General features: G+C 72.3%; 54 protein-coding genes and 1 pseudogene (2 of these 55 cut by a window edge). 29 read left to right on the top strand and 26 right to left on the bottom strand.

Annotated features, from left to right (window positions below; all coding sequences use genetic code 11):
- Positions 1–998 carry the 3' portion of a glycoside hydrolase 5 family protein gene (locus tag RAN62_RS14725; RefSeq protein WP_305785156.1) on the top strand. 469 nt of this gene lie to the left of the window's left edge, so 998 of the gene's 1,467 nt are visible here — the last part of the coding sequence; its start codon lies off the left edge, out of view; it ends in the stop codon at positions 996–998.
- Here RAN62_RS14725 and RAN62_RS14720 read toward each other — a convergent pair.
- From RAN62_RS14720 to RAN62_RS14680, 9 genes are read right to left on the bottom strand one after another with little or no spacing between them, the layout of a single operon-like run.
- Positions 985–1,608 (bottom strand): CDP-alcohol phosphatidyltransferase family protein, encoded by a 624-nt coding sequence (locus RAN62_RS14720; protein ID WP_305785155.1) that lies wholly within the window; start codon positions 1,606–1,608, stop codon positions 985–987. The genes RAN62_RS14725 and RAN62_RS14720 overlap by 14 nt on opposite strands.
- 44 nt (positions 1,609–1,652) lie before the next feature.
- Positions 1,653–2,813 carry a glycosyltransferase family 4 protein gene (locus tag RAN62_RS14715; RefSeq protein WP_305785154.1) on the bottom strand — a complete coding sequence of 387 codons (1,161 nt, stop codon included), beginning with the start codon at positions 2,811–2,813 and terminating at the stop codon, positions 1,653–1,655.
- On the bottom strand, positions 2,810–4,096 hold the full coding sequence (locus RAN62_RS14710) for a lipopolysaccharide biosynthesis protein (RefSeq protein ID WP_305785153.1): 1,287 nt from the start codon (positions 4,094–4,096) through the stop codon (positions 2,810–2,812). The genes RAN62_RS14715 and RAN62_RS14710 overlap by 4 nt, the downstream gene beginning before the upstream one ends.
- A complete protein-coding gene (locus tag RAN62_RS14705; protein ID WP_305785152.1) occupies positions 4,086–4,727 on the bottom strand; it encodes a hypothetical protein in 642 nt (213 codons plus the stop codon). Before RAN62_RS14705 ends, RAN62_RS14710 begins: the two co-directional genes overlap by 11 nt.
- A complete protein-coding gene (locus RAN62_RS14700) occupies positions 4,724–6,520 on the bottom strand; it encodes a putative glycosyltransferase family protein (RefSeq protein ID WP_305785151.1) in 1,797 nt (598 codons plus the stop codon). Before RAN62_RS14700 ends, RAN62_RS14705 begins: the two co-directional genes overlap by 4 nt.
- Positions 6,517–7,659, bottom strand: coding sequence for a GNAT family N-acetyltransferase (locus RAN62_RS14695; RefSeq protein ID WP_305785150.1), 1,143 nt, complete (start codon positions 7,657–7,659; stop codon positions 6,517–6,519). The genes RAN62_RS14700 and RAN62_RS14695 overlap by 4 nt, the downstream gene beginning before the upstream one ends.
- The gene (locus RAN62_RS14690; protein ID WP_305785149.1) at positions 7,656–8,765 is read right to left on the bottom strand and encodes a glycosyltransferase family 4 protein; all 1,110 of its coding nucleotides are present in this window, start codon (positions 8,763–8,765) and stop codon (positions 7,656–7,658) included. Before RAN62_RS14690 ends, RAN62_RS14695 begins: the two co-directional genes overlap by 4 nt.
- Complete coding sequence (locus RAN62_RS14685) at positions 8,762–9,928, bottom strand: glycosyltransferase (protein WP_305785148.1); 1,167 nt, start codon at positions 9,926–9,928, stop codon at positions 8,762–8,764. Before RAN62_RS14685 ends, RAN62_RS14690 begins: the two co-directional genes overlap by 4 nt.
- Positions 9,929–9,942: 14 nt before the next feature.
- Entirely contained in the window at positions 9,943–10,704 is a 762-nt protein-coding gene (locus tag RAN62_RS14680; protein WP_305785147.1) for a glycosyltransferase family 2 protein, read from the bottom strand.
- Between the two features lie 288 nt (positions 10,705–10,992).
- Between RAN62_RS14680 and RAN62_RS14675 the strand changes: the two genes are divergently transcribed.
- The gene (locus RAN62_RS14675; protein ID WP_305785146.1) at positions 10,993–11,472 is read left to right on the top strand and encodes a 2'-5' RNA ligase family protein; all 480 of its coding nucleotides are present in this window, start codon (positions 10,993–10,995) and stop codon (positions 11,470–11,472) included.
- Here the strand turns inward: RAN62_RS14675 and RAN62_RS14670 are convergent.
- The 6 genes from RAN62_RS14670 to RAN62_RS14645 all read right to left on the bottom strand — a co-directional run bounded on the left by RAN62_RS14670 (position 11,435) and on the right by RAN62_RS14645 (position 16,689).
- On the bottom strand, positions 11,435–11,998 hold the full coding sequence (locus tag RAN62_RS14670) for a hypothetical protein (RefSeq protein ID WP_305785145.1): 564 nt from the start codon (positions 11,996–11,998) through the stop codon (positions 11,435–11,437). The two genes, RAN62_RS14675 and RAN62_RS14670, sit on opposite strands and share 38 nt — an antisense overlap.
- A gap of 479 nt (positions 11,999–12,477) precedes the next feature.
- A complete protein-coding gene (locus RAN62_RS14665; RefSeq protein WP_305785144.1) occupies positions 12,478–13,125 on the bottom strand; it encodes a hypothetical protein in 648 nt (215 codons plus the stop codon).
- Positions 13,122–13,586, bottom strand: coding sequence for a hypothetical protein (locus tag RAN62_RS14660; protein ID WP_305785143.1), 465 nt, complete (start codon positions 13,584–13,586; stop codon positions 13,122–13,124). Before RAN62_RS14660 ends, RAN62_RS14665 begins: the two co-directional genes overlap by 4 nt.
- Positions 13,587–13,650: 64 nt before the next feature.
- Entirely contained in the window at positions 13,651–14,136 is a 486-nt protein-coding gene (locus RAN62_RS14655; protein ID WP_305785142.1) for a hypothetical protein, read from the bottom strand.
- 560 nt (positions 14,137–14,696) lie between these two features.
- A complete protein-coding gene (locus RAN62_RS14650; RefSeq protein WP_305785141.1) occupies positions 14,697–16,001 on the bottom strand; it encodes a DUF4407 domain-containing protein in 1,305 nt (434 codons plus the stop codon).
- 49 nt (positions 16,002–16,050) lie between these two features.
- Complete coding sequence (locus tag RAN62_RS14645) at positions 16,051–16,689, bottom strand: SIMPL domain-containing protein (protein ID WP_305785140.1); 639 nt, start codon at positions 16,687–16,689, stop codon at positions 16,051–16,053.
- Between the two features lie 150 nt (positions 16,690–16,839).
- Between RAN62_RS14645 and RAN62_RS14640 the strand changes: the two genes are divergently transcribed.
- Entirely contained in the window at positions 16,840–17,649 is an 810-nt protein-coding gene (locus RAN62_RS14640) for a hypothetical protein (RefSeq protein ID WP_305785139.1), read from the top strand.
- A gap of 202 nt (positions 17,650–17,851) precedes the next feature.
- Here the strand turns inward: RAN62_RS14640 and dapC are convergent, their stop codons facing one another.
- Both dapC and fdxA read right to left on the bottom strand, forming a co-directional pair.
- Positions 17,852–19,066, bottom strand: a complete 1,215-nt coding sequence (dapC, locus tag RAN62_RS14635) for a succinyldiaminopimelate transaminase (protein ID WP_305785138.1) — start codon at positions 19,064–19,066, stop codon at positions 17,852–17,854.
- A gap of 2 nt (positions 19,067–19,068) precedes the next feature.
- Positions 19,069–19,392 (bottom strand): ferredoxin, encoded by a 324-nt coding sequence (gene fdxA, locus RAN62_RS14630; protein ID WP_305785137.1) that lies wholly within the window; start codon positions 19,390–19,392, stop codon positions 19,069–19,071.
- A gap of 357 nt (positions 19,393–19,749) precedes the next feature.
- Here fdxA and RAN62_RS14625 point away from each other — a divergent pair, with 357 nt between their 5' ends.
- On the top strand, positions 19,750–20,721 hold the full coding sequence (locus tag RAN62_RS14625; RefSeq protein ID WP_305785136.1) for a GNAT family N-acetyltransferase: 972 nt from the start codon (positions 19,750–19,752) through the stop codon (positions 20,719–20,721).
- A 172-nt stretch (positions 20,722–20,893) separates the two neighbouring features.
- Here RAN62_RS14625 and RAN62_RS14620 read toward each other — a convergent pair whose 3' ends face one another.
- The 4 genes from RAN62_RS14620 to mshB form a co-directional block, all read right to left on the bottom strand.
- On the bottom strand, positions 20,894–21,358 hold the full coding sequence (locus tag RAN62_RS14620; protein WP_305785135.1) for a hypothetical protein: 465 nt from the start codon (positions 21,356–21,358) through the stop codon (positions 20,894–20,896).
- A gap of 12 nt (positions 21,359–21,370) precedes the next feature.
- On the bottom strand, positions 21,371–23,209 hold the full coding sequence (locus tag RAN62_RS14615) for a VanW family protein (RefSeq protein ID WP_305785134.1): 1,839 nt from the start codon (positions 23,207–23,209) through the stop codon (positions 21,371–21,373).
- Positions 23,210–23,291: 82 nt separating this feature from the next.
- On the bottom strand, positions 23,292–23,744 hold the full coding sequence (locus RAN62_RS14610; RefSeq protein WP_305785133.1) for a hypothetical protein: 453 nt from the start codon (positions 23,742–23,744) through the stop codon (positions 23,292–23,294).
- Positions 23,737–24,588, bottom strand: coding sequence for an N-acetyl-1-D-myo-inositol-2-amino-2-deoxy-alpha-D-glucopyranoside deacetylase (gene mshB / locus RAN62_RS14605; RefSeq protein ID WP_305785306.1), 852 nt, complete (start codon positions 24,586–24,588; stop codon positions 23,737–23,739). The genes RAN62_RS14610 and mshB overlap by 8 nt, the downstream gene beginning before the upstream one ends.
- Positions 24,589–24,693: 105 nt before the next feature.
- On the opposite strand from mshB, the gene RAN62_RS14600 reads away from it, so the two are divergent.
- The 3 genes from RAN62_RS14600 (at position 24,694) to RAN62_RS14590 (ending at position 27,490) form a co-directional block, all read left to right on the top strand.
- Positions 24,694–26,370 (top strand): alpha/beta hydrolase family protein, encoded by a 1,677-nt coding sequence (locus tag RAN62_RS14600; protein ID WP_438874504.1) that lies wholly within the window; start codon positions 24,694–24,696, stop codon positions 26,368–26,370.
- Positions 26,367–26,885 (top strand): Uma2 family endonuclease, encoded by a 519-nt coding sequence (locus RAN62_RS14595; RefSeq protein ID WP_305785131.1) that lies wholly within the window; start codon positions 26,367–26,369, stop codon positions 26,883–26,885. Before RAN62_RS14600 ends, RAN62_RS14595 begins: the two co-directional genes overlap by 4 nt.
- Positions 26,886–26,971: 86 nt before the next feature.
- Positions 26,972–27,490, top strand: coding sequence for a Uma2 family endonuclease (locus tag RAN62_RS14590; protein ID WP_305785130.1), 519 nt, complete (start codon positions 26,972–26,974; stop codon positions 27,488–27,490).
- Between the two features lie 7 nt (positions 27,491–27,497).
- Here the strand turns inward: RAN62_RS14590 and RAN62_RS14585 are convergent, their stop codons facing one another.
- The gene (locus tag RAN62_RS14585) at positions 27,498–29,045 is read right to left on the bottom strand and encodes a GGDEF domain-containing protein (protein WP_305785129.1); all 1,548 of its coding nucleotides are present in this window, start codon (positions 29,043–29,045) and stop codon (positions 27,498–27,500) included.
- A 111-nt stretch (positions 29,046–29,156) separates the two neighbouring features.
- Here RAN62_RS14585 and RAN62_RS14580 point away from each other — a divergent pair, with 111 nt between their 5' ends.
- From RAN62_RS14580 to RAN62_RS14545, 8 genes are all read left to right on the top strand, one after another.
- Positions 29,157–30,593 (top strand): TldD/PmbA family protein, encoded by a 1,437-nt coding sequence (locus RAN62_RS14580; protein WP_305785305.1) that lies wholly within the window; start codon positions 29,157–29,159, stop codon positions 30,591–30,593.
- On the top strand, positions 30,590–31,966 hold the full coding sequence (locus tag RAN62_RS14575; RefSeq protein WP_305785128.1) for a TldD/PmbA family protein: 1,377 nt from the start codon (positions 30,590–30,592) through the stop codon (positions 31,964–31,966). Before RAN62_RS14580 ends, RAN62_RS14575 begins: the two co-directional genes overlap by 4 nt.
- A 279-nt stretch (positions 31,967–32,245) precedes the next feature.
- Entirely contained in the window at positions 32,246–33,055 is an 810-nt protein-coding gene (locus RAN62_RS14570; RefSeq protein ID WP_305785127.1) for a hypothetical protein, read from the top strand.
- A gap of 193 nt (positions 33,056–33,248) precedes the next feature.
- Entirely contained in the window at positions 33,249–34,043 is a 795-nt protein-coding gene (gene sdhC / locus RAN62_RS14565) for a succinate dehydrogenase subunit SdhC (protein ID WP_305785304.1), read from the top strand.
- 11 nt (positions 34,044–34,054) lie between these two features.
- On the top strand, positions 34,055–35,935 hold the full coding sequence (locus RAN62_RS14560; RefSeq protein ID WP_305785126.1) for a fumarate reductase/succinate dehydrogenase flavoprotein subunit: 1,881 nt from the start codon (positions 34,055–34,057) through the stop codon (positions 35,933–35,935).
- The gene (locus RAN62_RS14555) at positions 35,932–36,996 is read left to right on the top strand and encodes a succinate dehydrogenase/fumarate reductase iron-sulfur subunit (RefSeq protein ID WP_305785125.1); all 1,065 of its coding nucleotides are present in this window, start codon (positions 35,932–35,934) and stop codon (positions 36,994–36,996) included. Before RAN62_RS14560 ends, RAN62_RS14555 begins: the two co-directional genes overlap by 4 nt.
- Before the next feature lie 58 nt (positions 36,997–37,054).
- Positions 37,055–37,765, top strand: a complete 711-nt coding sequence (locus RAN62_RS14550; RefSeq protein ID WP_305785303.1) for an alpha-ketoglutarate-dependent dioxygenase AlkB — start codon at positions 37,055–37,057, stop codon at positions 37,763–37,765.
- A gap of 490 nt (positions 37,766–38,255) precedes the next feature.
- Positions 38,256–38,951 (top strand): SDR family NAD(P)-dependent oxidoreductase, encoded by a 696-nt coding sequence (locus RAN62_RS14545; protein ID WP_305785124.1) that lies wholly within the window; start codon positions 38,256–38,258, stop codon positions 38,949–38,951.
- A gap of 25 nt (positions 38,952–38,976) precedes the next feature.
- Here the strand turns inward: RAN62_RS14545 and RAN62_RS14540 are convergent, their stop codons facing one another.
- Positions 38,977–40,959, bottom strand: coding sequence for a YncE family protein (locus tag RAN62_RS14540; RefSeq protein WP_305785123.1), 1,983 nt, complete (start codon positions 40,957–40,959; stop codon positions 38,977–38,979).
- A 185-nt stretch (positions 40,960–41,144) separates the two neighbouring features.
- On the opposite strand from RAN62_RS14540, the gene RAN62_RS14535 reads away from it, so the two are divergent.
- Genes RAN62_RS14535 through RAN62_RS14490 form a run of 10 tightly spaced genes read left to right on the top strand, consistent with a single transcriptional unit; the run spans position 41,145 to position 49,956 of the window.
- The gene (locus tag RAN62_RS14535; protein ID WP_305785122.1) at positions 41,145–41,816 is read left to right on the top strand and encodes an ABC transporter ATP-binding protein; all 672 of its coding nucleotides are present in this window, start codon (positions 41,145–41,147) and stop codon (positions 41,814–41,816) included.
- Complete coding sequence (locus RAN62_RS14530; RefSeq protein WP_305785121.1) at positions 41,816–42,511, top strand: ABC transporter ATP-binding protein; 696 nt, start codon at positions 41,816–41,818, stop codon at positions 42,509–42,511. The genes RAN62_RS14535 and RAN62_RS14530 overlap by 1 nt, the downstream gene beginning before the upstream one ends.
- A gap of 16 nt (positions 42,512–42,527) precedes the next feature.
- Positions 42,528–43,406, top strand: coding sequence for a branched-chain amino acid ABC transporter permease (locus RAN62_RS14525; protein WP_305785120.1), 879 nt, complete (start codon positions 42,528–42,530; stop codon positions 43,404–43,406).
- 2 nt (positions 43,407–43,408) lie between these two features.
- Positions 43,409–44,380 carry a branched-chain amino acid ABC transporter permease gene (locus RAN62_RS14520; protein WP_438874503.1) on the top strand — a complete coding sequence of 324 codons (972 nt, stop codon included), beginning with the start codon at positions 43,409–43,411 and terminating at the stop codon, positions 44,378–44,380.
- Positions 44,377–45,633, top strand: coding sequence for an ABC transporter substrate-binding protein (locus tag RAN62_RS14515; protein WP_305785118.1), 1,257 nt, complete (start codon positions 44,377–44,379; stop codon positions 45,631–45,633). Before RAN62_RS14520 ends, RAN62_RS14515 begins: the two co-directional genes overlap by 4 nt.
- Before the next feature lie 43 nt (positions 45,634–45,676).
- Positions 45,677–46,435 (top strand): SDR family oxidoreductase, encoded by a 759-nt coding sequence (locus RAN62_RS14510; protein WP_305785117.1) that lies wholly within the window; start codon positions 45,677–45,679, stop codon positions 46,433–46,435.
- A complete protein-coding gene (locus RAN62_RS14505) occupies positions 46,432–47,196 on the top strand; it encodes an SDR family oxidoreductase (RefSeq protein ID WP_305785116.1) in 765 nt (254 codons plus the stop codon). The genes RAN62_RS14510 and RAN62_RS14505 overlap by 4 nt, the downstream gene beginning before the upstream one ends.
- Positions 47,193–48,152: a phosphotransferase family protein gene (locus tag RAN62_RS14500; protein WP_305785115.1), complete on the top strand. Its 960-nt coding sequence runs from the start codon at positions 47,193–47,195 to the stop codon at positions 48,150–48,152. Before RAN62_RS14505 ends, RAN62_RS14500 begins: the two co-directional genes overlap by 4 nt.
- On the top strand, positions 48,152–49,357 hold the full coding sequence (locus RAN62_RS14495) for an acyl-CoA dehydrogenase family protein (protein WP_305785114.1): 1,206 nt from the start codon (positions 48,152–48,154) through the stop codon (positions 49,355–49,357). Before RAN62_RS14500 ends, RAN62_RS14495 begins: the two co-directional genes overlap by 1 nt.
- A complete protein-coding gene (locus tag RAN62_RS14490; RefSeq protein WP_305785113.1) occupies positions 49,357–49,956 on the top strand; it encodes a TetR/AcrR family transcriptional regulator in 600 nt (199 codons plus the stop codon). The genes RAN62_RS14495 and RAN62_RS14490 overlap by 1 nt, the downstream gene beginning before the upstream one ends.
- A 373-nt stretch (positions 49,957–50,329) precedes the next feature.
- On the opposite strand, the gene RAN62_RS14485 is transcribed toward RAN62_RS14490, so the two are convergent.
- Positions 50,330–50,788, bottom strand: a complete 459-nt coding sequence (locus tag RAN62_RS14485; RefSeq protein ID WP_305785112.1) for a lamin tail domain-containing protein — start codon at positions 50,786–50,788, stop codon at positions 50,330–50,332.
- Between the two features lie 399 nt (positions 50,789–51,187).
- Between RAN62_RS14485 and RAN62_RS14480 the strand changes: the two genes are divergently transcribed.
- The 4 genes from RAN62_RS14480 (at position 51,188) to RAN62_RS14465 (ending at position 55,260) form a co-directional block, all read left to right on the top strand.
- Positions 51,188–52,864 (top strand): G5 domain-containing protein, encoded by a 1,677-nt coding sequence (locus tag RAN62_RS14480; RefSeq protein WP_305785111.1) that lies wholly within the window; start codon positions 51,188–51,190, stop codon positions 52,862–52,864.
- A gap of 112 nt (positions 52,865–52,976) precedes the next feature.
- Positions 52,977–53,723 (top strand): class I SAM-dependent methyltransferase, encoded by a 747-nt coding sequence (locus RAN62_RS14475; protein WP_305785110.1) that lies wholly within the window; start codon positions 52,977–52,979, stop codon positions 53,721–53,723.
- Positions 53,717–54,520, top strand: a complete 804-nt coding sequence (locus tag RAN62_RS14470; protein ID WP_305785109.1) for a nucleotidyltransferase domain-containing protein — start codon at positions 53,717–53,719, stop codon at positions 54,518–54,520. The genes RAN62_RS14475 and RAN62_RS14470 overlap by 7 nt, the downstream gene beginning before the upstream one ends.
- A complete protein-coding gene (locus tag RAN62_RS14465; RefSeq protein WP_305785108.1) occupies positions 54,517–55,260 on the top strand; it encodes a Type 1 glutamine amidotransferase-like domain-containing protein in 744 nt (247 codons plus the stop codon). The genes RAN62_RS14470 and RAN62_RS14465 overlap by 4 nt, the downstream gene beginning before the upstream one ends.
- A 37-nt stretch (positions 55,261–55,297) precedes the next feature.
- On the opposite strand, the pseudogene RAN62_RS14460 reads toward RAN62_RS14465, so the two are convergent.
- Positions 55,298–56,584 (bottom strand): annotated as a pseudogene (locus tag RAN62_RS14460) (ThuA domain-containing protein); the annotation flags it as partial.
- A 69-nt stretch (positions 56,585–56,653) separates the two neighbouring features.
- Positions 56,654–56,792 carry the final stretch of a PH domain-containing protein gene (locus RAN62_RS14455; protein WP_305785107.1) on the bottom strand. Its footprint extends 224 nt past the window's final position, so the window shows 139 of its 363 coding nt (coding positions 225–363); the start codon falls outside the window, past its right edge — the gene reads right to left on this strand; it ends in the stop codon at positions 56,654–56,656.

The raw sequence follows: 56,792 nt of genomic DNA, 5'->3' as shown, positions 1-56,792 counted from the left end.
TGATCTCGGTGGAGCTCAAGAACGAGATGAACCCGGACAGCGCCGCCGAGATGAGCTGGGCCCGGCAGATGATCCCGGTGCTGCGCAAGGTGCTGCCCGCCACCCCGGTCACCGTGACCACGCCGGGCTCGAAGGCGATCGACGGCTTCCGCAAGCTGAAGGCCGCCCTGGCCACCACCCCGCCGGACTACTACGACTACCACTACTACGGTGACTCGGCGTCGGCCTACGCGGAGCTGAGCGAGGCCAAGAGCATTGCCGCTCCGGCCACGCTGGTGCTGGGCGAGGCCGGGCGCAGCAGCCTCTTCTTCAACGAGGGCGAGCAGGCGGCGTACCTGGGCCGGGTTTTCGCCGCCGCCCGCCAGGCCGGCATCCCCTCGGTGGCGCCGTGGACCCTCTTCGACTTCACCAGCACGGCCGGGCCGTCGTCGGACACCCCCGCCGCCGAGTACGCCTACGGCCTCTACCGCACCGACGGCACCGCCAAGCCCGCCGCCGCCGTGGTCAAGAACTACTGGGCCGGCAAGCCGCTGGACGACAGCCTGCTCAACCTGGGCTTCGAGAACGGCATCGGCGCCTGGCTGAACTCGTCGCCGGAGTTCGGCACGGCGACGTGGACGGCGACCGGCGCCCGCACCGGCACCGGCGCGATCGCCTTCTCCGGCACGACCCGCTCCGCGAACGCGCTGCCCAGCCTGAAGATCTCCCCGATCACGCCGGTCCGGGGCGGACAGACCTGGAAGGCCCAGGTGTACGCCCGCGGGGCGGCCGCCACCGGCCTGACCCAGCTGTCCCTGGCGTGGTTCGACGCGGCCGGCGCCTACCTCGGCCAGAACTCGTCGGCGGCGCTGCCGGCCGGCGACACCGCGTGGACGCTGCTCCAGACCTCGGGCGTCGCCCCGGCCGGCGCGGCCTCGGTCCAGATGCACCTCAAGTCGGGCGACAACACCGGCACGGTCTGGTTCGACGATGCAGGACTCGCCCTCAGCGCAGGATGACCCCGGCCAGCGTGACATCGTGTGCGGCGGCGATCAGGTAGAACACCGCGGCGCACAGGAGCCCGGCCCACGCGAGGCCGGGCACCAGCAACGGCACGGCGAAGAGCGCGAGCGTCTCGGCCTCCACGGTCCACGGCCGCGTGGCCAGCCGGCGGGCCGAGCACCAGCGCCCCCACGCGGTGTCCCCGAGCCCGCCGGCCGGCCCGCCCGCCCCGGCCTTGGCCCCCTTGAGCAGGAACTCGGCCGCCGCCGCGACGGCACACAGCAGCGCCGGGAGCAGCATGAGGTTCTGGTGGCCGGGCACGGCCCGGACGGCCACGACGCTCAGCGCCACATAGCTGAGCAGGACGCCGACCAGGTCGGCGGTCCGGTCGAAGAAGGCGCCGAAGGCCGTGCCGGTGCCCCGGATCCGGGCCACCTTGCCGTCCAGACAGTCGACCAGGAAGCGGGCCTCGAAGAGCAGCGCGCCCAGCCGGACGTGCCCGGTCAGGGTGCTGGCGGCGGCGCCGAGCCCGAGCAGCAGGGCGACGCCGGTGAGCACGTCCGGGGTGACCCGGCGGAAGCGCAGCAGGACCGGCAGCAGACGCACGGCGACCGGGTCGACGGCCACCACCACCCACCACGACTCGTTCGCCTTCAGAGCGCTGGAGGAGGTCAGGTCGCCACCTCCCGATAGATCGCCTCGATCCGGGGCACCACCGCGTCCGGGCTGAACCGGGAGCGCACGCGGGCGAGCCCGGCGGTGCCGTAACCGGCCAGCCGCCCCGGGTCCGCGGTGAGCCCGGCGAGCGCCCGGGCCAGCCGGTCGGGGTCGCCCGGCGGGACGAGCACGCCGGTCACCCCGTCCTCGACGATGTCGGTGAGCCCGCCGAGGCCGGAGCCGACCACCGGGCGGCCGAGGGCCATGGCCTCCAGGGCGACCGTCGGGCACGGGTCCATCCAGACGCCCGGGAGCGCGACGACCGAGGACTCGTGGAACTCCCGCCACAGGTCGGCCCCGGACCGCCGCCCGACCGCGACCACGTTGCCCGCCGACCGTGCCGCGGCGTCGCCGACCAGGCGCAGCTCGCGATCGCGCAGGCAGTCCCGGGTGAACGCCTGCTCCAGGACGGACCGGCCCTTGTGCCGGTCCGGCGGCCCGACGAAGAGCACCCGCCCCGAGGCCGGCACCGGCTCGGGCCGCGCCGGGGGCAGGTCGACGAAGTTGGGGACGACGTGCATCCGGTCCGGGTCGCCGACCCCGGCCGCCAGGTGCGTCTCGGCGACGCACGAGCTGACGGCGATCATGGCGGCGAGCCGCCGGACCAGAGCCGGTGTACGAAGACGCAGCGCCCCGGCCAGCGCCACCCGTCGCACCATCCCCTGCTCACACCCGGCGCACGTGGCGCAGCAGAGCCGCCCGGTGCACCTCCGGCCGCCGCAGGACAGGGATTTCGCCGGGCACAGCAGCCCGTAGTCGTGCAGCGTGGTGACCACCGGCACGTCCCGCGCGGCGGCCACGGCGGAGAACACGCACCAGCCGTGCGCGTGGACGACGTCGGGGCGGAAGGCGTCGACGGTGCGTCGCAGCGTGCGGCGGAACAGCGGATCGGGCCACGGCGGGTGGAACGGCCGGCCGGCCCGGTAGAGGCCCGGCACCAGATCCAGCAGCAGCGGGCTCGCGATTGCCGGCGAGATGTCCGAGGTGGGGTGCCGGACCGACACGACGGCCACCTCGTGACCGCGAGTGATCAGGTGGCGGGCCAGCCGTGCGACGTGCGCCTCCAGGCCCCCGGGGAACGGCGGGTACATGTCGGAGACGAGCAGGACCCTCATGCGGCCACTCCACGGGATCGGAAGGAGAGGAGGAACGGCAGGACCGCCAGCGCGCCGAGCGACTGGGCGGCCAGGAACGCCAGCCCCGCGCCGACGATGCCGAGCCGGGGCAGGAGGAACCAGGCGCCGGCCAGGGTGACGACGGACATCGCGAGGTTCAGGTGGGCGGCGGTGCGCAGGCGGCGGCGTACGCGCAGGACCGCGACCGCCAGGCTGGTGACGCCGTCCGGGACCGCCGCCCCGACCAGCGCGAAGAGCAGCAGCGCGCCGCGCTCGGCGAAGCCCGGGCCGAAGATGTGCAAAATCTGGGCGCCGGCCGTGAGCACCAGCAGGACGGGCACCGCGAGCAGGGCCGCGATGAGCCGGGCGGCGGTGCCGAGCTTGCGCTGCACCTCGGCGGCCGCCAGCGAGCCCTCGGCGAAGAGGGCCGACGACACGGACTGGCTGACCGTGAGGAAGATGCCGCCGAGCATCCAGGTCGTGTAGAAGTACGCGTTGTCCTCGGCGGACACCCGCATCACCACGAGGACGGGCAGCAGCAGCGGCACCAGGACCCCGGCGCAGCTGGTCAGGTGGTGCCAGAAGAAGCTGCCCAGCACCTCGCGGCGCAACGCGGGCGGGGTGTGCGGGCGGACGCCCCAGCGCGGGAGCAGCACGGCCCCCACCAGCAGCCCGGCCAGTCCGGCCAGCGCCCAGCTGGTGAAGACGCCGCCGCTCCCGACGAAGATGAGGATCTTGGCGGCGCTGACCGTGGCGTTGACCGCGAGGCCCCGGCCCGCCCGGCGCAGCGAGATGAAGGCGTACGAGAGCACGTTGACGCCGGTCCACGCGACCGCGCCGACCGTGAAGACCAGGATCCGGCCCGGGGTGGCGAGCGCCTCGGCGAAGCCGGAGTGCCCGCCCAGCACCGCGGCGGTCGCCAGCGCCACGCCCACGGTGGCGCCCAGCTCGATCCCCAGCACGGCGAGCAGCCGGGGCCACCAGCCGCCCGTCCGCTCGTGCCGGGGCAGCCGCTCGACCAGCACCATGCCGCCCCCGAGGTGGACCGCGACCGAGACGGCCGTGGCCACCGAGGTCAGCCCCGCGCCCAGGCCCACCTCGTGCGGGGTGGCCAGCCGGGCGGCGAGCAGCCAGAACACGTAGCCGAGCCCGGCCGTGGCGACCGTCGTGGACATGAGCTGCAGGGCGTTGCGGATCAGGCTGTTGGCCCACAGCCGGGCCAGCTCCCCCGCCGGATCGCGCCGGGCCGCCCCGGCGAGCTCCTTGAGCTGATCAACAGTCACCGGGCAGCACCTCCCGGGTGAGCCGCCGGGAGACGCCGGGCGCCGTCACCGTGACGTCGATGCGGCCCGTGCACGGGAACGGCAGCCGCAGCACGGTGGTGGCCCCCGCCTCGACACGAATCTCGGTGGCCGAGCCCCAGGACGTCGCGACCACCACGGGTTTCGCGGCCGCCGAGTGGTTGACGACCTCGACCGCGATCTTCCCGGGCTGCGGGGCCGTCAGCCGGGCCTGGAAGAAGTCGTCGTCGGGCAGCACCGAGCCGACGGTGGTCAGCGCGAAGGCGGTCGCCGTCACGGCCGCGACCGCGCCGGCCGCGGCCAGATGCCGCCGATCGATCCGCGGCAGGGCGGCACCGGCCCGGTCGCGGCGCCACGCGGGTCCCGCCGCGGCCGCCACGAGCAGCAGCGTCACCAGCCAGGCGCGGAACTCCCCGGTGAGGGCCCAGCTGCCCAGCCCCGCGGCGGCGATCAGGGCCAGGCCGGTCACCAGGGCGAGGCGGCGCGAGACGAGCCAGCCCGGCAACACCATCGCTACGACGGCCGCGAGGATCCCCACCGGCCCCCGGAAGAGCACTCCGAGTTCCATGATCACAGCGCCGGCGGCGAGGCAGGACAGATGCGGGAATCTCATCGGGCGCTCCGGGCGAACAGGTCGAGGTCGATGCGGACCACCCGGACCGTGGTGCTGTCGAGCACCACCGAGGCCCAGGGCTGGTCGAAGTAGCGGTCGAACCGGCCGGGGTCGAGCGGCTCGTGCACTGTGAACGCCTCGTCGGGCTGGAAGTAGATGCCCAGCACCGGCAGGCTCCTCGTCATCCGCTCGTCGAGGACCAGATAGGCGACGTCGCGGCGGCGCATCTCGTCGGCGAGCCGGACCGACGGCGGCAGATCCTCCAGATAGAGCTCCCAGTAGGGCAGGTCCCCGGTGGCCCGGACCACGTCGAGCCCGCCGGACCAGCTCAGCTGCAGGCCGTTGAAGCGGTCGGTGGCGATCCGCTCCCCCGGCGCCACCCCGGCCCGCAGCCACCGGGCCAGCTCCAGGGTCTCGGCGCTCACGTCGCGGGTGTCGGTGCCGAAGACGATCGGGCCGGGGAAGCGGTAGTACTCGTTCTGACCCGCCGACACGTTGCCGACCAGCACCACCACGAACCCGAGCGCCGCCGCGACCAGCCGCACGCGGCCCGCGTGGAACAGGCCGCCGACGAGCACGGCGACGCCGAAGAAGGTGAACGCCCACGTGCGGCGGGCCGCCTCGGCGCCCATCGGACTGAGGATCAGCGGGATCGACAGGAAGTAGAGGCCGCCGTAGAGGACCCAGCCCAGCCGGGCCCCGGCGTCGGCGCGCAGGAACCGCGACCGGACGAGGTGGACGATCGCCACCGCGGCGAGCACGGCGATGGCGAGGAACGCGGCGGCGCGCTCGTAGAACGGGGTGGTGCTCGCGGCGTACAGCTGCCGTCCGCCGGATCCCGACGAGACGATGCCGGCGAGCTGGCTCAGCCCGGTGCCCAGGTAGGGCGACAGGTATTGCAGCGTGTACGGCGAGACAGCGAGCAGCCAGAACGCCAGGAAACACGTGATCGCGCCGGTGAGCAGGAAGAGCGGCTTGAGGCGGGCCGACGCACAGAGCAGAAGCAGCAGCACGACGAGCGCGATCGCCGTCAGGTGATGGGTCGTCACGAGCGCCGCGCCGAGGAGGATCGCCAGCGGCACGGTCCGCCACCCGCCGCCCCGGCTGATCCGCACCGCCAGGTAACCGGTCCACACGAAGAAGACCAGGGCCAGGCCCTCGTACGAGAACTGGCTGTCGAAGTACATGTAGCCGGCATTCAGCATGTACGTGACCGCCCCGGCCGCCCCCGCCCGCTCGCTGTGCCAGAGCTCGGCGACCAGTGCGTACGCGCCCACGGCGGCCAGCACGTGGGCCAGCAGGATCACCGCCTGCCCCACCCGCCAGCCCGGCAGTCCGGACAGGTCGATCAGGTACGCCGTGACGGTGTGCAGCGACGGGTACGACTTGATGACCGGCACGAGCCAGTTGTCGGCGAACAGGTGCCCGGTCGCCCGCAGGTGCTCGGCCTGGACAATGTGGGCGTACTCGTCGTGGTAGAGCGGCCGGTCCGGGGTGCGCAGCAGCTTGGGTCCCATGAGGAACACCGACAGCAGCACCACCTGGGTCAGCCGCTCCCAGGCCGGGACGGCGCCCGCGACCGCCCGGACCGCCGGCGGCAGTCCCGCCACGAGACAGCCGATCCAGAAGACGGTGTAGTGGTGGCCGCCCGGGGCGAACGTCAGCCGGTAGGACCACCAGACCAGCACCAGCCCGGTCATGCCCGCCAGCGCCGAGACGGCGATCCAGCGCAGCTGGTCCCGGGCCGGGCTCGCGACGGCGACCGGCGTGGGCGCGGCGGCTGTCGTCGTCATCCGCGGAACTGCCGGTGCAGGCGGGAGGCCGCGGCGGCCTGGGCGTAACAGGCGTAGGCGATGCGGGCTCCCCGGCGCGGCGCGACCACGGCGAACTCGGGATGGATCCGCACGTCGCTGCTCCAGCGCAGCTTGGCCCGGTCCGGCCCGGTCGACAGGCTGAAGGACCGGCAGCCCTCGCCCCGGGCGTCCTCGCACGCCTGCCACTGCAGCATCGTGGTGGGCGAGTAGGGCCAGGCGGCCGCGCCGAAGCCGGACGGGCCGCAGTAGGTCGCGGCGGGTGCGTGCAGCGCGAGCAGCTGCGCGATCACGTCACCCCCGGCGTGCAGCTCGTAACAGCTGAGGACCGGGCCTCCCGCCTGCTGCATCCCGGCCACCTGATCCAGGTACGCCCGGAGCGCCGGCACCGCGAGCCGGTCCGGATGCCCCTTGCGCCCCGTGAGCACGCTCCGCTCGTGGTGCAGCCGGATCAGGTTGTCCACGGACGACGGCAGCCGTACGGGGTCGGTGATCCGGACGATGCTCCACTGCGCCCCGAAGTCGCGGGTCAGCCGGTTCCGCGAGCGCCGGACGCTCTCGCGCAGGTTCCGGCTGCGCAGGCGGGCACAGTCGCCGAGGGCGAGGATCACCTCGGCCCGCACGAGCCGCTCGGTCACCAGGCCGGTGCCGCCGGGCAGCCAGTCCGGCTCGAACCACGCCGTGTGCTCGCTCAGGGGCAGCTGGGCCCAGGACCACCGGCCCGCCCGGGACATCAGGTACTCGACGATCGCGCGGGTGGCGCTCCGGACGTACCGGGGATGGACCAGTAGCGACGGCAGCTCGAGCAGGGCGCTGTAGCGGTGGGCGCCGGCGACGCGCAGCACCCGCGTGCCGGGGAACACGGTGGCGAGCTCCAGCGCCGCCACCGCGACGAGGGCACCGGCGTCGTGCACGCGGATGTGCCACGGCTCGGCGGCCTGTCCCGCCGCGGCCCGGGCCCAGGCGGGGTGCAGGAACGGGTTGGTGCTCGCCGACTCGCGGTAGAGCCGGTCCCAGTCGGCGTCCGCGGCGGCCGCCTCGGCCCGGTCGTGGCTGCAGGTCACCGTCAACCGCGCGGTGGCCGCGAACTGCTCGGGCCGCAGGAGGGAGGGTGCGGTCATCGGAGCGCGGTCGCCGCCCCGCCGGTGCCGGCCTCGGCATAGAGGCCGCGGGTCTGCCGGGCGATGTCGGCCCAGCCGGGCAGGGCGACGGCGGTGCCCGGCGCCGGGCGGTCGAGCAGCTCGGCGATCACCGCGGCCAGACCTTTTTCCCCGTACGCCCAGAGCGCCACCCGCTCGGGAACCGGCGCGGCCAGCTCGCGGTGCGCCGGGATGTCCGAGGCGACGACCTTCGCGCCGGCCGCCAGCGCCTCCCCCAGCACCAGGCCGAACGCCTCGTGCCGGCTCAGGCTCAGCACGGCGCCGCAGCGCTGCAGGGCGGCGTCCAGCGCGGGCCGCGGCAGTCGCCCGTGGAAGAAGACCCGCTTGCTCAGCCCGCTGCGCGCCGCCCGGACGGCCAGCGCCGCGCGGTGCGGACCCTCGCCCAGGACGTGCAGCCGCGTCCGCCCGGGCAGGCCGGCCAGGGCGGTGATGGCGTGGTCCACGCCCTTGTAGCTCTCCAGCCGGCCCACCGTCACGAGGTCCGACCGGCGGATCTCCGCGGCCCAGTGATGCCGGGTCAGGTCCGGCGCCGGGTCGGGGCGGCGGATGCCGTTGGGCACCACGACGCACCGGCCGGCCGCCTCCGGGAAGTGCCGCAGCAGCAGGGCCTGTTCCGCGGCCGACACGCAGACGACGCGCCCGGCCCGGCCCACGATCTGCCGGCCCACCAGCCGGTACGGCCGGTGCAGGGCACTGCGCAGCGCCGAGTGCCCGGTGCCGTGGTAGTGCGGCGTGAAGACGAACGAGGCGGGACGGACCCGGGCGGCGGAAAGGGCCGGCAACGCGTGATAGCTGTGCGCGTGCACCACGTCGAAGCCGCCGTGGACCATGCCCAGGTGCTCGGCGAGGGCGCGCGAGTACTCGAAGTTCGGCACTGTGCACGACAGCGGGAAGCGGCGGACCTCGACACCGTCGACGACGTCCTGCGCCGGGCGCGGCCCGGTGCCGTAGGTGAGCACGACGACGTCGTCGCCCTGCCGGGCGTACTCGGTGGCGAGCGCGCTGACGTGCTCCTCCACCCCGCCGGTGTGCGGCGGGTAGCGCTTGCTGACGAGAGCGATCCTCACCGGGCGCCACCCGTCCGCACCGGCGTGGCGATGCCCAGCTCGCCCAGCAGCGCCCGGACGGCCGCGCGGGTGTCGTCCCACGAGCGAGCGTCGGCGAACGTGCGGCCCTTGAGCTTCGCGGCGGCGCGGATGCCCGCGGCCAGCGCGACGGGATCGGCCGGGGGGACGTGGACGACGCCCGCGTACCCGGCGGCGGCCTCGACCAGCCCGCCGACCCCGGTGACCACCGTCGGCAGCCCCGCGGCCATGGCGATGTGCAGCGGGCCGGAGGACGACGAGCGCCGGTACGGCAGGACGACGACGTCGGCCCCGGCGAAGGCGGCCGCCACTTCCTTGTCGTCGACGTAGCGGTTGGTCAGCGAGATCAGCTCCCGGTGCGGGGAGCGGCGGATCAGGTCCAGCGGCAGCTGCCAGTTCTCCCACGTCTCGCCGACCACCCGCAGCCGGTACGCGTCCGGCTCCTCCGCCGCGATCAGGTCGAACGCGGACACCAGGTCCTCCAGCCCCTTGTACGGCCGGATCGTCCCGAAGAACAGCAGCCGGACCGGCTCGTGGCCGGGGCGGGGCGTCGGGGCCGGCGGGCGGTGCTGGTCGTACGGGCCGTGGGGAACGATCACCGTCGGCACCCCGGGCAGCCGGTAGGCCGACCGCAACAGGTCCCGGTCGAAGTCGCTGTGCAGCACGAAACCGTCGCACTTGTCGAGCAACCGGGGCAGCCCCCACCGTACGTAGTCGCGGACGAGCGGCACCTTGATCTCGCCGGTGTCCTGCACCTCGTGGAACTCGACCACCACCCGGGCGCCCAGCCGGCGGGCCTGCGCGGCCAGCATCCGATAGGTGTGCAGCACCGCCCCGGTCCACCACTGGAACACCACGACGTCGGGCCGGAAGTCGCGCAGGAACCGCAGGCCGTCCAGGAGCGACCGGCCCCACGACCAGTCCACGCCCTCGTAGACGTCCACTTCGGGCAGATAGTCGGTCGCGCTGTGCACCTCCCGGCCGACGCGGGCCCGGCCGGGATAGGCCTGCTCGGGCACCAGCCCCCGCATGAGCAGAGCGGCCACCTCGTGCTCGGCGGACAGCTCGTTGCTCAGCCGGCAGGTGTAGTACGAGATGCCGCTGGTGAACCGCCAGCCGGATCCCACGATCATGACGCGTGCCATCGCCCGGTCCCCGCTCACTGCCCGTGCTCGGCGGCGTGGTCCCGGTGCCCGGCCAGATAGGCCGCCTCCGGCGCCGTCCGGGGACGCCGGACCTCGCGGAAGATCGTGCGCAGCACCCGCAGGCCGTCGGTGACCGCGTTCAGGTTGCTGGCGCCGTGGATGCGGGCGTGCTCGTGGCTCGGCACCTCGACCAGGCGCAGCCGGGCCCGGGCCGCGCGGACGTTGAGCAGGGTCTCGATCTCGAAGCCGTCGCCCCACAGCCGGGCGCCCCCGGCCGGGGCCGGCGACGTGCTGTCCAGCTCGAACACCGGCAGGCAGTACGCCCAGAACGCGTTGTAGCCGTAGCAGAGATCGCTGTACCGGGTCCGGAACAGGCCGTTGACCAGTACGTTGAGGAACTGGTTGCCCAGCCGGCGCAACCGGGTGATGTCGCTGCTGCCGCCGCCCGCCACGAACCGGCTGCCCTTGGCGAAGTCGGCGCCCTCGGTCAGCTCGGCCACGAAGCGCGGGATCTCCCGCGGGTCGGTCGAGCCGTCCGCGTCGATCATGACGATGATGTCCCCCGTCGCCGCCGCGAACCCGCAGGCCAGCGCGTTGCCCTTGCCCCGGCGGTTCTGCCGGACGAGCACGGCGTCCGGCCGCAGCATGCGCGCGACGGCCAGGGTGTCGTCGTCGGAGCCGCCGTCGACGACGACGAGCTCGTCCACCGGCGGCAGCAGGGGCAGGACGTGCGGCAGGTTCCGCGCCTCGTTGAGCGTCGGCATGACGACCGTCACGCGCGGCGCCCTGCCGCTTCCGGTGTGCGCCGCACCCTCGAGTACGGCGGCGGAGTGGGCATGGCGTGCGCCGGACCCGAGCATGGACAGCCCTTCGTTGAGCGATGCGGTGGTGACTCGTCGCTCAAGTTAGGACAGTTGCGGAGAAGTTGGACGCGTTTCCCCTGATGAGCAGGGTGATGTTGGCCCGAACCGGCTACTTCGATCGAGGGAAAGCCGCAGGACAGCGTGGTTCGGCTGCGGTGGACCGGCTCGCACTGTTATCCGGGTTCTTCTACGGTGATCCGGGTGCACTCCGTCGAGCTGACCTTGGACGATGACGTGGATCGGACCGTCCGGGGCGTGTGGGAGCGGTTGCGGGCGGCCGGGCTGAAGAGCCTGGCCACCCACGAGCACCCCACCAACCGGCCGCATCTGACGCTGGCCACGGGGGCCGCGCTGACCCCGCAGGCAGTGGCGGCGGTGGCCGGGCTGCCGCTGCCGGCCGTACTCGATGATGTGATCTTTTTCGGGCACGCGGTGGCGTGGCGGGTGGCGGCCGGGACGGAGCTGGAGGCCATGCGGGCCGCCGTGGCCGAGGCGATGGGCAACGACCAGCCCTGGGTGCCGCACGTGAGCCTGGCCCTGCGGGTGAAAGATCCCACCGTGTACGAGCCGGTGCTGCGCGGGCTGGCACCGGCGCGCGGGATGTTCGTCGCCGCGCGCAGCTACGACAGCGAGACGCGGACGGTCAGCCCCTGCTGCCCGAGACCTGCACCGGAACCGTGAAGAAGCCGTCGCGGCACGCGGGGTCGGCGCTCGTGCTCATGGTGACGCCGCCGGGGACCGAGAAGACCGCGACATTGTTGGCGGCGACCCGCCAGTCGACCGGGAAGGCCGGGCGGGTGAGGGCGACGCCCGTGCGCTCGCAGCCCGCGTCGCGGTGCTCGGCGTCGGCGACGGCGTTGCCGATGCCGGGCCGGACCTCGGTGATGCGGATCGGGAAGCCGTTGACGTTGGCGACCGTCACGGTCAGGTCGCCGGCGGCGCCGGGCCGCAGCGGTACGGCGTAGTCGGAGCGGCCCCGCAGCTGAAGCACGACGCTGTCCTGGGCGTTGCCGGCCGCGGGCTCGTCATCGGTCAGCCGCCAGTAGGTCCAGCCCGCGCCCGCGTTGACCGCCGCCGCCGCGACCGCCGCCACGCCCAGGATGATCCGGGTCCGCCGGTCGAAGCGGGACCGTTTGCGGGCGCCCAGCTCCACCGTCTCTTCCTCGCCGCGCTCGAGGGTGACGGGTGCTCCATCCTCGGTCCGCATGGGGGCTTCCTCCTGCACGACGGTGGTACGGGTTCCGTGAACCACGGTGCCCGAAAGCGGCTGCGACGGCGATCGGTGAACCGTCCGTACTGGAACGGGCAGAAAATGGGCAGGAGCGACCGAGCGGCCTAATCCGCGAGGGGGACGGCCCCCGGGGGCCAGGGCCGTGACGACCGTTTTCGCGGGTCCGCTGAAAGGTTTTAGCGGGGGTCGTTAGCCGACGGCGCGGGGAAACGCAAATCGCAAGTTGCGCGCCGGGGAGAAATGCGCCCCGCCGACCACTGTGGCAAAAGGCCGGTCCCGCCGCATCCGGGGATCGTGCGCGCATTCGCTGCCGACCGGCCTAATCCGCCGGAGTGGGTTTGTGCGACGCGGGCGGCGATCCGTGCAGATGGTGCATGAAGAGTGCGAGAAGTTGGCACGGCACAGCCCCGGTCTCCGTGGTGCGGGGAGACCGGGGCTGCGACCCGGGGAGGGATTTACTGTTCGCCGATGCCGGCGCCGGCGCTGGCGCTGGCGCTCGGCAGCGGCGGGTCGACGGGCTCCGGCTCGGACGGCACCGCGCTCGGCGACGGTTCTTCGTCCACCGGGTCAGGACTTGGTGCGGAGGGCGGCGACACGGTGGGAGTGCTGGTGACCGCCGGGCTCGCTGACGGCTTGGTGGAGGGCAGCGGGGACGACGACGGCGAGCCCATGCGGGCCACCGCCGCGACTTCCGGCGGACCGGCGAAGGTCAGGGGCACGCTCGGGCCGCTGAGATCGCCGACCCAGTGCTCGTACGCGGGGCGGACCTGCCACGACCACGTCCCGCCCGGCACCGCCACGTCACGGCACGTCGTCGTGGTCACCTCCGGGCAGACGACGACCGGGCCGCCGGCGCCTGTCCGGATGACGGTGTAGTGCTGGGCCCGTACCCCTGCGGCCAGGATGGACGGCGCCCAGGTGACGACGGCGTTCTTGCCGGCCTTCGCGACGCTGGGCACGGCACCGGCCGGCATCTCGGCCGTGCGCATCCGCAGGACCGCGGCGGGCGTGGCGGCGGACCAGCCGGCGAAGGCGTAGACGCTGCCGCCCAGTGCCACACCGACGGCCACCGCCACCGTGGCCAGGGTCTTCGCGGTTCTCATCGGCCCGCCTTCGTCGCCCGGCCGGTGAGCAGCACCTCGAACGTGGTCCGCCGGCACCGCTCCGGCGCGTCCGCCGCCATCGCGATCGGCACGGCGCCCACCTCCCGGGTGCTGCGCGCCGGCACGACCACCGGGAGCCGCCCGGCATAGGGTCGCGCCGACACGGTCCTGGTGCCCGGGCGGCAGGAGCGCTTGGACGAGTCCGTGACCTTGCCACCGATGGTGGTGACGCGCAGATCGAAGTCGTACGGATTCCGCAGCGTCACCACCATCGGCTTCACCACTCCCGGGAAGAGACCGGTGACCGGGCGGGCCCGCACCGAGAAGGTGCCGCCGTGCGAGGCCGGGGTGCCGCGGGACGCCAGCTCGATGGTGCCTTCGGGTGCTGGGCCCGTCCCGCCCGTGGCCAGCGCGACGGCCACGAGACCTGCGGCGACGGCACTGATTCGCCAGTACGGCACACCCGTCTCCTTCCGGAAGTAGGACGGTGGGCGGAGCCCCTCTCCGCCCACCGAGTCATGAGGTTCAGACCGTGCTGGTGCCACCGAACTTCATGGTCACGGTGAGCAGGGATCCGGCACACTTCTGGTCGAGGTCGCCGATCTCGACCGGCAGGGTGATCGCCTGACCCTTGGCGCCCGCGGCAATCGTCGGCGAGCCGCTGAAGCCGGTGATCTTCACGACGTTGGCGTTCAACGTGCCGGCACAGGCGGCGTTCTCCGTGCCGTCAGTCTTCTTCGCCGAGAACGTCGGCGCCTCGGCCTTGTTCAGGGCGACCTTGAAGTCGTTGGGGTTGGTGACGCTCACCGTGGCGTTGCGCCTCGCGCCCGGGAAGACCTTGCCGTCGAGAGTGATCGTCGCCGCCAGCGGCTGAATGTCGGAGCTCTGTGCCGTACCGGTCGCGGTGCCCTCCGCGAACCAGCCGGCGGCCCAAGCGGTGACGCCCAGCCCGCCGACCGCGACGGCGGCGACGGTGGCGATGACGGCGGAACGCTTGGCGGTCTTGCTCATCGGATGTTCCTCCCGGAACCAATCGGTCGCGCACGGCCACCCCGCCGGTGTCGGCCGGCGGTGGGATGCGCAGAAGAAATCGGGTGCGGCCGGGGCTCGAAGCGTTCCGGCGCTGCGACAAAGATGGACGATCGGCGTGGGTGGGTCGATCGTTCTTCCGGCCCCCGGGAACGCGCCCGCCGGACTAATCCCCCCGGTGGACGCGGTGTTTTCACGGCCGTCTACCAAGCGTTTCGAACACGCGGCTGACCAGCAGCGTCATGGCGCTAGCACATTGGCGGCCCGGCAACCGGCCGGAGAGGTGCCGGCGGGGCCGCCGGAAATGAATGACCTTGCACCGGGCGGGACTCCCGGGAAACTGCGTCTCCGGAAGGATTAGGCCGATCGGCGCGCCGCTCCCCTGAAAGAGATAAACGGCTTACGGGTCTTTCAACGACGACGGGCCCCTCACGTGAGGAGCCCGTCGGTGGAGCAGGCGCGCCGCCGATGACAGAGCGTGGGCAGGCGGTGCGCCGGAGTGACATGGTAGCCGGTGGCCGGGCTCGCCGGCCCGTCCCGCGTCACGCGCGGAGGCGATCCGCCACTTCGCGCTCCGCCACCTCACGGACCGCGCGCGTCGCCGGGCGATCGGCCGGGTGCCGTTCCAGGAAGGCCACGGGCGACAGCGGCGGCAGGGCGCTCGACGCGACACTGTCGTATAGGTGGACGCGGGCGCGTTCCATGGCCATCGCGGCGAGCTCCTCGTCCCGGGACGCCTTGCCGATGCTCTCGGCCATGACCCGGGCGGCCGCCTCGGCATAGCGACGGGCGTCGCGCAGGCCCTGCTCGTACCCGATGGCGGCCTCGTGCTCCTGGCCCCGGGCGGCGCGGGCCTCGATCCGCTCGTAGGCGTTCCCGTGCGAGGCGAACTTCAGCCCGACGGCCGCGCAGTCCAGGGCCACGAGCAACAGGGCGATGCCGATGTAGAAGACGCCGATGCCCCAGAAGTCGCTGCTCACCAGGTACCACATGGCCGCCGTGCGGGCGCCGAAGCCGGAGTCCGCCCGGATCGCGTCCGCGTTGGCCGTACGCTGGTTGCTGATCTTGGCAGTGAGATCCGCCGCCTCCCGGGCGCGGGAATCGCGCGCCTCCTGCTGCGACTGCTGCAGCTCCGCGGCCTGCTTGTCCAGCGCGGCGGCCTGATCGTCGAGCCCCCGCGAGCGCTGCACCAGCTTGTCGCAGTAGCCGCCCGCCGGACACCCCGACTTGCGCGACACGCCGTCGCCCTCCGAGTCGGCGAGCGCCTGCTGGTAGAGCTGCCGCGCGTCCCGCCGCTTCTCCGCGGCCCGGGTGTTGAGCGCCTGCACCGCGGCATCGTCGGCGGCCGTCTCGCGCTTGAGGATCTGCAGCCGGGCGTCGTACGCGGCGATCGCCCCGCTGACCTCGATCTCGCTGATCTGCTCGTTGTGCACCTCGTTGAGCCGCGCGTCGATCTCACCCTGATAGCGGGCCAGCATCAACGGCTCGGTGATCAGCGCGGCGAACAGCAACGCCAGGCACAGCCGCCCGGCGTAGAGCCCGACGGTCGGCTTCCGCAGCAGATCCGCCGGGTCGGGCGACTCGAGATTCTGGTAGTTGATCGCCACCCGGCCGACCACCGCCCGGTCGTACGCGATGACCCCGCTCGCCACGACCGCGCCGACCAGCCACTGCCACCACGGGTGCGTGTAGTTCGAACTGGCATCGACGAACGCGGCGCCGCCGACCGTCCCGTACCCGAAGTAAAGGATCATGAAAATCCCGATCGAGCAGTACAGCACCCGGTCGGAATGCGTGGTCACGCTGTCCGGGTTCACGTTGGCGATCCGGAGCAGCAAACGACGCATGGCCCGAGTCTGTCCGATCCACCCCGCCCCGCGTGGCGAAACCTCCGGATCAGGCGGGCAGGGCCGGCTCGGTGATCGTCACTCGCACCGTCACCGAGGCGTGCACAGTCTGCTGCTGCGGGTCGAGGTCGAGCTCCTCGCCGCCGGCGTCCTTCGCGAACGCCATGCTGCGCATCATGGGACCGCCGCCACCGACGCCCTCGTCGCTGATCTCGACGAGACGGTCGACGTCGGCGCCGACTGCTGCCGCATACTCGCGGGCCCGGCTCAGCGCATCGGTCACGGCCTCCTGACGCACGCCGGCACCCGCGCGGCTGCCCGGCCGCAACTGCCACCACGGGCCCGAGACGGTGGTCATGTCGGCATCCGCCAGCCGCAGGAGCAGCTCACCCAGGGCGGTGAAGTCGCTCACGGTGACGGTCGTGCTCACACTGCCCACGTACGCGGCCACGCGCTCACCTTTCTTGAACTCCGGCCGCACCTGGACTCCGCTCGTCTCCCGCCGCTCGATCACGTCCCCGTGGTCGTCGAGCAGGGTGCGCAGCTCGGCGGAGCGCTCGGCGAGCCGGGTGAGGGCGGTCTCGCGGTCCTTGTCCCGGGCGTTCACGGTGACCGAGAACTGGGCGATCTCCGGCGGCACTTCCCGCACGGACTCGCCACGGACGACGATCATCGGTTGCTCAGCCATGCCCCGACGCTAGCCCGTCCCGCGGGGTTCGGCGCGGGGAGACGCAGGTGACAAAAATCGGGCAGGACCACGCCGTGCACGCCCACTGGCCCGTTAGAGCGGCTGACCGGCCCGGAGCGGCGGCCGCACCGACGTCACAGGAGGTCCCACGTGAGCGAGAACCAGGCGGCGGAACGCCTCAAGGTCATTCTGCAGGCGCAGTCCCCGGAGACGAAGACGTCCGAGCACCCGATGGTGGTGCCCGCGGTGATGCCGCCCAACCAGGCGTTGCAGGTGCTGACGCTGGCCCAGCGGACGGCCGAGGAGCACGTGGCCATCGCGCACCGGCAGGCGGACAAGATCCGGACGGACGCGCAGGCCGCCGCGGAGAAGATCGCCGACGACGCCCGGGAGCACTCGCGGGAGGTGCGCGGGCAGGCCGACCAGGTTCTCGCCGAGGCGCGCCGGAACGCCGAGAAGTCGGCGCGCGAGGTGCGGCAGCGCAACGACGAGGCCCGGCGGTCGGCCGACAAGATCGTGTCGGAGGCGCGGGCACAAGCGCACAAGATCACGAGTGCGGCGCGGGACCAGGCCGAGCAGCTGCGGGCGCAGGCCCAGCAGCGGTACGAGGACGTGGTCGGCAGCCTCGGCACCCGGCGCGAGGACCTGCAGCGGCAGATCGAGTGCCTGGAGGAGTTCGACCGGGAGTACCGGGCGCGGCTGACGACCTTCATGCAGGGGCAGCTGCGGGCGCTCTGGGTGGACCAGCCGCAGGTGAGCAAGGAGCTGCCGGCGCCCGCCACCGAGGAGCCCGCCGCCGGTGACGCCCCGGCGACCGGCTCGCACGCGGCCCCGGAGACGGCGCACGCGGCCCCGGAGACGGCGGACGAAGCGGTGGATGAGCCTGCCGCCACCGAGGACGGCGCCCGCATCCCGGGGCAGCGCGCGGACCAGCCGGGCGACGACGAGAAGAACGGGTGAGCGGCCACCGGCGACAACACGCGCACGCGGGCCGCCGGAGCAGCCGCGGGCGACAGCACGCGGGCGACAGCACGCGGGCGACAGCACGCGGGCCGACTGAGCAGCCTCCGGCGACAGCACGCGGGCCGACTGAGCAGCCTCCGGCGACAGCGTGCGGGCGAGAAGACCCGGGCCCGCCCTTGCGGGGACGGGACCCGGGCGATCAGGCTCGGAGGCGGGCGACCGCGGCGGCGACGCGTTCGTCGGTGGCGGTGAGGGCGATGCGGACGTGCTGGGCCGCGGCCGGGCCGTAGAAGGCGCCCGGGGCGGCCAGGATGCCGCGCTCGGCCAGCCAGTCGACGGTCTTCCAGCAGTCCTCGTCACGGGTCGACCACAGGTAGAGGCCCGCGGTCGAGTGCTCGATGCGGAACCCGGCGCCGGTGAGCGCCGCGCGCAGGGCGGAGCGGCGGGACTCGTAGCGGGCCCGCTGCCCGGCCACGTGCTCCTCGTCCTCCAGCGCCGCGATCATGGCGGCCTGGACGGGGGCGGGGACGATCATGCCGGCGTGCTTGCGGACGGCCAGCAGCTCCTTGACCACCGCGGGGTCCCCGGCGACGAAGCCGGCCCGGTAGCCCGCGAGGTTGGACCGCTTCGAGAGCGAGTGCACCGCGAGCAGCCCCGTGTGATCGCCGTCGCTGACCTCGTCGGACAGGATCGAGACCGGCGTCTCCTCCCAGCCCAGCGACAGGTAGCACTCGTCGCTCACGATCAGCGCGCCGCGCTCCCGGCCCCAGGCGACCACCTTGCGGAGGTGCTCGCGGGGCAGGACGCGGCCGTGCGGGTTGCCCGGGGAGTTGATCCAGACCAGCTTGACGCGCGGGTCGGGGCCCAGGGCGGTGAGCGAGTCGGAGCGGACCACCTCGGCGCCGGCCAGCCGCACCCCGACCTCATAGGTCGGGTAGCAGACCTGCGGGATCACCACGACGTCGCCGCGCCCGATGCCGAGCAGCGTCGGCAGCCACGCGACCAGCTCCTTGGAGCCGATCGTCGGCAGCACGCCGGGCGCGACCCGGCCGCCCGGCGAGGCGGACCCCGGCGAGGCGGACCCCGGCGAAGCGGACCCCGGCGAAGCGGACCCTGGCGACGCAATGCCCGATGTGCCCGAAATGTCACGCGGAGACGAGCCGGCGGCAACACCGACACCGCAGGCGCGCCGCAGCCAGGCGGAGATCGCGGCGCGCAGAGCCGGCGTGCCCGCGGTCAGCGGATAGCCGGGTGTGTCGGACGCGGACGCCAGCGCAGCCTGGATCGCCGCCGGCACCGGGTCGACGGGCGTGCCGACCGAGAGGTCGACGATCCCGTCCGGGTGCGCGGCGGCGACGGCCTTGGCCGGCTCCAGCAGGTCCCAGGGGAAGTCGGGAAGCGCGGCCGACAGCACGGTCAGTGCGCGTCCTTCGGCGGCTGGGCCACGATGAACGTCGCGTCCTTGTCGACCTTGCCGAGCTTCGACGCGCCGCCGGGCGACCCGAGGTCCTCGAAGAACTCGTAGTTCGCGTTCGTGTAGTCCTTCCACTGCTCCGGGACGTCGTCCTCGTAGAAGATCGCCTCGACCGGGCAGACCGGCTCGCAGGCCCCGCAGTCGACGCACTCATCGGGGTGGATGTAGAGCATCCGGTTGCCCTCGTAGATGCAGTCGACCGGGCACTCTTCGATGCACGCCTTGTCGAGCACATCGAGGCAGGGCTCAGCGATGATGTAGGTCACGGGTCAGTCCTTCCGGGCCGAACTCCTCGCGCCAGGCCGGCGCCTGTCACGAGCATTGTCATGTCCCATTTCAGTGGTCGCACGTCTGCCTTCCCCACCGGCCGGGCGCCTCACACCCCGGAGCACCGGAAAGCGAGCACACCCGCCGGGCACCTCACACCCCGAAGCACCGGAAAGCGAGCACACCCGTCGGGCACCTCACACCCCGGAGCGCCGGGAAGCGAGCACACCCGTCAGGCGACTCACAGCCGGAGCGCCGGATGAGCAAGCACGCCCGTCGGGCACCTCACACCCCGACCGCCGGGAAAGCAAGACGGTACGGGCAGAGCCTAGTATCTCGCCCGAGGGAGGTGGCACGTGCTCCGACGGCAGGATGTGGGACACCGGGTCGTGGTGCGCCGGATTGTGGGTGTTTCCCAGGATCGGCCCCTTTTCTCGGACGCGCTGGGCGAGCTGGTCGAGCTGACCGAGACCGAACTCACTCTCGCCACCGCCAAGGGCCCGCTGCGGGTGCCGCTCAAAGACGTGCACCGGGCGAAACGGGTGCCCCCGGCGCGCCGCCCGCCCGCCGCCGACGTCGTCGATCTCGAGCTGGCCGCCAACGCCGCCTGGCCCGCCCCGGTGCAGGCTCGCCTCGGCTCCTGGCTGCTGCGCTCGGCCGACGGCTGGACCGGCCGGGCCAACTCGGCCCTGCCGATCGGCGACCCCGACCGCACGCTGGGCGCGGCCGTCGACGCCGTCGAGGAGTGGTACGCCGCCCGGGGCCGCCGCGCGCTCATCAACACGCCCATGCCCCTGGCCGCCCCGGTCAGCGCCGCCCTCGACGAGCGCGGCTGGTCGTCCCGTCCGCTCACGCTGGTGCAGACCACCCGGGTCGACGCCCTGGTCGACGCGATCCCGGCCCGCACCGATCTGCCGCCCGCCGAGCTGGCCGACCGCCCGTCCGACGACTGGTACGCCATGGTCGCCGAGCACAAGGGCACGCTCCCCGCGGCGGCGGAACGGATCTTGACGGGTACGCCCGAGGCCGTCTTCGTCCACGTCCGCGACGCCGCCGGCACCCTCGTCGCCGTGGCGCGCGGCGCGGTGACGAGCAGCACGGCCGATGCTCCCCGGTGGCTGGGCATCGCGCTGCTGCAGACCGCCCCGGAGGTACGGCGGCAGGGGCTGGCGGCGCATGTGACGCGCGCGCTCGGGCAGTGGGCGCTGCAGCGGGGCGCGCCCCGGGCTTACCTCCAGGTCGAGGAGCGCAACACCGGGGCGGTCGCCCTCTATCAGCGGCTGGGCTTCGTCACGCACCACACCTATCTGACCCGCGAAGCACCGTGAACCCGCGACCGGGCACACGGAAGGGCGCGCGCCCGTAGCAGGACCGTGCCCACCGAATCTGGGTGACGCGCTGCACGCGCCGGGACCACCGCGCAGGCCGCGCCGCCACTGCGGCGGCCCGCCCCGGGCGAACGCGAGACATCGCGCCCGTACGTGTGAATGAGAAACGGCCTCAGCGCCGCACGACCTTGCGCTGACGCGCCCGGGCCGACTGATAGGCCTTCAGCGAGCGTGAGCGGAAATCGCGCCCCAGCATGATCGCGACCCAGAAGCCGATCAGCGTGCCCAGCACGGCGAAGGCCACATAGAGCGCGATCTGCGAGAAGAAGTAGTCGCCGGCCGCGGTGAACGGGTTGGCGCCGCTGATGAACGGGCCTGCGATGACGGTCAGCAGCATGCCGCCGAGCGCACCGCCGCCGATCTCGGGCAGCCACTCGGCCGGGGCGACCCGCTGGGCGCGGAGGAAGGTCACCACGGCCAGGATCAGGCCGATCACGCCGAACATGGCGATCGAGGCGCCGCTCTGCGCGGTGTCGTCGTCGCCGAAGCCGAAGCGGATGATCAGACGGGCGACGACGTTGACGGCGAACAAGGTCGCCACCAGCAGCACGATCGACGTTCCCCGGTGCCGCGGCATGGTTCCTCCCAGCTACTCCCGCGGGGCGGGCCCGCAGACGAATCGTGGCTCGGGATCGTAGCGCCAAGTGAACTTCTCGCGCTCGATCTCCCGGCCATCCTGGCGAATGACGCGCCAAGCGTCCTGGGTGAAGCCTGGGAGTCCGCTGCTAGTTATGCACTTGGGGCCGGGCTCGCGGTGCACGGTCGGCGGTGACGTGATGTTGCGCCGCGGGCTGTAGACCGTCTTCACGCTGTCGTAGACCTTCGTGCTCCACATGGTGACGGTCACCGAACTGCTGGTGTACGAGGTGTCGACCAGGATCCCGTACTTCGTGGTGTTCTTGAACCGCAGGTCCAGCGTCGGGTAGAAGATCGTCGACTCGATCACCGCCGGGTAGCGGTCGAAGTAGAACGAGTGCGGCTTGTGCTCGACGTCCTGCAGCCCGGCGTAGTAAGCGGCGTTGAACAGCGTGGTCGTGAACTGCGACGCCCCGCCGCCGACGCCCGGCTCGAGCTTGCCGCCGACGATGACCGGCGCGTCCTGGTAGCCCTGGGCGTAGCTCCGCTCGCCGGTGTGCTTGTTCAGCGAGAACGTCTGTCCCGGCTTGACGATCGCGCCGTCCACCTCGCGGGCGATGGTCATGATGTTCTGGCTGCGCGGCGAGCTCGCGCCGCCGGTGAACTTCGTGGTGAAGCTCGACACCTTCTCCTTGATGCCGAGCCGGGCGACATCGGCGGCGGTCAGGTCGGCGGGCTTCTCGGTCAGGCTCGCCGTCACCTCGCGCGGCGCCGGGTTGCGCAGCACCGCCAGCAGCGACGAGCCGAGCGTCGTCAGGTCGACCCGGTCGCCGGGCTTCGCGGCCACCACGACGGGCTTGCCGCCGGACAGCGTGACCTTCGCGTCGACGGGCTCGGTCTCGACCTTGGCGAACTCGGCCGCGGCGGCCGCCCGCAGCTTCGCCCCGTCGACGGCGGGGCTCAACCGGCCGGTGTCGTCGGCCCGGAAGACCAGGCCCTTCGCGATGGCCCGGGGCGACAGAGAGAAGGACTTCCCACCCACGCGTACGGTCACCGGGGCGGCCACCGCGGGCCGCGCCAGATCCGCCACCAGCGCGTCCACGTCCTCCTTGGTCGACGCGGCCGGCCGGGGCACGAGGTCGACCCGGGCCGTCCCGCCGCCCGGCCACGCCGCCCGCACAGCCGTCGCCGCGGCCGCCGCGTCGATGCCGTTGCCCGCCGCGGGGTAGGTCGGCTTGGGCGTGGTGCCGGAGTAGGTGATGGCCGGCTTCTTGAGCGACAGCTTCTCGGGGTCGACGCGCTTGCGGAGCGCCGCCTCGAGCTTCGCCTCGTCGAGGTCGACGACGGGAGTCACCTCGCGCGGGCCGAAGAGGCTCGGGCCGCCGGAGCGCATGGCCTCGCCGACGGTGCGGTCGACATCGAGCGACAGGGCCACGTCGGCGGCCGGGACGGTGACGGTCTTGCCGTCCAGGTCGACGCGCACCTCCTGGGTCGCGAGGTTGCGGGCGGCCACGGCCTCGGTGAGGGTGCGCTCGGCGTCGGTGCGGGACTTGCCGCCGAGGTCGACGCCGAGGACCTGGACGCCGCGCGGCACGTCGCCGGTGTAGGCCCAGGCGGTCGCGGCGGCGCCGGCGACCACGATCGCGGCCACGGTGGCGACGGCGATCAGGCGGCGGCGGTCGAAGGGCGGCGCTGCCGGGGCGTCGACGGACACGCCCGGCGCGGCGGGTGACACGCGCGGGGCGGCGACGGGGCCGCTGGGCAGGGCGAGCGGCGAGCCGGCGGACCGGGGCAGGGGCACGGTCGGCTCGGCGGCGGTCGTGGCGTCGGGGGCTTCGGGCGTGGAGGTCAACTGGTCACCTTCACCGGCGGCGGCGGGGATGCGCGCAAGTCTGCACGCGAGGGCCCGGCCCGCCAACCGCCGCGACCAGATGTCACGACTTTGTGACTGTCGGCCCCTTCAAGATCAGCCGGTAGGTGTAAACCGCGAAGCTCAGGCTGCCCGCGAGCACCGTGACCAGGGCGATCCAGTCGTTGCCGGCGACCAGGCGGTCACCTTCGGGGCGGCCGGTGCCGACGGCGAGGAACATGATCAGCGTCCAGAGCGCCCACGGCGGGGCGACGGACCAGCGCCGCCCGGTCGTCGTCAGCGCGAACCAGCAGAGCGCCCAGTTGACCACCACGGCCGCGACGACGGACACGCCGGTCAGCACGCCGCCGACGCGCAGCGGGGTCAGGAAGAGCTCCAGGACCGCCGAACACGCCGTGGCGATCAGCGAGACGACGACACCGGCGACGACGAGCAGCTTGTTCAGGCCGGGCCGCGGGCGCGGGGGCTCCGGCGCCGGCACGGCCTCCGGCGGGGTCTCGACCGCCTGCTCAGGCACCGGTCACCACGTTGCTGAACAAGTCGTCCTCCCACTTGTGCGGGCCGGACGTCTCGCCCCGGGCCCCCTTGACCAGGCGGAAGTACTCGACGCCCATGAACTCGCCGCCGAAGTCGCCCGCGATGCCGTAGAGCCAGGAATTGTCCGGGATCTGGGTGGCGTGCGCGCGCATGGCCGCCACCTTGTGCTCGTAGAAGTCGGTGCCGTCGACGCGGGCCGCGATCTCGTCGTCGTCGTGACCGAACGGCAGGTCGTCGACGGTCTCGGCGTCCGCGAACGGGTTGTCGTCCATGTCCTTGAACGCCTCCATGCCGCCGAGCAGCACGCTCCTGGGCATGGCCGTCCAATAGATCTTCTCCGGCCCGAAGCCCTCGGCCTCGGCCAGCTCCGCGGCGCGCATGGCGACCCGGTGGGCCTGGATGTGGTCGGGGTGGCCGTAGAAGCCGTTCTCGTCATAGGTGATCAGCACCTGGGGCCGCACCTCCCGCATGACCTCGAGGCAGAGGCGCGCCGCCTCCTCCAGGTCGGCCTGCCAGAAGGCCCGGGGGTGGTCATTGGTCTCCAGGCCCATCATGCCGGAGTCGCGGTAGCGGCCGGCGCCACCGAGGAAGCGGTGATCGGTCACACCCAGCGCGGCACAGGCCCGCTCGAGCTCCACGATGCGCCAGCCGCCGAGCTGATCGGCCTGGCGCGCCTCGAGCTGGGCCAGCGCGGGCACGTGGATCTCACCCTCCTCGCCCAGCGTGCATGTGACGAGCGTCACCTGGGCCCCCTCGGCGACGTACCGGGCCATGGTGGCGCCGGTGCCGGTCACCTCGTCGTCCGGGTGGGCATGCACCAGCATGAGGCGGCGCGCGGGCAGCTGATCGGTCACCCGCGCCACTTTACGCGCGCCCCGCCCCGCCGCCGCGTCTGCTGTTTGCCCCCCGCGACGAGGGCCCGATCAGCGATGCTGGGAGTCGTGGAGCATCCGAGAAGTTCCCCGGCCGTGACGGTCGGCACGGACGGCGCCCGCGTGGCCTTCCTGCACGCCGCGGCGCTCCGCGTCATGACGGTCGCCACCGGCGAGCTGACGACTGTCGCGGAGGGCGTCGAAGCCTTCGCGGGGTCGGCCGACCTGTCCGTGCTGACCTGGGCGCGGGACGGGCGCCTGGAGAGCTCCGGCGCCTCCTTCACGGCCACCGGCCCGGTCGTGGGCCCGCGCCCCGACCCGGCCGGCCACAACGTGGGCTGGACCACGCCCGACGGCACCCTGCGCGTCACCGGCCCCGGCCTGCCCGACCAGCTCCTCGCGGGCGAGCCCGGCTCGGGCGTGACCTGGGGCGTCGCCGACCCCGCGGCCGGCTGGTTCGGGCGTACGCGCGGATGGTGGTGGTCCCCCGACGGCAGCCAGATCCTCGCCGCCCGGCACGCGGCCGGGGTGAGCCTGCACCTGCTCGACCTGTACGGCGGGTGGGTCGACGTGCACTGGGACCGCGAGACCTATCCCTACCTCGCCGGGGTGCGCTGGACCGCCGGGCACCCCCTGATCACCGTGCTCCGCCGCAGTCAGCAGCACGGCCTGGTGCTTTCCGTCGACCCGCGCACCGGCGAGACCCAGGTGCACGCCGAGCTGGCCGACGCCCGCTGGGTCGAGCCCGTCGCCGGCACCCCGCTGCTGCTCCCCGACGGTCGCGTGGTCATCGGCGGCGAGCTGGCCCACGACGGCTTCGACGCCCGGTGCCTCTTCGCCGACGGCAGCCTCCTGACCCAGCCCGAGCTCTATGTGCGCCGCGTCGCCGGGGTGCTCGCCGACACCCACGAGCTGATCGTCGAGGCGAGCGAGGGCGACCCCGCCGAGCACCACGTCTTCGCGATCCGGACGACGACGGGCGGGAGCGGGGCGCGTACCCGCCGCCTCACCAGCGGTCCCGGCCGCCATCAAGCCTTCGTCGGCGGTGACGTGCTGGTGGTGGACGGCGTCGTCCGGCGCGGCGCGGCGGAGGTCCCGCTCTTCCCCGTCCCTGCACCGTCGTCCCCTCGCCCGATCCTGGACCGGGTGACCGACCGGCGCCTCCCCACGGGCGTGCTCTACCCGCCCGGGCACGTCACCGGCACCCCGCTCCCCGTGCTCGTCGAGCTCGGCGACGGCCCGGGCCACCAGCAGGTGGTCGCCGACCCGGCCGCGTGGGCGGACCGGCAGCGGTGGGCCGACGCCGGCTTCGCGGTGGTCAGCGTTGATTCCCGGGGTACGCCCGGAGTGGCCCCCAGCTTCGAGAAGGTCGTCCACCGCCGGCTCGCCGACGTCGCGCTGACCGACCAGGTCGAGGCCCTTCACGCCCTCACCGGCAAGCACCCCGACCTCGACCTCACCCGGGTCGCCGCCCGCGGCACCGGCCTCGGCGGCTGGCTCGCGATCCTCGCCGTCCAGCGCCGCCCCGCCGTCTTCCGGCGCGGCATCGCCCTCGACCCGGTGCTCGACTGGGCCGATCTGCCGCCAGTCCTCGCCGAGCGCTACCTCGGGTCCCGCACCGACAACCCCGAGATCTACGAGCACCACGCGGTGGCCCCGCCCGGCCCCGAGCTGCTCCTATCCCCCGCCGGGGGGCTGTGGAAAGAACTCGAATTCCTGAGGGAGCCTTCATGACGTCAGCGTTGATCGGCCGCAGCCTGCCCCTGGAAGCCATGCCCGTGACCGAGGTCGACTACCTCCAGCTGGGCGAGACGTCGGCGGTCTCGGAGCTCTGGGACGGCAACGTCCTGACCTGCCCCCGCGACACCCCCCGCCACCAGATGATCCTCAGCGCCCTGGCCAACGCCCTCCGCGCCGGCCGCAGCGACCTGAACGTCATCACCGGCGTCCCCGTCCGCCTCGCCCCGGGCCGCATCACCGTGCCCGACCTCATCATCGCGGGCGCCATCGACCCGGACGCCCCGCTGGTCGAGGCCACCTCGGTCCGCCTGGTCTGCGAGATCACGTCCGCCGCGAGCGCCACCGTGGACTGGACCCTGAAGATGCACGCGTACGCCCAGGCCCGCATCCCGTGCTACCTGGTCGCCGAGCCCGACCGCGGCCTGCTGCACAGCAACATGCTGTCGTCGCAGGGGTACGTTGAGCAGTCAGTCATGCAACTGGTGCGGGTGACGGGCCTCAACCTATGACAGGTTGACATGTGACAAGACATCCGGACGACGATGGATCAGGATCTGACCCCATGACGTCCGCGTATCGAGGGCCAGTCACCCGGTTGACCGACGACGAGTATCTCGCTCTGGACCAGACCTCCGAGCGCATCGAACTCTTCGACGGGATTCCCCACGTGGCCCCACCAGCCTCTGGCCGCCATCAAGACATTTCGCTCGACATCGCCTACCTCATACGGCGGGCCGCGCGCCGGATCGGTCTCGACGCTTTCAAGGCGATCGGCGTCCGGCTGCGCACTGGCCGGATCTGTATCCCTGATGTGGCAGTCGTCAAGACCGACGGCCACCACTTCTCGCTCGTCGAGGCCGATGCGGTCCTGCTGGCTTGCGAGATCGTGTCACCGTCGAACGCCGTCAACGACAGAGTGCTCAAGATGGGCTTCTACGCCGAGGCGGGAATCCCGTGGTACCTGCTGGTCGAGCAGTCCAACGACCTGCAGCTCTACCGCCTCGAGGGCGAGCACTACGTGCAGCACTCAGTCACGCCCTACGGCCAGGTCCTGCACCTGACCGACCCCGTCGACGTGCGTCTCGACACGAGCGAGATGAGCCCGCCCCGGTGATCCGGAGTCAGGCGGCGGAGAGGCGGTTGCGGCCGGCTCGTTTGGCCGCGTAGAGCTGGGCGTCCGCGCGGTCGTAGAGCGTGTGGCCCGGCTCGCCCGGGCGGCCCGTGGCGAGGCCCATGCTGACCGTGACGCGCAGGCCGGGGGCGATGGCCGTCCAGTCGCGGGTGAGGAGGACGGCCCGGACGCGTTCGGCGACGCGGCGGGCGTCCGGGGCGGTGGCGGTCAGGAACATGGCGAACTCGTCGCCGCCGAAGCGGATGGCGACGTCGTCGTCGCGGCGGCAGTGGGTGCGGAGGACGGCGGCGATCTCGGCGAGGACGCGGTCGCCGACGCTGTGGGAGAAGTCGTCGTTGATGGACTTGAAGTGGTCGACGTCGATGAGGAGGAGGGCGCCCGTGGCGGCGGCCAGGCGGCGGTCGAAGAGGCGGCGGTTGCCGAGGCCGGTGAGCGGGTCGGAGGTGGCGGCGAGGTCGGCCCGGCTGCGGGCGGCCTCCAGCTCGACGCGGCGATAGGCCTGCTGGAGCATCTTGCGGCGGTCGAGGCGCAGCTGCCACAGGACCTGGGCGTGGGCGTCGAGGGCGGCGAGGAGCGGCTGGGCGGTCTCGCCGGGGAGCTGGGCGGCGGCCAGGGCGGCCAGCTCGTACTTGAAGATCAGGCGCTGGCTGGGCTGCACGGCGAGTTCGTCGGCGGCCACGAGCTCGCGGCGGGCGCCGGGCAGGTCGCCGTCGGCGCGCAGGACGACGGCGTGGGCCAGGTGCAGGAGGCGGGCCTCGTGGTGCTGGCCGGCGGTGCGCAGGGGGACGAGCAGGTCGGCGACGATCTTGACGGCTTCGTCGGGGCGGCCGGTCTTGGCCAGGCCGACGGCGAGCAGGGACGCGGCGAGGGGCGCCCCGGGAAGCCGATCGGTCCAGTGTTCGAGGAGGGCGACGCTGGAGGCGTACAGGCGGGAAGCCTCAGCGGACCGGCCCACCTGCTCCAGCCGCAGCCCCCACTCGAGGCGCAGCTCGGCGCGCTGCAGGTCGAACGACGACCGGTAGATGTCGCTGAAGTCGAGCACGTCGACCGGGCCGCGCAGACACTCGTCGGCCAGCTCGAACAGCTCGGCGGCGCGGGCGGCCTCGCACAGCGAGGACATCGCGGACAACCGGCGGACGCTGCCAGTGGGCACGGTGTCGACGACGAGCAGGGCGCGGGCGAGATGCAACAGCCCGTCATCCGTACGCCCCATGCGGATGAGCACCTCGGCGGTGTCCGCGAGGATCTTCGCGTCCGTGGCGCGCGGGCCGCACGTGCCGGTGTCGGCGACCAGGCGCTCGCCGGCCGTGAGCGCTTCCTGGAGGCGGCCGAGCGCGGTCAGGGCGTACATCCGGGCCAGCCGGATCGATCGGACGGTGCGCAGGTCGCCGAGCAGTGTGGCGGTCCACTCCGCACGGTCGGCGGCGGCGAGCGTCTCGGCGTGGCGCCCCTGGATGGTGAGATCGTGCACGTCGAGGGCCAGCGCCGCCCACGGCCCGTGCGGCTGGACGACGGCGGGCAGGCGCTCCGACGTCACGTGCCACCTCCGTCCACCAGCCGATCTCCTCCGGAACGGTACCGGTCCCGGCCGTCCGAGACGAGCTGAGCTGTTTTCGTCGTACCCGTCGCATAGGGTCGTCCCATGAGTGTGGATCACTTCGACGAGGCCGGTGCGGCGGTGCAGGCGGCGCTGGACGCGGGCGCCCGCTATGCCGACGCGCGCGTCATGCTGCGGCGCACCGAGAGCATGAGCGCCCGCGACGGGGACGTGGAGGACCTGAGTTCGGGCGAGAGCGCGGGCATCGGCGTGCGAGCGCTGGTCGGGTCCAGCTGGGGCTTCTTCGCCGTCCCCGACCTGGACGACGCCGCCGCGCGGGCGGCCGGGCGCCGCGCCGCCGAGATCGCCGCCGCCAGTGCCCGGGTGCCCGGCCCGGCGATCGACCTGGTGCGTTCCGAGCCGGTCACGGCGAGCTGGGCCAGCGCGTGCGAGATCGATCCGCTGTCGGTGCCCCTGTCGGAGAAGGGCGACCTGCTGGTGGCGGCCACCGCCGCGGCGCGGGACGCGGGCGCCGACCTGGCCGAGGGCATCTATCAGATCTGGGACACCCGGAAGTGGTTCGTCTCCAGCGACGGCCACCGCATCGACCAGCACATCCGCGAGTGCGGCGCCGGGGTGACGGCCAGCGCGTTCGGCGACGGCGAGATCCAGCGCCGGTCGTGGCCGTCGCACCGCGGGCAATACGGCACGCGCGGCTGGGAGCTGGTCCACGAGCTGGCCCTGACCGACAACGCGGCCCGGATGGCCGAGGAGGCGCGGGCGCTGCTGACCGCCCCGCTGTGCCCGGCCGGCGAGACGACGCTGATCCTCGGCGGCGAGCAGCTGGCCCTGCAGATTCACGAGTCCGTGGGACACGCGATCGAGCTCGACCGCATCCTGGGCTGGGAGGCGGCGTTCGCGGGCACGTCCTGGCTCGACCTGGCCCAGCTGGGCCGCCTGCGCTACGGCTCCGACCTCATGAACGTCACGATCGACCCGGGCATCCCGGGGGCGCTGGGCAGCTTCGGCTTCGACGACGAGGGCTCGCCGGCCGTCAAGCGCGACGCGGTCCGCGACGGCATCTGGGTGGGCGTGCTCGCGGGGCGCGACTCGGCGGCGATGGCCGGCCTGGACTATGCGGGCAGCGTGCGCGCCGACGGGTGGGCCCGGCTGCCCATGGTCCGCATGACCAATGTCGGTCTGGAGCCCGGGCCGCACACGCTCGACGAGATCATCGCCGCGACCGACGACGGCATTTTCATGGACATCAACCGGTCCTGGTCCATCGACGACCGGCGGCTCAACTTCCAGTTCGGCTGCGAGATCGGTTACGAGATCAAGAACGGCAAGCGGGGCCGCATGCTGCGCAACCCGACCTACACGGGCATCGGCCCGAAGTTCTGGCAGTCGATGGACATGCTTTCGTCCGAGACGGTCGCGTGGGGCACACCCAACTGCGGCAAGGGTCAGCCCGGCCAGGTCGGTCACACCGGCCATCCGGCGGCGCCGGCCCGCTTCACCAACGTACGCGTGGGGGTGCGCGCATGAGTGCGGAGCTGGATCTCGCGGGGCGGGTCGTGGAGCTCGTGCGGCAGCAGGCCGGCGCGGGCGCCGAGGCGGAAGTGGTGGCCGTGCACTCGGCGGACGCGCTGACCCGCTTCGCCAACTCGGCGATCCACCAGAACGTCGCCGAGGCCACCACCTCGGTGCAGCTGCGGTTGCACCTCGACGGGCGCACGGCAGGCGGGTCGACGACAGTGACCAGCGCCGAGGGGCTCACGTCCCTCGTGGAGCGCACAGTCGCCGCGGCCGGGCTGGCCCCGCGCGACCCGAACTGGGCCGGGCTGACCGCGCCCACACCGTTGCGGCCCTCCGGCGCCTTCGACGAGGCGACCGCCGCGGCCGGTCCGGGGGAGCGGGCTGCCCGGGTGCGCGACTTCGTGGACGCGGCGGGCGGCCTCGAGACGGCGGGCTTCTGCCGGACGACCTATGTCTCCGGCGGATTCGCCAACTCGGCCGGTCAGGCGGTCACCGGGCGGTCCGCCGAGGCGGCCATGGACGGCATCGCCCGCTTCGAGGGCGCCGACGGGGTGGCCCGGCTGGCCGGGGGCAAGCTCGCCGCGATCGACGGCGGGCCGCTGGGCGCCCGGGCGGCGGCCAAGGCCCGGGCCGGCAGCCGGCCGATCGAGCTGCCGCCCGGTCACTACGAGGTGGTGCTGGAGCCGACCGCGGTGTCCGACGTCCTCGACAACCTGGCCACGTGGGGCTTCAACGGCAAGGCCTTCGCGCAGCACCAGTCGTTCGCCGAGCTGGGCGCCCACCAGTTCGACGACAAGATCACGATCACCGACGAGCCGCTCGGCGCGACCCTCCCCTTCGACCTCGAAGGCACCCCGCGCGACACCCTCGTCCTCGTCCGCGACGGCGTGACCCAGGCGGTCAGCCACGACCGCACGTCCGCGGCGGAGGCGGGCGGCGTCTCGACCGGGCACGCCTCGGGTGCCTCCCGCTCGTGGGGTCCCATGGCCACCAATCTGCGCCTGAGCCCGGGCCCGGTGACCAACGCCGTCCCCGAGGAGGCGATCGGCCCCACCGCCGCGTCGGCCCGCGCGCTCGTCTCCCGCATGCGGCGCGGGCTGCTGATCACCGACTTCTGGTACACCCGCGTCCTCGACCAGAAGAGCCTCGTCCTCACCGGCCTGACCCGCAACGGCGTCTGGCTCGTCGAGGACGGCGAGGTGACCGCGGCGGTGAGCAACATGCGCTTCACCCAGTCCTACCCGCAGGCGCTCGCCCCGGGCGCGGTCCTCGCCGTCGGCGCCGACGCGCTGCCGCTGCCGGACCGGTGGTCGGGCGTGCGCTACACGGCGCCGGCCCTGCACCTAGCCGCCTGGAACCTCACGGGCAACGCCTCGGGCTGACCGCCGCCGCCTCCCGGGGGCGGGCTCGCGCCACGGGGCAGCGGCCGGGTCGACCCGACGGGCGGCGGGACGTCCTCTGCTCGATCAGCGGGACATCCTCCGCTCGATCGGCGGGACATCCTCCGCTCGATCGGCGGGATTGCCTCACGCCATCGGCGGCGCGCGCCCGCACACCGTCCGGCGGTGGGGCCGGCTGCGGGCAGCTTCCTCCGCCACCGAGTGGGCGCGCGGGGAGATCGACGGCGGGCGGGGCGTGTGGTGGCGTGCTTCACTGGGCCGGTGAGTGACGCGCCGCGTGACCAGCAGTCTCCGCTCGATCCGTCCGGGCCCGCGGGCGGACCGGCCGGTGCGGGCGATCCGACCGACGGGGGAGCCGCCGACGCCAGCGCCCGGGCCGCGACCGGCTCGGGGCGGGACGCGGGCGACAGCGACGACCTGCACGTCGGCGATCCCACCGACGGGGGCGCCGCCGTGGGAGCCGGCGGGACCCGCGAGGACGCCACGACCACGGCGGGAGCGGCGGGAGCGACTTCGGGGCGGCGGGGCCGGGCGGCGCGGTTCGCGTTCGGGGGCCCGGAGACGGATCCGCGCAAGCGGCGGCGCCGGCGGTGGTTCGTCGGGGCCATTGTTGCCGGGGCGGCCCTCGTGGTCGTCGCGCTCTGCGCCGGTGGGCTCGCGGTGCTCGGCGCGGTTTCCGGCTTCCGCGACGACGCCGACGACGCCCGGGAGGAACGGCAGCTGCGCGACGCCTCCTGCCTCGAGCTGGAGCAGCGGCTCAACCGGCTCACCCCGCCCGGCGCTACGGCGTCGCCGCAGGCCAGGGCTACCGCCGTACGGGACGAGAACGCGGCGTTGCGGCTCTATCTGCCGCAGGTGCGGGACGGCAAGGCGGTCGACGGGTGGCGGCAGCTGCTCGACGCGCGGACGTCCTATGCGGAGGCGCTGGACACCCAGGCCGCGTCCAAGACCCCGGCCTTCTTCGTCGCGCCGAAGAGTGCGGACGGCAAGGCCGTCACGGGCGAGCTCGTCCGCCTGTCGCCCGGCCCCTGCGCGGGACCGATCCGGCGGCTTCAGGCCCCCGACCTCTGACGCTCCCTCCGAGAGATCACCCGGAAGATCAATTCCGGGAAACGCGCCATGCAATTGATCTTCGCCAAAGTCTGATACAGACAGCATCCTGACCTTCGTTGTAACGTGTGCCACACATTGCGGACGCACAAATCCCGGCTGCAAGTGGGTCGATCCTGCGCGCCCGTAGGTGATCGATGCTGCAGGGAGAACATTGATGACGACGGCGACGAGGCCGGAGGCGGGGCGATCCCGGGCGGCCATCGCGGCGCGGACGTTGCGGACGGACCGGTGGTGGTTCCCGCCCCTGGTCACGTTCGTCGGGTTGAGCGCCTGGGTGATCTACGCGACCGTTCGCGTGTTCATGCACAAGTGGTACTACGTCGAGGATTACCACTATCTGACCCCGTTCTACTCACCGTGTCTCACCGACCGGTGCGTCGAGGGGGCCGCCGAGTTCGGGACACCGCTGCCGACGTTCTGGCTGCTGCCCGAGGCCGCGCTCACCCTGCCGTTCCTGCTGCTCTTCCGGCTGACCTGCTACTACTACCGGAAGGCCTACTATCGGGCCTTCTGGCTGTCCCCGCCGGCGTGCGCGGTGCCCGACGGCCACGCGCGCTACACCGGCGAGACGCGCTTTCCGTTGATCTTTCAAAACGCGCACCGGTACGCCTTCTACGCCGCCGTGATCATCTCGGTCATCAACACCTGGGACGCCGCCCGCGCGTTCCAGACCGGCATCGGGCTCGGCAACGTGATCCTGCTCGGAAACGTCGTGATGCTCTGGGCGTATACATTGTCCTGTCATTCCTGCCGGCACATCGCGGGCGGGCGCCTCAAGCATTTCTCGAAGCATCCGGTGCGCTATCGCTTCTGGACCTTCGTGTCGAAGCTCAACACGCGGCACATGCAGCTCGCCTGGATCACCCTCGGCACGCTGGCCCTGACCGACTTCTACGTCATGGCAGTCGCCGCCGGCTGGTGGCCCGACCTGCGATTCGTCAGCTGAAGGAGGGTGACGTGACGGAACGGATCGAACGGCACCTGTACGACGTCGTGGTCATCGGCGCGGGCGGCGCCGGACTGCGGGCGGCGATCGAGGCGCGGCTCGCGGGGAAACGTACGGCGATCATCTCGAAGTCTTTGTTCGGCAAGGCCCACACGGTCATGGCCGAAGGCGGGGCGGCCGCGGCGATGGGCAACGCCAACAGCCGCGACAACTGGATGGTGCACTTCCGCGACACCATGCGGGGCGGCAAGTTCCTCAACAACTATCGGATGGCGGAGTTGCACGCCAAGGAGGCTCCCGAGCGCATCTGGGAGCTGGAGACGTACGGCGCGCTCTTCGACCGGACGAAGGACGGCAAGATCTCCCAGCGCAACTTCGGCGGCCACGAGTATCCGCGGCTCGCGCACGTCGGCGACCGTACCGGGCTCGAGATGATCCGCACGCTGCAGCAGAAGATCGTGTCGTTGCAGCAGGAGGACCACGCCGAGACGGGTGACTACGAGTCGCGGATCCGCGTTTTCGCCGAGACGACGATCACCGAGCTGGTGCTGAGCGGCGACCGGATCGCCGGGGCGTTCGGCTACTACCGCGAGTCGGGGCAGTTCCTGCTGCTCGAGGCGCCGGCGGTGGTGCTGGCGACGGGCGGCGTCGGGCGCTCGTACAAGGTGACGTCGAACTCCTGGGAGTACACCGGCGACGGGCACGCCCTCGCGCTGCGGGCCGGGGCGACGCTGATCAACATGGAGTTCCTGCAGTTCCACCCGACCGGCATGGTCTGGCCGCCGTCCGTCAAGGGGATCCTCGTCACCGAGTCGGTCCGCGGCGACGGCGGCGTGCTGCGCAACTCCGACGGCAAGCGCTTCATGTTCGAGTACGTCCCCGACGTGTTCCGCAAGCAGTACGCGGACACCGAGGAGGAGGCCGACCGCTGGTACTCCGATCCGGACAACAACCGGCGCCCGCCCGAGCTGCTCCCCCGGGACGAGGTCGCGCGCGCCATCAACAGCGAGGTCAAGGCGGGCCGGGGCACCAAGTCGGGCGGCGTGTTCCTCGACGTCTCGACCCGGATGCCCGCCGAGCAGATCGTGCGGCGGCTGCCGTCGATGCACCACCAGTTCAAGGAGCTGGCCGACGTCGACATCACCAAGGAGCCCATGGAGGTCGGCCCGACCTGCCATTACGTGATGGGTGGCGTCGAGGTCGACCCCGACACGACCGCCGCCCTGGGTACGGTGCGGGGCCTCTTCGCTGCGGGCGAGGTCTCGGGCGGGATGCACGGCTCGAACCGGCTCGGCGGCAACTCGCTCTCCGACCTGCTCGTGTTCGGCAAACGGGCCGGTGAGCACGCGGCCGCGTACGTCTCGGCGCTCGACCATCGCCCGAAGCTCCGGCCCGCCGACGTGGAGGCCGCGACGGACACGGCCCTGGCGCCGTTGTCGCGGGAGGGCGGCGAGAACCCGTACACCCTGCAGCAGGATCTTCAGGCGGTGATGGGCGACCTGGTCGGCATCATCCGGCGCGAGGGCGAGCTGACCGACGCGCTGAAGCGGCTGCAGGAGCTCAAGCAGCGTGTCGCGAAGGTCGGCGCGCCCGGCGGCCGCCGCTACAACCCGGCCTGGCACCTCGCGCTCGACCTGCGCAACATGATGATTGTCTCCGAATGTACGGCCCGGGCGGCGCTCGAACGTGAGGAGTCGCGTGGCGGCCACACCCGGGAGGACTTCCCGGCGATGAGCGCCGAGTGGCGGCAGGTCAACCTGGTGTGCTCGCTCGACGAAGCGGGTGACGTGCGTCTCGACCGCAAGGCCCTTCCGACGATGCCGCCCGAGCTGCTCGAGCTCTTCGACCGTGGCGAACTGAGCAAGTACATGACCGACGAGGAGCTGGCATGACCGACCGTCACTTCCGGGTCTGGCGCGGGGACGAGTCCGGTGGGGAGATCCGCGACTACGACGTCGAGGTCAACGACGGCGAGGTCGTGCTCGACATCATCCACCGGCTGCAGGCCACCCAGGCGCCCGACCTCGCGTGCCGCTGGAACTGCAAGGCCGGCAAGTGCGGCTCGTGCTCGATGGAGATCAACGGCAAGCCGCGGCTGGGCTGCATGACCCGCATGTCGACCTTCGGCGACGACGAGACGGTGACGATCACGCCGCTGCGCACCTTCCCGGTGATCCGCGACCTCGTGACCGACGTCTCCTTCAACTACGTCAAGGCCCGCGAGACCCCGGCCTTCGCGCCGCCGTCGCTGGCGCCGGGCGACTATCGGATGCAGCAGGTCGACGTCGAGCGCTCGCAGGAGTTCCGCAAGTGCATCGAGTGCTTCCTCTGCCAGAACACCTGCCATGTCGTACGCGACCACGAGGAGAACAAGGCGGCCTTCAGCGGCCCGCGTTACTTCATCCGCGCGGCCGAGCTCGACATGCACCCGCTCGATGCCCGATCGGACCGCAAGGAGTACGCGCAGGCGTCGCAAGGCCTCGGCTATTGCAACATCACCAAATGTTGTACGGAGGTCTGCCCCGAGCACATCAAGATCACTGACAACGCGATCATCCCCCTCAAGGAACGCGTCGTGGACAAGCGCTACGACCCCCTGGTCTGGCTGGGGCGCAAGATCCTGCGCCGCGACCAGGTGCCCGGCGCGGCGCCGGCGCCCGTCGGCGAGGGCGGCATCCCCAGCCGGGGCGTGGACGGAAAACCGCTCGGCACTCCCGCTCCCGCGGGCAGTTCCATGGCCCCCAGCTCCACGGCCGGCGTGACCGATGTCGCCTCCGGCCTGGGCGACGGGCACGTGCGTCTGCCCGAGGCGCCGCCGGTGGGTGCGGACGGCCGGATGGACGTGGCGGAGCTGCTGGCCACGAACGCGGGCGGGCCGTCCCCCTTCGGCGACGACCAGCAGTTCCCCCTGGCGCAGGTCACCTATCGGCCGCCGGAGCCGGACAAGGACTGATTCGCACGGGTGTTCGAACCGGAGTAGTGTGGCCGCCGTGAGCAGCTATCAGCCGTCGATGCTCGACATGATGGGTGGCGCGGGGGCCACGCTCGAGCCCCTGCCCGGCCGCCTCGTGCGCCACCACCTGGCCGCGGGCGCGTGGGTCGACGTGCTGCCCGGCTTCGTCCAGAGCTCCGACGCCGTCTTCGACACCCTGCTGCACGACGTCGACTGGAAGGCCGAGCGCCGTCCCATGTACGACGGCGTGGTCGACGTGCCCCGGCTTCTCCGGTGGTACGGGCGGGGCGAGCGCCTCCCCCACCCCCTCCTCACCGAGGCCCGCGACAGCCTCACCGCCCACTACGCCCCCGAGCTGGGCGAACCCTTCGTCACCGCCGGCATGTGCCTCTACCGCGACGGCCGCGACTCCGTCGCCTGGCACGGCGACACCCTGGGCCGCTCCTCCCGCGAGGACACCATGGTCGCCATCGTCTCCTTCGGCTCCCCCCGCAACCTGGTCCTCCGCCCCCGCCCCGGCGTCGCCCCCACCTCCTCCACCGCCGCCGACCGCCTCCGCGCCGCCTCGGACATCGACCGCCTCCGCGCCGCCGCCTCGCACGACGTCGCCCGGCCCACCGCCGAGACCCTCCGCTTCCCGCTGGGCCACGGCGACCTCATCGTCATGGGCGGCTCCTGCCAGCGCACCTGGGAGCACGCCATCCCCAAGACCGCCAAGCCGGTCGGCCCCCGCGTCAGCGTCCAGTTCCGCCCCATCAACGTCGCCTGACTCCCTACGCCCGCGTCCGGCCACCCCGACACCTCGCGCCGGCGCCCAGGCCGATCACGCCAACTCCCTCGCCGCCACGCCGGGCCAGACGCCGACACTCGCTCCGGACCACGCCACCGCCCTACGCCAGCGCCGACCAGGCATGCCCCACGACCATCGCCTCCTCGTGCGGCCACGCCGGGCCAGACCCCGACACGCCACGCACACTCCGAGCCACACCACTGCCCGGCACCCCGCCCCCGCCCCCGCGCCCGCGCCCGCGCCCGCGCCCGCGCCCGCGCCGGACCATCCCGTCGCTCCGCGCACGCCGGACCACCCGCAGCCCCGCGCACGCCGGACCACCCGCAGCCCCGCGCACGCCGGACCGGCCCGGAGCCACGCGCGCGCCCCGGACCACATCGCTGGCTTGCGACCGGATCAATGTCCCGCAGTCGCGGCGGGGGGATGCTGTGCGGATGCCGGTTGATCTTTGCGCTGTTAGCGTCGGCCGATGACGAGCGTTCTGGTTACCGGGGCTTCGCGGGGCATCGGGTTTTCGACGGCGCAGCGGGTGGCAGCGCGCGGCGGGACGGTGTTTGCCGGGGCTCGCGATGCCGGCCGGCTGGCCGAGCGGCTGGCCGCCGACGAGTCCACCCGGGGGCTGGACATCAGGGCGGTTGCCCTGGACGTCACCGATGACGACTCGGTGCGGGCCGCGGTCCGGCAGGTCGGGGACACCCTGGACGTGCTGGTCAACAATGCCGGCGTTCCGGGGACGTGGGCTCCGGCGGCCGAGGTGGGGCCCGGCGACTTCCGGGCGGTGTTCGAGACCAATCTGCTCGGGCCGGTGCGGGTGACTCAGGCGTTTCTGCCGCTGTTGCTCGCGTCCGAGCAGCCTCGCCTGGTCATGGTCTCGTCGGGCATGGGCTCCCTGACGTTGCAGTCGACCGGCGACGACTACGCGGAGATCGCGCATCTGCCCTATCCGGCGTCGAAGGCGGCCCTCAACATGCTGGCCGTGCAGTACGCGAAGAGCCTCCCGTCCGTCATCGTGACGGCGATCGATCCGGGGCTGACCGCGACCGAGTTCACCGGCGGCTCGGGGCACCCGGTCGAGGAGGGCAGCGACGCCGTCGTGACAGCGGTGTTCGACACCGCCGGCCCGAGCGGACGTTTCCTCGACCGGGAGGGCCCGGTCTCCTGGTGAAACGGCCTCAAACGAACCACAAAGGTCACTTCGTGAAGGCGAAGTACTGGAACGCGCCGTACGTCGTGTAATTCACCGAGTCCCCGGCGACACTGCCGCTGACATAAGCCGACCGCACCCGGTAGCGAACCCCCGTCGCATGCGTGCCGGTCAGCGTGTACGTGGAGTCCGCCGGAAGGACGGCACTGCGCCACGCCTTCCACTTGCCGCCCGTGTACGACTCGAAGAACAGCTTCTGCTTCCGGTTCGGATAGTCCGACATGGCCGTGACGACGCGCGGGTTGACCGTCTTGCGGAAGTAGCCGGTCTTGTACGTCCCGACCAGCGTCGTCGACACCGACACCTTCGTGGCGGCGACCGCCTTGACCGTGCGCGGGGCGTAGCGGGCGTCCCCGGTGAACACGGCCGACACCGTCGTCGTGCGGCGCAGGGCGAGCGACGCCGTCACGTTGCCCTTGCTGTCGGCGGTGGCCTTGCGCACCAGGCGGTTGGGCTGGTCGGCGCCGTACGGGTCGGCCCAGATCTCCACCGTACGGTTCTTGTACGTGGCGCCCAGGTGCGCGGTGAACGTGGCCGTCGAGTTGAACGCGTGCACGACCCCGTTGCCACTGATCGTGACGGCGGGCGTCAGCCGGGACACCGCCACGGCGGCCGACGCGGTGGCCGGCTTGTGCAGAGCGTCGCCCGCATAGGACACGACATAGGCGACAGTGCCACCGACCGCCGGCTTGTCGGACACGGTGAACGTACCGTCGGCGGCGACCGGCACCGCGGGCAGCCTGACGCCCGCGGGGTTCTCCAGGTCCTTGCGCACCACGGCGATCGAGGCGCCCGCAATGCCTTTGGCCGTCCCCTTGAGCGCCAGCGCGGCGCCGCGGGCCGACGTCGCCGGGCCGGTCAGCGTGAGCGTCGTGGCAGCGGCAGCCGGGGCGTCCAGCTCCCAGAACAGGTGCTCGCCGATCGTGTTGTACGAGATCACGAACGCCCGCGCCCCGCCCGGCTCCCAGGCGACGGTTCTCGGGCTGTACGGGTAGCGGCCGGTGAGCGGGAAGTTCCACTGCTGGGACGCGGTCACGGCGCCGGGCGGGTAGAGCGACGCCGCACCCCACGTGTCGGTGACCATTGTCCCGGCGCCGGCGGTGCTGTCGACCGAGGCGAAGCCGCCCATGTTCACGATGCCGTCGAGCACCAGGCCGGGCACCGACCGGAACACCTTGCCGCCGTAGCCGCCCAGGAACACCTGTTTGCCGTCGGCCGTGAAGGTGAGCCCGCTGTAGTTCGAGATGCCGTCGTCGCCCTGGCTGTTCCGCGCGATCTCACGCTCCACGCCGCCGGACACGTCGTACAGGACGAGGTCGCTCTCGGTCAGCGCCCGGCCGGTCACAGCCAGCATGTCGGGGTCGGTGGGCGAGACCGCGAGCAACGAGTCCTGGGCGATGTCGATCGGGGAAGCAGCGTGCACGTGCACGCCGTCGGCGTCGATCGAGCCCCAGTTGCCGTACCCGCCGACCTCCCGGTAGCTGAACCACAGCTTGCCGCCCGCAGGCACGACCGTGGTGGGCGTCCGGGCCCGGCCGAGCGGATAGCGCTCGAGCACCGTGAGAGTGGCGACGTCGAGGACCACGATCTCGTGCTCCCCCAGGATCTGCGGCTCGGCGGCCAGGTCGGTGGGCTCACTGGAAGTGACATAGAGCCGGCTGCGGTCCGGCGACATGGTCATTGTCCCCGCGCCCACGACGTCGACGGCCGCCTGCCGCACCCCCGCATAGCTCAGCGCAACGACCTGACCAGCGTCGGCATCGCTGATCAGCACCCGGTGCCGCGGCCCGTCGACGACCATGTCCCCCGGCGACGACACCGTCGCGGCCGGCAGCGGAATCCCCGCCGACTCGGGCAGAGCGATAGGCCCCGCAGCCGCCGAGGCGGTCCCCGTGGTGAGACCCCAGGCCGCCAGCGACCCGCCCAGCACGACGGCCGCCAGCCCGGCCCGGATGACTGTATTGCGCACCGAGCCACGATAGGCGCCCCCGCCGCCCGGCAAGATCATCTGAACGGACGAGACGGGACCGTGCCGTCGTCGCAAACGCCGGAAGACGCACTAGTTGTCGTCAATGTTTCGCGGCCATTGACTCCTCGTCACAAGAATCTACACTCAGGCTGCAATTTCCAAAGAGGACACACAGAGGGGTGTTGATGACCGCCCTCGCTCTGCACGACATCGGCGTCCGCTTCGGCGGCCTGACCGCGCTCGACGGCGTCACGCTGACGGTCCCCGAGGGGCGCACGGTCGGGGTGATCGGTCCCAACGGCGCCGGCAAGACCACGCTCTTCAACGTCGTCTGCGGCTTCGTGCGCCCCTCGGCGGGTCACCTCACCCTCGGCGACCGGCGCTTCCGCCCGCGCCCGCACCAGCTCACCCGGCTCGGCATCGCCCGCACGCTGCAGGGCGTCGGCCTCTTCCCCAGCCTCACCGTGCGGGAGAACGTGCAGGTCGCCAACCCCGCCACGGCCGAGGCGGCGCTCGAGCGGTGCGGCATCACCCAGCACCTGAACACCAGACCCATGACCCTCCCGTACGCGGTCCGCAAGCGCGTCGCCCTCGCCCGCGCCCTGGCCTCCGAGCCGAAGCTGCTCCTGCTGGACGAGCCGGCGGGCGGTCTCGGCCCCGAGGAGATCGCCGGGCTCACCGCCTTGATCAAGGAGTTGACCTGCGGCGTCCTCCTCGTCGAGCACCACATGGACCTGGTGATGGCGGTCTGCGACGAGATCCTGGTCCTCGATTTCGGCAAGCCGATCGCCCACGGCACCCCCGACGAGATCCGCGCCGATCCGAAGGTCGCCGACGCCTACCTGGGAGAAGAGTGATGCTGCGCGTCGAGAAGCTGACGGCCGGCTACGGCGGCATCCCCGTGCTCGAGGACATTGATCTCGACGTGCGCGCCGGCTCGGTCGTCGCCGTGCTGGGCGCCAATGGTGCGGGCAAGACCACGCTGTTGCGTACCCTCTCGGGGCTGTTGCCTCTGCAGAAGGGCCGTGTCCTGATCGACGGGCAGGACATGCGCGGGGTCCGCACCGAGGAGATGGTCCGCCGCGGCGTGGCGCACGTTCCCGAGGGCCGCGGCGTGGTGACCGAGCTGACCGTGGACGAGAACCTGCGGCTCGGCGGCCTGTGGCGCAAGGACCGCGCGGACGCCCGGCGCGCCCTCGACGAGGTGTACGAGCTCTTCGAGCCGCTCGCCCGCCGCCGCCGCTTCCCGGGGCACCAGCTCTCCGGCGGCGAACGGCAGCTTCTCGCGCTCGGCCGGGCCCTGGTCGGACGGCCCAAGCTGCTGCTCCTGGACGAACCGTCACTGGGCCTCGCCCCGAAGATCACCGCGCAGATCATGACCCTGCTGGCCGACCTCCGCGACCGTACCGGCCTGACCGTGCTCCTCGTCGAGCAGAACGTCCGCAGCGCCCTGGCCGTCGCCGACGAGGCCGTGGTCCTGGCCCTGGGCCGCGTCGTCAGCCGCGGCACCGCCCTCGACGACGACCTCCGGCACGCCTACCTCGGCTTCTGAAAGAGCGGGTTCCGACGTGGACCGATTCGTCTATCTGACCTTCGACGGGCTCAGCCGCGGCGCCGTCTTCGCCGCCTTCGCCCTGGCCCTCGTGCTCATCTGGCGCGCCACCCGGATCGTCAACTTCGCGCAGGGCGCCATGGCCGTCGCCACCGCGTACGCCGGCTTCTCGGTGTCGTCGGCCACCGGCTCGTACTGGCTGGGCTTCGCCGTCGCGATCGTCACCGGCCTCGCGCTGGGCGCGGTCACCGAGCGGGTGGTGATGCGGTTCGTCGACCACTCCAGCCATCTCAACGGCGTCGTCGTCGCCCTCGGGCTGGTGCTGGTCATCCAGGGCGGGCTCGGGATGATCTACGGCAACGAGTACCGGCCGGCCGCGGCGCCGTTCAGCCGGGACGCGTTCACCGTCGGCGGCGTGGCCCTGCTGTCGCGCTTCGACCTGTTCGTCTTCGCGGCGGTGGGCGCGGTCTGCGTGCTGCTCGCGCTTCTCTTCACCCGTACGGCCGTGGGCCTGCGCATGCGGGCCGCGGCCTTCGCCCCGGACGTCGCCCGGCTGCTCGGCGTGCACGTCGGCGGCATGCTGACCCTGGGCTGGGCCCTCGCCGCGGGCGTGGGTTCGCTGGCCGGGATGCTCGTCCTCCCCACCGAGCTGGGCCTGCACCCGAACGCGATGGACGTCGTCTTCGTCAGCGCGTTCACCGCGGCGGTCGTCGGCGGGCTCGACAGCGCCCCCGGCTCGGTCGCGGGCGGGCTGGTCGTGGGGCTGATCGTCTCCTACGTCAGCGGCTACCTCGGCGCCACGGTCGCCCCCATCGCCGTCCTGGTCCTGCTGGTCGTGGTCCTGCTCGGCCGTCCCGGCGGCCTGTTCTCGCGAGGAAAGGCCAGGACGGTATGAGCATGGCACTGCGACTGACCAAGCCGCGTCGGGTGACAGGCGTGTGGGCGCTCGCCGGCGTCACGCTGATCCTCGTCCTCACCCTCACACTGCCGCCGTTCCGCACGTACCAGCTGGCCACCGTGGGGGCGTACCTCTGCGTGACGGCCGGGCTGACCGTGCTCACCGGCCTCAACGGACAGTTGTCGCTGGGCCACGGCGCTCTCATGGCCACCGGTGCGTACACCTTCGCCCTTTGTTGCAACGCGGGCTGGCCCCTGACGCTCGCCTTCGCCGCGGCGGTCCTGCTCACCACCGCGGCGGGCGCGGTGATCGGCCTGGCCGCCGCCCGGCTCCGCGGCCCCTACCTGGCCGGCCTGACGCTCGCGGTCGCGGTGGTGGTGCCCGCGATCACCAGTACGTTCGACGGCACCTTCAACAGCGACCAGGGCCTGCCCGTGGCGCTGGAGCCGCCGCCGGCGACCGTGACGGTCGAGCAGTGGCAGGCGTGGCTCGCCTGGGGCGGCGCCCTGATCACGATGCTCCTGCTCACCCTGGTGATCCGGGGGCGCTTCGGGCGGGAGCTGCGCGCGGTCCGCGACGACGAGACGGCGGCCCGGCTGGCGGGCGTGAGCGTCGCCCGTACGCAGGTCCTGGCCTTCGTGATCAGCGCGGCCTGCGCCGGGCTCGGCGGCGCGCTGTTCGCCGTGCTCTCGCAGAGCGTCTCGCCCGGCGCCTTCCCGCTCTCCCTGTCGCTCTTCCTGGTCATGGCCGTCGTGATCGGCGGGCTGGGCCGGCTCGCCGGGGCGGTATGGGGCGCGGTGCTGCTCGTCGCGCTGCCCGCCCTGGCCCACTCGGTCACCGACGGCATCGAGGTGCAACGGCTCGAGGGCAACCTCCCGCTGGCCCTCTTCGGACTGACGCTCGTCGCGGTGATGCTCGCCGCTCCCGGCGGGATCGCCGCCATCAGAATCCCTCGGAGGAGGAAAGCATGAAACGCCTCTTGCCCCTGCTCATGGTCGTGACGCTCGCCGCCGCCTGCAGTGACTCCGGCGGCGGGGGCAGCAGCTCCGGCACGCCGGGCGTCACCGACAGCGAGATCCTCGTCGGGACGCACATGCCGCTCACCGGCCCGGCCGCGGCCGGCTACTCCAAGATCGCGCCCGCCTCGAAGGCGTACTTCGACTTCGTCAACGCCGCCGGCGGCGTGCACGGCCGCAAGATCACCTACAAGATCATGGACGACACCTACAACCCGGCCACCACTCAGCAGGTCGTGCGCGAGCTGGTGCTGCAGGACAAGGTCTTCGCGATCCTCAACGGCCTCGGCACCCCGACGCACACCGGCGTGCTCGACTTCCTCAAGACCAACCGGGTGCCGGACCTCTTCGTCGCCTCGGGCAGCCGCAGCTGGGACCAGCCGGACAAATATCCGGGCACGTTCGGCTTCAACGTCGACTACACCGTCGAGGGCAAGATCCTCGGCACCTACATCAAGAATGAGCAGGCCGGCAAGAAGGTCTGCTTCCTCGGCCAGGACGACGACTTCGGCCGGGACGCCCTCGCCGGCTACGAGAAGATCCTCGGCCCGGTCGCCGCGAAGCAGAGCTATGTGACCAGCAACCCCAACGTCGGTCCGCAGATGGGCGCGCTCAAGCAGGCCGGCTGTCAGGTGGTCGCGCTGGCCACCGTGCCCGGCTTCACGGCGCTCAGCCTCGGCACCGCCGCGAAGATCGGCTTCAAGCCGCAGTTCGTCGTCTCGCAGGTCGGCGCGGACCTCACCACGCTGAGCAAGCAGCTCGGGCCGGCTGCGGCGCTGACCGAGGGCCTGGTGTCGGCGAACTACCTGCCGCTGGCCACCGACACGGCCAACCCGTGGATCCAGCTCTTCAAGAAGGCGCACGACCAGTACAACCCCGGCGCCGAGTTCGACAACAACACGGTCTACGGCATGTCGGTCGCCTATCTCTTCGTGCAGAGCCTGCTGGCCGCCGGCCAGGACCTGACCCGGGACGGCCTCATCGGCGCGGTCGAGAAGGGCGGCTTCCAGGGCCCCGGACTGGTCCCGCTGCGCTTCTCCGCCGACGACCATTCCGGGTACGGCGGGGAGCAGCTCAGCCGCGTGCAGGGCGGAAAACAGGCGTACTTCGGTACCGCGTACGAGACTGACTCGGAGGACGGGCCGGTCAACGCGTACACGTCGGCGCCCGCCGCCCCGCCCGCGAACGGCATTCCGGCGGCCTCTTGACAGGGCTGAAACGCTCAAGAAATCTTGCGGGATATTTGGAGGCATGATGTCGCAGTTGTCCGGGGCCGTGGCCCTCGTCACCGGCGCCAGCCGGGGGATCGGCTTCGCCATCGCCCAGCGCTTCGTCGCGGAGGGTGCCCGCGTCTGCATCACAGGGCGTGACGCGGCGGCCCTGGAGACTGCTGTCAAGGACCTCGGCGGGCCGGACGTCGCGATCGGGGTGCCCGGCAAGGGCGACGACGCCGGCCATCGCGCCGCCGTGGTCGACACCGTGCTCGGGGCGTTCGGGCCGCTGTCGATCCTGGTCAACAACATCGGGATCAACCCGGCGTACGGGCCCCTGGCCTCGCTCGACCTCGGCGCCGCGCGCAAGATGCTCGACGTCAACGTGCTGGGCACGCTCGGCTGGGTCCACGAGGCCCTGCGCGGCGGGCTGGCGGACAACGGCGGGTCGATCGTCAACATCTCGTCGGTCTCCGGGGTGCGCCCCGCGCCGGGCATCGCCTTCTACGGCGTCACCAAGGCCGCGCTGATCCACCTGACCGAGGAGCTGGCGGTCGAGCTCGCCCCCAAGGTACGCGTCAACGCGGTGGCCCCGGCCGTCGTGAAGACCAAGTTCGCGGCGGCGCTGTTCGAGGGCCGCGAGGAGCAGGTCGCCGCCACGTACCCGTTGCAGCGGCTGGGCGTACCCGAAGATGTCGCCGGCACCGTCGCCTTCCTCAGCTCGCCCGACGCGGCCTGGATCACCGGGCAGACGATCGTGATCGACGGCGGCAGCACGCTGACGGGAAACATGGGATGAGGAACGTCGTCGTGACGGGTGCGGGCGGTGGGATCGGCGCCGCCCTCGCCCGCCGGTTCGCCGCCGGCGGCGCCCGCGTGATCGTCAACGACGTCGACGGCGCCGCGGCCGACGCGGTGGCCACCGACATCGGCGGGATCGCGGTCCCGGGCGACGCCGCCAACGAGGCCGACGTGCACCGCTTGGTCGAGACCGCGTGGTCGGAGCTGGGCGGCTGCGACCTCTTCTGCGCCAACGCCGGGATCCTGACCGGGGGCGCCCCGGACGCGCCCGACGCCGAGTGGGAGCGGGCCTGGCAGGTCAACGTCATGTCCCACGTGTACGCGGCCCGCGCGCTCCTGCCCCGCTATCTGGGCGCCGGCGGGGGCCGTCTCCTCTTCACCGTCTCCGCCGCCGGTCTGCTCACCCTGCTCGGCAGTGCGCCCTACTCGGTCACCAAGCACGCCGCGCTGGGCTTCGCCGAGTGGCTGCGCGCGACCTACGCCCACCGGGGCATCACCGTGCAGGCGCTGTGCCCGCAGGGGGTCAACACCGCGATGCTGAACAGCGACGGCGAAAGCGCCAGCAAGTCCCTCCTGGCCGAAGGCGCTCTCTCTCCTGAAGCCGTCGCCGACGTCGTCCTCGATGCCCTGAAGTCGGACAATTTCCTCATCCTGCCGCACCCCGAGGTGGCCGACTACTACCGGCTGCGCGCCACGGAGACCGACCGCTGGCTCGGCGGCATGAACAAGATCCAGCGCAGCTTCGAGGGACTGTCGTGAAGGGCCTCGACCTGGCCGCTCTCCAAGCGTTCCTGGGCACGGGCGAGCTGAGCGCGACCATGTTCGCCGGGGGACGGTCCAATCTCACGTACGCGGTCACGGACGGCACCCACCGCTGGGTCCTGCGCCGGCCGCCCCTGGGCCACGTCCTGCCCACCGCCCACGACATGACCCGCGAGCACACGGTCCTCGACGCCCTGTCTCGGGCCGGTTTCCCGGTGCCGCGTCCCGTCCGCCTGTGCACCGATCCGGACGTCATCGGCGCGCCTTTCTACCTCATGGAACACGTCGACGGCACGATCTACCGCGACGCCACCACTCTCGATGCCGACGCTCTCCACACCCTCGTGTTGTCGCTGGTGGACACGCTCGCGGACCTGCACGCGCTGGTGCCGGCCGAGATCGGGCTGGGCGGCTTCGGCCGGCCCGAGGGCTTCAACGAGCGCCAGGTTCGCCGGTGGAAGAAGCAACTCGACGCCTCCCGCAGCCGCGAGCTGCCCGGCATCGAGGAGCTGCACGAGCGCCTCGCCGCGGAGATCCCCGCGGGCGGACGCGGCACGGTGGTGCACGGCGACTACCGGCTCGACAACGTGCTGATCGGCGACAAGCTGCAGGTCAACGCCGTCCTCGACTGGGAGATGTCGACGCTCGGCGACCCGCTCTCGGACGTCGCCCTCATGCTGGTCTACTCCCGGCGCCCCTTCTTCGCCCCGGTCGACGTCCCCGGCCTCCCCTCGCAGGCGGAGATCATCGACCGGTACGCCCGGCGGTCCGGCCGCGACCTGTCCACGCTGAGCTGGTACATCGCCTTCGCCGCGTTCAAGCTCGCCGTGATCCTCGAAGGCGTCCACTACCGCTACGTCCACGGCCAGACCGTCGGCGCGGGCTTCGACACCGTCGGAGCCCTCGTGGCGCCGCTGATCGCTCAGGGCCTCGCCCAGTTGGAGACGGACTGATGGATTTCGCGTACGACGAGAAGACCGAGGACTACCGCAAGCGCCTCACCGCCTTCCTCGACGACCACGTCCTCCCCGCCGAGCAGGAGTTCCACGACACGTACGCCGGCGACTGGTCCCCGCCGCCGCTGCTGTCCCGCCTCCAGGCGCAGGCCCGGCTGGCCGGTCTCTGGAACCTCTTCCTGCCCGGCGAGCACGGCGCCGGCCTCACCAACCTGCAGTACGCGCCGCTGGCCGAGCTGACCGGCCGCAGCCCCGCCCTGGCGCCGGCCGCCCTCAACTGCGCCGCCCCGGACACGGGCAACATGGAAGTGCTGGCCGAGTTCGGCCGTCCCCGGCAGCAGGAACGCTGGCTGCGGCCCCTGCTCGACGGCACGATCCGGTCAGCCTTCGCCATGACCGAGCCCGAGGTCGCCTCCTCCGACGCCACGAACATCGGCACCCGCATCGCCCGCGACGGCGACGACTACGTGATCACGGGCCGCAAGTTCTACATCACGGGCGCCATGAACCCGAACTGCCAGATCTTCATCGTCATGGGCAAGACCGACCCGTCCGCCGCCCGCCACCTGCAACAAAGCATGATCCTGGTGCCCCGGCACACCCCCGGCGTCGAGGTGCGCCGCGGCATGACGGTCTTCGGCTACGACGACGGAGACCACGGCGGTCACGCCGAGGTTGTCTTCGACGAGGTACGCGTACCCGCGGCGAATCTGATCGGCGAGGAAGGCTCGGGCTTCGCCATCTCGCAGGCCCGGCTCGGCCCCGGGCGCATCCACCACTGCATGCGCCTCATCGGCATGGCCGAACGCGCGATCGAGCTCATGTGCAAGCGGGCCCTGACCCGCACACCCTTCGGCAAGCCGCTCGCCGAGCAGGGCGTGGTCCAGGAGTGGATCGCCGACGCCCGCGTCCGCGTCGAACAGGCCCGGCTGCTCGTCCTCAAGGGCGCCTGGCTCATGGACACCGTCGGCAACAAAGGTGCCCACACCGAGATCCAGGCCATGAAGATCGTCGTCCCGGCCACGGTCGAGCACATCCTCGACAAGGCCATCCAGACGTACGGCGCCGCGGGGCTGGGCCAGGACACTCCGCTCGCCCGCCTCTGGGCCGCCGCCCGTACGCTGCGACTGGCGGACGGTCCCGACGAAGTCCACAAGCGATCACTCGCCCGCCGCGAACTCCGTCGACATGGAGGACAGTGATGCCGGCCGCCTCGCCCCGACCACCGCAGCGCATCGACGGCCGCACGGCCCGCTCCGAACGCACCCGCGCGGCCATCGTCGAGGCCCACGTCGCCCTCATCCGCTCCGGCGACCTGCGCCCGACCGCCGACCGCATCGCCAAACAGGCCGGCGTCTCCCTGCGCGCCCTGTGGAGCCACTTCGCCGACATGGAGGCCCTCTTCGCCGCCAGCGGCCAGCTCATCCTCGACCAGCGCGACACCGCCCACGAGCCGATTCCCGCGGGCCTCCCCCTGCCCGACCGCATCACCGCCTACTGCCGCCAGCGCGCCCGCCTCCTGGAGGCGATCGCCCCGGCCGCCAAGGCCTCGTCCCTGAAGGAACCCTTCTCCGAGGCCCTCCAGAGCTATCGCCGCAGCCACGTCCAACGCGTCCGCGACGAGATCGCCGACCTCTTCAAGCCCGAACTCGCCGGCGACACCCAGCTGCTCGACGCCCTCACCGCCGCCAGCATGTGGCCCTCCTGGGGCACAATGCGCGACGCCATGGGCTTGACACCGGCCCAAGCCGAGGCGGCCCTCACCCGAACCATCACCGCCCTCCTGACCCTCCGCCCCTGACCCACCCCGCCGCCGCGCCCTCATCCCCCACCGCCGCCGTCCGCCGCTCTTGCCGGGCAGCTGCCGCGCGCGGTTGTTGCCCCGCAGTTGCAGAGCCCGCCGTACTTACCCGGCACCTGCCGCGCCTAGCTATTGCACGGCAGTTGCAACGCGCCGTACTTGCAGGCCAGCTGCCGCGCGCGATCGTTGCTTGGCAGTTGCCGCGCGCACTGTTGTTGCCCGGCACTTGCAGCACGAGGTTGTTGCCCGGCAGTTGCCGCACGAGGTTGTTGCCCCGCAGTTGCAGCACGAGGTTAATGCCCGGCAGTTGCCGCGCGCCGTTGTTGCCCGGCAGTTGCCGTGCGCAGCTGCCGGGCAACGTGTCACCGGGTGGTCAGCAGGCGACCCAGGTGCGATTCTTCTTCGACTTCCAGGAGCAGGTGTCGACCTGCTTACCCGACGCGTTGCGCAGGTACGCCGTGTCGCCGGTGTTGTTCCAGATGTAGTTGCCGCTGTTCCAGTAGCGGTTCTTGGCGTTGTTGGTGCCCTTGCCGGTGTGCAGCCAGATGCGGCCGCCCTTGGCCGGGATGGACACCTTGCCGAACTTGTAGACCCGGCCCGACTTGTCCCGGACCGTGTAGCCGTTGAGATTGACAGCCTTCTTGCCGGTGTTGACGAGCGAGATCCACTCGGCGTTGAGGCTGGCGTTGCTGCGGTTGTCGGTACCCGGCGAGTCGTACTGGGCGCCGTGGAACCGCAGGGTGGGCGTGGCGGCCGAGGCCGGGGAGCTGACGGCGAGGGTGCCGCCGAGGGCCAATGCCGCTGCCGCGAGGATGCTGACTGTTCTGCGCACCGGACCTCCTGGTGACTTGTCTTGACGGGTGGGTTCCCGGTGACTGCTTCTGACGGACAGACGCGTCCACAGCCGCCGCCGTCATCGGCGGCGCTGGTCCTAGTCGGTGCCGTCGTCGTCGGCGTTGGCGCCGCGCAGTCGTTGTCCGCGTCGGTGCAGGCGTTGGCGTTGGCGTCCGCGTCGGCGCGGTCACGGGAACGTGCTGGAGGATTCTCGTAGCGTGACGACCGGAATCCGAAAGTCGTCGCCCAGCGGGTCGGGTGGTGTCGCATACCCGTCGGTCGAGGCCACGGTCATCCGTTCGGGCGCGGTCCGGACAGTGGCGCTCGCAGCTTCGACCCCCACAATGTTTTGGTGCCAAACCCGACATCTAGCGATTCCTGGCAACATTGCCTCGAAATGCCGCGAAAGTCGTTCTGGGCCCGGCTCCCGTTCGGCGTCCGCATGACCACCGCCGGCCTCGGCGTCCTCGCCGTCGTCGCGGGCGCCGCCGGCGGGATCGCCGCGCTGACCGGCCGAGACGACCCGAAACGCACCGGCGGGACGGCGGTGACGGCGCCCCTGAAGATCCCGGGCGAACCCCGCACCGCCACAGGAGTCCCCGGCGTCGCAGCCGCCGGGGCCGCCGGCGCCGGAACGGCCGGTACCGGACCAGCCGGCGCCGGTCGCGTCGCCGGCACCGGCGGTGTTCCTGGCGGCGCCCCCGGCGCGGCTCTCGCCGACGACGGCACCGGTAGTCGTAGCGCCGCGCAGCAAGCCGACCGTACGGCGACCCGCGCACCCCGCACGACGGGCACCACGCCGGAGTCCCCGGCCGGATCCACCCCGGCCGGAAGCACCGGCTCCCGCACCGAGCAGGTCACGGAAACGCAGACGATCCCCTTCCGTACGCAGCTCGTACGCGACCCGTCGCTGCCGCGCGGCACCAAGCGGGTCCAGAGCCAGGGCGTCCCCGGCGAACGGGTCCTCCGCTACGACGTCACCTACGTCGACGGCCGCGAGACCAATCGGCGTCTGGTCAGTTCCACTGTCACCCGCGAGCCGCAGAACCGCGTGGTCGCCTACGGCAACAACCGCTGGTCCGGCAACGGCAACCCGGGCGGCCGGGGCAACTTCGGCGGCCGCGGTGACCACGGCGGCCGGGGCGACTTCAAGGGCCGCGGAAACAACGGCGGCCGCGGCGACTTCGGCGGCCGCGGCGGTCACGGCCCCGGCGGGCGCGACGGTCACGGCTGGCGAGGCAACCGCCCCGGTGAGGACGGCCGCCAGGGCATCAGCACTCGATCCGGCAACAACATCGGCATCGGCAACGGCCGCAAGTTCGGCGCCAACCAGGGCCCCGGCAACCGCGCCCGCTCCGGCAACAACCAATGGCACGGCAACAACCGGGCGCCCGGGGCTGACGGCGGCGCCGGACGTCCGGGCGGCTACCGGGCGGGCGGAGGCTGGGCCGGAGGCTGCGGTCCGGGCGCCGAGTGCCGCCCCATAGCCCGCCACGCGGCGTGCAGCGACGAGAGCACCCCGGCCGAGGAGCAACTGCTGGGCCGGAAGATCGGCCTCCTCACCGACGACCAGCTGACCGCCATGCAGGTGACCCTCCCCTGCACCACCGTCACACAACTGCCAGGCAACAACAAGCAGCCACCCGGCACCAACGCGGACAAGCAACAACCCCGCACCACCAACCAGCAGGCCCCCGCCCCCAAGGCACCCACCACCAACGCCGATGGGCAACTGCCGGGCAACAGCGCGCAAGCGCCCACCACCAGCGCCCGCGCGCAACTGCCAAGCAACAACAAGCAGGCACCCGGCAACAACGCCCGCCCGCAACTGCCAGGCAACGGCGGCCGCGGGCAGCTGCCGAGCAATGACAAGCGCGCGCTCAGCGGCGATGGCGGCGTGCAACTGCAACTGCCGAGCAATAGCGAGCGGACGCACGGGAGCAGTAGCAGCAACGGGCAACTGCCTGGCAACAACAAGCGGACGCTCAGCAGCCAGGCCCCCGGGCAACTGCCGAGCAACAGCACGCAGACACCCGGCGACTACAGCCGCGTGCAACTGCCGGGCAACAACTAGCGGCACCCCGCAGCGACGGCGGGCAGGGCGGGGCGGTGCGGGGCGAAAACTGGTCGCTCGGGGGAGGGCGGCGGGTGGAGACTGCGGACTCGTGGACCGCTTTGATGCGCTTGTGGATGAGGCCGCGGCCGTGCCGGTGGAGGGCTGGGACTTTTCCTGGTTCGAGGGCCGGGCGACCGAGGAGCGCCCGGACTGGGGTTACGCCCGCCTCCTGGGCGACGCCATGACCACAGCCGAGGCCGCCCTCGATCTGCAGACGGGCGGCGGGGAAGTCCTGGCCACCGTGCCGGAGCCACCCCCGCGGCTGGTGGCCACCGAGTCGTGGCGACCCAATGTCCCGGTGGCGGCCAAGAACCTGCGGGCGGTCGGCGGGGTGGTGATCGAGGCGGCGGCCGGGCCCTGGTTGCCGTTCGGCGGGAACGTGTTCGATCTTGTGGTCAGCCGGCATCCCGAGCACACGCCCTGGGCCGAGGTGGCCCGCGTGCTGCGGCCGGGCGGCACCTTCCTCTCCCAGCAGATCGGGGCGGGCACCAACAGGGAGTTGTCCGAGGCCGTGCTCGGGCCGTTGCCGCCGCCGGCCCGGAACACGCCCGGGCAGCTGCGGGCGGCGGCCGAGGCCGTGGGGCTGCGAGTGCTGCAGGCGCGGCCGGCCAGGTTGAGGGTGGAGTTCTTCGACGTCGGCGCGGTCGCCTATTTCCTGCGGAAGGTGGTGTGGACGGTTCCCGGTTTCTCGATCGAGCGGCATCGTCCGCAACTGCGGGCCATCCACGAGAGGATCGAGGAAGAGGGCAGCTTCGTCTCCCACTCCACGCGAGTTCTCCTCGAGGCCGTCAACGAGAAAGCGAGCCAGGCATGGTGACCGACGCCCGCCTCCACGAGATGGCCGCCCGCCTGACCAGCGTCCCGGGTGTGGAGGCCGTACTCCTCGGCGGCAGCCGTGCTCGTGGCACCCACACTCCCGAGTCCGACACCGACCTGGGCGTCTACTACCGCCACCCTCTCGACATGGCGGCGCTGGCGGATGCGGCCCGCGAGTTCGGCGGCCCCGAAGCCCAGGTCACCCGGCCCGGCGAGTGGGGCCCGTGGGTGGACGGCGGCGGCTGGCTCACCGTGGACGGCAGTGCCGTGGACTGGATCTATCGTGATGTCGCCCGGGTCGGGCAGGCGTGGACCGATGCGCAGGCGGGGCGTTACGAGTTTCACGCGCAGGGTGGCCATCCGCTCGGTGTGCCCGATTTCGCGTACGCCGGGGAAGTCGCCCTGGGCAAGATCCTGAGCGACCGGACCGGAACGGTGACTGCCCTGCACGACGAGGCCCAGATCTACCCGGAGCCGTTGCGGGCCGCCCTCGTCGACGGGTTGTGGGAGGGCGACTTCCTCGTCCGGCTCGCCCGGAAGGCCGTGTCCCGGAAAGACACCGCCTACATCGCCGGTTGTCTCTTCCGGCTCACGGGCGTGTGCGCGCACGCGCTGCACGGCGCGGCGAGAAGCTGGCTGATCAATGAGAAGGGCGCCGTGGCGTCGGCGGCCGCATTGCCCGGTGCGCCGGTCGGATGGCAGGCCAGGGTCGATGCGATGTTCGCGGGCGGGGACATCGACGCCGCGGCCGACCTGGTGCTGGACACGGCCGACGCGTGCACGATGATGGGCCGGTGACCGCTGCCGAACCCACCATCCTTGCCACGAGCGCCGGCTTCACCGTCGGGGAGCACGGGTTGTTCGACCTGACGCCGGGGCCGATCCACCACCTGGCCGCGGAGCTGTCCGGGGCCGGGGAGACCGCCCGGTTCTGCATGCTGCACCAGGCGACCGGTGATCAGGAGTTCCGGATCGGCTACACCTACGCGGCCTTCGCCAAGAGCCGCTACCGCGCGTCGCATCTGCAGCTGTTCCCGATGCCGAACCACCGGGACATGCGCAAGTTCCTCCTCGAGCAGGACGTGATCTGGGTGGGCGGCGGCAGCGTGGCCAACCTGGTGGCAGTGTGGCGGGTGCACGGGCTCGACGAGATCCTGTACGAGGCGTGGCAGTCCGGCGTCGTGCTGGGCGGCGTGTCGGCGGGCTCGATCTGCTGGCACACCGGGGGCAGCACGGACAGTTTCGGCTACGACCTGCGCGCGTTCACGGACGGGCTGGGCTGGCTGCCGTACAGCAACGGGGTGCACTACGACAGCGAGGACCAGCGCCGGCCGAAGATGCACGAGTTCATCGCGGACGGCACGCTGCCCGACGGCTATGCGACCGACGATCACGCGGGGCTCGTCTACCGGGGCACCACGATGGTCGAGGCCGTCGCCGACCGCGAGGGCCCGCAGGCGTACGAGCTGAAGCGGGCAGCGGACGGCACGGTGACCGAGACGCCGCTGCCCACCCGGGTGCTCAGCCAAGCCCACTGAACGCCACGCGGAAGAACCCACGTGCTCAGCAGTCCGGCAGCTCCTTGATCCGCACGTGACGGAAGGCCACCTCGTCGTCGGCGCCGTGGTTCTGCAGTCCGATGTGCCCGGCCAGCGACCGCGCCGGGTCCCGGGACACAAAATCATTGATCAGTACGCCGTTCAGGTACACGCGCAGCCGCGACCCCCGCACCAGCAGCTCGTACGTGTTCCACTCCCCCGGCGGGTTGAGCGCCTTGTCCCGCGCCTTGGCCCGCGGCGCCTGGAACGTGTAGACCGACCCGGTCGTCCGGTCGGCGGCGTCCGTGGCGTCGATCTGGATCTCGTAGCCCTTGTCGACCGCGGACCGCGGGTCGTCGGAGGGCGGGAAGCCGATGAAGACGCCGGAGTTGTCGTCGCCCGTCATCTTCCAGTCGAGCTTGAGCGAGTAGTTCTCGAAGGATGCGGCGCTGTACCAGAGCAGCCCCATCCCGCCGGTCGAGGTGAGCGTGGCGTCGGTGTTGGTGAAGCTGCCCGGCCCGGCCTGCGACCAGCCCGTGGTGTCGCCGTCGTAGAGCGTCGTGTAGCCGTTCTCCGGCCGGCAGTCCGCGTTGACGAGCCCGGCCGCGTACTCGATGCCGCCGCGCAGGTGGGCCAGGAAGGCCGGGTCCGCGTACGACTCGATCGTGTGCCCGCCGCCGGTGTAGAACGAGCGGCCGCTCCCCAGCGTCTTGCACCAGGCGTGCGGGTGGTCGGCCCCCATGACCCCGCCGGTGTACGTGCTCTCGTCGAGCGTGGCGAGGATGTGCGCCGTGGTCCGGGGGTTGGTGCGGTAGTCGTACCACTCGTCGGTGCGGTGCCAGCGCTGCGGCAGGTGGGCCGTGGCCGCGTGGGCCCGGTCCTCGAGTACGACGTCGGCTTCCTGGATGGCCGGGTGCTGCTGGAAGTACGCGCCCACGAGCCGGCCGTAGAAGGGCCACTCGTACTCGGTGTCGGCCGCGGCGTGGATGCCCGCGAAGCCGCCGCCGCGCCCGATGTAGCGCTCGAACGCCTTCTGCTGGCTGTCGTCGAGCACGTCGCCGGTGGTGCTCAGGAACACCACCGCGTCGTACTTCGCGAGGTTGCGGGTCGTGAAGGCGCCCGCGTCCTCGGTGGCGGTCACCTGGAAGCCGGGCAGCGACTTGAGCGCCGCGACGCCGGCCGGGATGGAGTCGTGCCGGAAGCCGGCCGTCTTGGAGAAGACGAGGATCTGAGAAGGGTCGTCGGAGGCGTGGGCGGCGGCCGGCCCGGTGACAAGTGACGCCGCCACGAGCAGGGCCGCCGCAGCGGTTGAGCGAATTCTCATTGCGTACGTGTAACAGCCCAGCGACGACTTTCGATGGATGGCGCCGGACTTTTGTCTCAACTGAAAAAACTACGACGCGTAGTGCAAGATCACGTTGTGCACGTGATGGGTCTTGTCCGAGCCCCGGAACTCGACCTCGTAGACGTGCTGGCCGACCGTGATGGCGATGGTGCCGGTCGAGAAGTACTGCCCGGCGAAGCTCTTGTTG

Origin of the sequence: Symbioplanes lichenis (genome assembly GCF_030709675.1) — a bacterium.
GTDB lineage: Bacteria > Actinomycetota > Actinomycetes > Mycobacteriales > Micromonosporaceae > Actinoplanes > Actinoplanes lichenis.
Note: the sequence above shows the minus strand (reverse complement) of the source record. Positions and strands in the feature narration are given on the sequence as shown.

What these genes read in the sequence shown, in the direction of transcription:
- RAN62_RS14545 (WP_305785124.1), top strand. Translation starts at nt 38,256, where the DNA reads ATGACGAGCGTTCTGGTTACCGGGGCTTCGCGGGGCATCGGGTTTTCG.
- RAN62_RS14700 (WP_305785151.1), bottom strand. Translation starts at nt 6,520, where the DNA reads ATGACGACGACAGCCGCCGCGCCCACGCCGGTCGCCGTCGCGAGCCCG.
- RAN62_RS14470 (WP_305785109.1), top strand. Translation starts at nt 53,717, where the DNA reads ATGGTGACCGACGCCCGCCTCCACGAGATGGCCGCCCGCCTGACCAGC.
- RAN62_RS14510 (WP_305785117.1), top strand. Translation starts at nt 45,677, where the DNA reads ATGATGTCGCAGTTGTCCGGGGCCGTGGCCCTCGTCACCGGCGCCAGC.
- RAN62_RS14715 (WP_305785154.1), bottom strand. Translation starts at nt 2,813, where the DNA reads ATGAGGGTCCTGCTCGTCTCCGACATGTACCCGCCGTTCCCCGGGGGC.
- RAN62_RS14600 (WP_438874504.1), top strand. Translation starts at nt 24,694, where the DNA reads ATGCTGGGAGTCGTGGAGCATCCGAGAAGTTCCCCGGCCGTGACGGTC.
- RAN62_RS14665 (WP_305785144.1), bottom strand. Translation starts at nt 13,125, where the DNA reads ATGAGAACCGCGAAGACCCTGGCCACGGTGGCGGTGGCCGTCGGTGTG.
- RAN62_RS14650 (WP_305785141.1), bottom strand. Translation starts at nt 16,001, where the DNA reads ATGCGTCGTTTGCTGCTCCGGATCGCCAACGTGAACCCGGACAGCGTG.
- RAN62_RS14695 (WP_305785150.1), bottom strand. Translation starts at nt 7,659, where the DNA reads ATGACCGCACCCTCCCTCCTGCGGCCCGAGCAGTTCGCGGCCACCGCG.
- RAN62_RS14535 (WP_305785122.1), top strand. Translation starts at nt 41,145, where the DNA reads ATGACCGCCCTCGCTCTGCACGACATCGGCGTCCGCTTCGGCGGCCTG.
- RAN62_RS14575 (WP_305785128.1), top strand. Translation starts at nt 30,590, where the DNA reads ATGAGTGCGGAGCTGGATCTCGCGGGGCGGGTCGTGGAGCTCGTGCGG.
- RAN62_RS14520 (WP_438874503.1), top strand. Translation starts at nt 43,409, where the DNA reads ATGGCACTGCGACTGACCAAGCCGCGTCGGGTGACAGGCGTGTGGGCG.
- RAN62_RS14670 (WP_305785145.1), bottom strand. Translation starts at nt 11,998, where the DNA reads ATGCGGACCGAGGATGGAGCACCCGTCACCCTCGAGCGCGGCGAGGAA.
- RAN62_RS14495 (WP_305785114.1), top strand. Translation starts at nt 48,152, where the DNA reads ATGGATTTCGCGTACGACGAGAAGACCGAGGACTACCGCAAGCGCCTC.
- RAN62_RS14505 (WP_305785116.1), top strand. Translation starts at nt 46,432, where the DNA reads ATGAGGAACGTCGTCGTGACGGGTGCGGGCGGTGGGATCGGCGCCGCC.
- RAN62_RS14555 (WP_305785125.1), top strand. Translation starts at nt 35,932, where the DNA reads ATGACCGACCGTCACTTCCGGGTCTGGCGCGGGGACGAGTCCGGTGGG.
- RAN62_RS14515 (WP_305785118.1), top strand. Translation starts at nt 44,377, where the DNA reads ATGAAACGCCTCTTGCCCCTGCTCATGGTCGTGACGCTCGCCGCCGCC.
- RAN62_RS14595 (WP_305785131.1), top strand. Translation starts at nt 26,367, where the DNA reads ATGACGTCAGCGTTGATCGGCCGCAGCCTGCCCCTGGAAGCCATGCCC.
- mshB (WP_305785306.1), bottom strand. Translation starts at nt 24,588, where the DNA reads ATGCTGGTGCATGCCCACCCGGACGACGAGGTGACCGGCACCGGCGCC.
- RAN62_RS14550 (WP_305785303.1), top strand. Translation starts at nt 37,055, where the DNA reads ATGCTCGACATGATGGGTGGCGCGGGGGCCACGCTCGAGCCCCTGCCC.
- RAN62_RS14490 (WP_305785113.1), top strand. Translation starts at nt 49,357, where the DNA reads ATGCCGGCCGCCTCGCCCCGACCACCGCAGCGCATCGACGGCCGCACG.
- RAN62_RS14530 (WP_305785121.1), top strand. Translation starts at nt 41,816, where the DNA reads ATGCTGCGCGTCGAGAAGCTGACGGCCGGCTACGGCGGCATCCCCGTG.
- RAN62_RS14685 (WP_305785148.1), bottom strand. Translation starts at nt 9,928, where the DNA reads ATGGCACGCGTCATGATCGTGGGATCCGGCTGGCGGTTCACCAGCGGC.
- RAN62_RS14480 (WP_305785111.1), top strand. Translation starts at nt 51,188, where the DNA reads ATGCCGCGAAAGTCGTTCTGGGCCCGGCTCCCGTTCGGCGTCCGCATG.
- RAN62_RS14705 (WP_305785152.1), bottom strand. Translation starts at nt 4,727, where the DNA reads ATGAGATTCCCGCATCTGTCCTGCCTCGCCGCCGGCGCTGTGATCATG.
- RAN62_RS14645 (WP_305785140.1), bottom strand. Translation starts at nt 16,689, where the DNA reads ATGGCTGAGCAACCGATGATCGTCGTCCGTGGCGAGTCCGTGCGGGAA.
- RAN62_RS14620 (WP_305785135.1), bottom strand. Translation starts at nt 21,358, where the DNA reads ATGCCGCGGCACCGGGGAACGTCGATCGTGCTGCTGGTGGCGACCTTG.
- RAN62_RS14655 (WP_305785142.1), bottom strand. Translation starts at nt 14,136, where the DNA reads ATGAGCAAGACCGCCAAGCGTTCCGCCGTCATCGCCACCGTCGCCGCC.